The sequence below is a fragment of the Microbacterium sp. 70-16 genome, from assembly GCF_001898315.1.
Lineage (GTDB): Bacteria > Actinomycetota > Actinomycetes > Actinomycetales > Microbacteriaceae > Microbacterium.
The window spans coordinates 170,643-227,236 of sequence record NZ_MKTQ01000029.1; the positions used below are offsets into that span (position 1 = coordinate 170,643).

Genomic DNA, 56,594 nt, shown 5'->3' on the forward strand with positions numbered 1-56,594 from the left:
ACGCGAAGCCGGGCTCGCCCGGGCGCGCCCGCATCTTCGACGACTTCCTGGCGCGCAAGAGATTCGACGGGCTCATCGCGGTCGGCCTCGAGCCCGTCGACCGCGAGATCGACCAGCTCACCCTGATCGGCCGCCCGATCGTCAGCGTCGTCGGGTCGGGCAAGCAGACTAGCGTCGTCGCCGTCGACGATGACCTGGCGGCACGGCGCGCGACCGAGCATCTGATCGAGCTGGGCCATCGGAACATCGCGTTCGTCGGCGGGTCACCCCGCAGCCACTGGGCCCACGTCGATCAGGAGCGGCTCGCCGGCTACCGCCACGCAATGCGTCAGGCGGGATTGTCGCAGTTCGTTCAGCACGCACACTCCGAGGTCACGATGCCGGGCGGCTACGCCGCCGCGGCGGACCTCCTGGGTGATGCCCGCAACCGCCCCACGGCGATCGTCGGCGTGTGCGACGAGGTCGCCATCGGCGCGATGATCGCGGCGCGCCGCCTGGGCATCCTGGTGCCGTCCGCACTGAGCGTCGTCGGCATCGACGACCACGAGTTTGCCGAGATGTTCGCTCTGACGACACTGCGGCAGGTGCCGCGCGAACAAGGTATGGCGGCGGTCGAGGTGCTGCTGGCCGAGATCGACGATCCGAACCGGCAGCGAACGCACCTGCGGATGCCGGCGCGGCTCATCATGCGCACCTCCACGGCACCCCTGTCCGCGCCCGCCGGCGGGTAGCGGCCTCCGGATACGACGAAGGCCCCCGGGACGAACCCGGGGGCCTCCGAACGAGGTAGCTCAAATTACTTGAGCGTCACCGAAGCGCCGGCCTCCTCGAGGGCAGCCTTGGCCTTCTCGGCGGTCTCCTTGTTGGCGCCCTCCAGGACAGCCTTGGGAGCACCGTCGACGACGGCCTTGGCCTCGCCGAGGCCGAGCGAGGTGAGCTCGCGCACGACCTTGATGACCTGGATCTTCTTGTCGCCGGCGGCCTCGAGGATGACGTCGAACGCGTCCTTCTCCTCGGCCTCTTCGGCGGGGGCGCCACCTGCGGGGGCGCCGGCAGCGGCGACCGCGACGGGGGCGGCAGCGGTGACGTCGAAGGTCTCCTCGAACGCCTTCACGAACTCGGACAGCTCGATGAGCGTGAGCTCCTTGAACGCGTCGAGCAGCTCCTCAGTGCTGAGCTTTGCCATGATTTTCTCCTTGATTGGGGTTTGCTACGCCGGGACCTGAGATCAGGCCGCGGACTCCTGCTTCTCACGCAGCGCGTCGACCGTGCGGACGGCCTTCGACGGAAGCGCATTGAAGACGTATGCCGCCTTGGTCAGCGAGGCCTTCATCGCACCGGCGAGCTTCGCCAGCAGGACTTCACGGCTCTCGAGATCGGCGAGCTTGTTCACCTCGTCGGCGGTCAGCGCGGCGCCATCGAAGTAGCCGCCCTTGATCACCAGCAGAGGGTGTGCCTTGGCGAAGGCACGCAGACCCTTCGCGACGGCGACCGGGTCACCGTGCACGAAAGCGATGGCCGACGGACCCTTGAGCTCGTCGTCCAGTCCCACGACCCCGGCGTTACCCGCCGCGATCTTGGTCAGCGTGTTCTTCACCACGGCGTACTCCGCGTCCTGACGGATGCTGCTGCGGAGCTCCTTGAGCTCTGCAACCGTCAAACCGCGGTACTCGGTCAGCAGGACGGCGCTCGAGTTCTCGAAGTTCTTCGTGAGCTCGGCGACCGATGCTTCCTTCTGCGCCATGGCCACTCCTTGTGTGTACGAGATGCGCCGCAGTGGCGGTGCATCGGCCTCGACCGGGCGTGTCCTCCCCTGCAACGCGAAAAAGCTCCGGCGCAAGCGCACGGAGCTTCGTTCCGGTTTCCCGGGAGACTGTCTGTGACACCTGCGCGGGCCCCTGCAGTGCAAGGCTTCGTCGGCATCCGCTCACGCGCACACCGAGACCAGCGGTCTTTGGCTTCGTCCACTGTACGCGACCCCACCCCCGCCCACCAAATCGCGGCGCCCCTCGCGCCGGTTCCGCCGAGCGCGCCGGTTCGTGGCGAGTGCGCCAGCTATTGCCCGTGCAGAAGGGGGCGTCTCGGCAACAACAGGCACGCTCGCTTGTCGGGCAGTGCCACTCCGAAGCTCGCGAGGCGCGCCGCGAGGGCAGCAGGGGTCGCGGCGTGCGGGGTGCCGCCGCGCAGCACCCGACGCCGTGTCGTGCCGCGCACCCAGTCCTCGCGCTGCTTCTCGGCGAGCAGCACCTGCTCGAGGGTTCGCCCCGACCGCATCGCCTCGTCGGTGTACTTCGTTTCGCCGTCACATTCGTAGAAGGCATCCGCCTCATCAAGCGCGATGTCGAGCCAGAAGTTCCCACCCGTCGGCGACGGCACGGGCACCTGCAACCGCGGCTGAGCGAACCCCAACCTGCGCAGCTGCAGCTTCGTCGTGATCTCCAGCGGCTGCTGCGATCGCCCGTCGGCGATCTCGAGCAGCATTCCGGCGTGACGGATGCCGCGCGCTCCGGCCGCCCGATGTACGCGATCGGCGATCCCGTCGAGCCACTCGGCGGCGGCCGCCTCGTCGTAGTGACGCGGATCCCCGCCGACGCGACCCAACGCGGTGTCGAGGCAGACGAGCCCGACCTCGGCGCTCGCCAGCCGCGCGAGGTCGTACACCGTGCGCGACAGCGAGGTGCACAGGATGCCTCCGATGTCGACGATGTCGCCGTCGGCAAGCTCCGCCCGATGGCGCACGAGATCTTCGGCGCTGCGCCGATTCGCATCCGGATGGACGGTATGCACGCGAGCGACCGCGACGCGGTACAGCGCGAGCCCATGGACCGCGGCTGCCGAACACAACGCGAACACCGGACGCCGCTGCGCGCTATCGGCTGCCGCGACGACATGGACGAGGTGTTGCGACTCGGGCCACAGGCTCTCCCAGTCCTCGCCGGAGACGTACCAGCCGCGGCGAACGCGCCGCCAGCTGCCGGCAGCCACGGCGCGATCGAGCTCGGTGCGCCGGATGCCCGCCGCGATGAGGTCGTCGCGCGAGCGGAGCATTGCACGAGCTGTGGGGATGTCGACATTCCGCATCGCCCCATGGTGCGCGTGCGCGGGCCCGCCCGGGCCGCCGAACGCCCGATCGGTGGACAACTTCGCCGACCTGGCGATTGGGGAGGAGGCGATGCCCACATCGAGTGCGCCGGTTGTGGCCGAGTGCGCCGACTGTCGCGCGGCCGCAAGCGGCGCAGTCAGCACGAACCGGCGCACTCGGCGCGGCGGGCGAGGCGGGCCGGACGGGGGGGATGCCGGGACGGGGTGTCGCGGAGCGCGGAGGTCGGCGGCGCGGGTTAGCCTCGAAGGCATGACTCCGGAGGCGATCGCGCGCGTTGCGCCCGAGCTGGCCTCGCGGATCGTCGCCGATTCGCGCGACCGCGTCGGCTGGATGCGCGCGCGATCGCGCGGCATCACGGCGACCGACGTCGCGCAGCTGACGAGCCACACCTCGATCGCGCGAGCGGCGGATGCCAAGCTCGGCGGCGGCTCAGGCTTCTCGGGCAACGCGTACACCGACCACGGCCGGCGCCGCGAACCCGAGATCGCCGCATGGGTCGCCGCGACCCACGGCATCCAGCCCTCTTCCGCCCTGTTCCACGCGGTCGTCGAGAAGCGCCACCTCGCGACTCCCGACGGGATCCTGGTCGACGACGCCGGACGCGTCACGCTCGCCGAGATCAAGACGACGAACAAGACGTGGCGCTCGATCCCCCGCACCTACCTGCGTCAGGTGTGGTGGCAGCAGCACGTCCTCGGCGCCGAGCGCACGCTCGTCGTCTGGGAGGAGCACAACGACTTCGTCCCCGTCGGCGACGAGCCACGGTGCGCGTGGGTCGAGCGCGATGAGCGCGAGATCGGCCAGCTCGTGCGCCTGGCGACCGAGCTCATCGACGAGCTCTACCGCCGCACGATGGCGCGCCGCGCACCGCAGCCGGATGCCGCGAACCGCCCGGTCCGCGAGCAGTTCCGCGCCCTCGCCCTCAGCGACTGAGCGCCCGCGACCCCGCCGCCGCACCCGTCATCCCCGATAGTTGACACGGATCAACGATCGACGTATGGTTGACCGGTCTCAACGGTTGACGTCGATCAACCATTGCCTCTCGGCATCGCCGCCTTCTTCCCGCAGAACCCCTTCACAAAGGAACCCCTATGTCCACTACGTCTTCCGACACGGTCGAGAAGCCGTCGATGAGCCCGCGCCGGGTGCTCGAGGCCCTCTCCGGCCTGCTCCTCGGCATGTTCGTGTCGATGCTGGCCTCGACCGTCGTCTCGACGTCGCTGCCGGTCATCATCCACGACCTCGACGGCAACCAGACCGCCTTCACGTGGGTCGTCACCGCGACCCTGCTCACGACCGCGATCTCGACGCCCATCTGGGGCAAGCTCGCCGACCTCACCAACCGCAAGGTGCTGTTCCAGCTCGCGATCGTGATCTTCGTGCTCGCGACCGCCGCGGCCGGTTTCTCGACCAACCCCGAGATGCTCATCGCGTTCCGCGCGGTGCAGGGCATCGGTGCGGGTGGCCTCGCGGCGCTCAGCCAGGTGCTGATGGCCGACATCATCAGCCCGCGTGAGCGTGGCCGCTACATGGGTCTGTTCGGCGCCGTCATGGCCGTCGCGACGATCGGTGGACCGCTGCTGGGTGGTGTCATCACCGACGCGTGGGGCTGGCGCTGGAACTTCTTCGTCGCGCTCCCCTTCGCCGTCCTCGCGCTGATCCTCGTCCAGGCGACGCTGCACGTGCCGGCCCGCCCCAAGAAGAAGACCTCGATCGACTACGTCGGCATCGTGCTGCTGTCGGCCGCCGTCTCGCTGCTGCTCATCTGGGTCACCAACGCGGGCACCGCCACGGCCGGCGACTGGTCGGATCTCGCCAACAACGACTGGTGGAGCCTGAACACGGTGCTCATGCTCGGTGGTGCGATCCTCGCGGCCGTCCTGTTCGTCATCGTCGAGCTGCGCTCGCGTGAGCCGCTCATCCCGCTGACGCTGTTCCGCAACCGCACCTTCACGCTCTCGGTGATCGCCTCGATCGCGACCGGTATCGCGATGTTCGGCGCCTCGGTGTTCCTCAGCCAGTACATGCAGCTCGCTCGTGGCGCGACCCCCACTGAGGCCGGCCTCATGACGATCCCGATGATCGGCGGTCTGCTGCTCAGCTCGATCGGCGTCGGCGCGCTCGTGACGAAGTACGGGCGCTGGAAGCCGTACCTCATCGTCGGCTCGATCCTGCTGGTCGCCGGCTCGTACCTGCTGTCGACGATCCAGTACGACACCGACTTCTTCCTCGTGTCGGTCTACATGTTCCTGCTCGGCGCCGGTGTCGGCATGACCATGCAGAACCTCGTGCTGGTCGTGCAGAACACGACCCGCCCCGAAGAGATCGGCGTCGCCAGCTCGGGAGTCACGTTCTTCCGCAGCCTCGGCGGCACGATCGGCGTCTCGGTCATGGGCGCGGCCCTCTCGGCCAAGGTCATCGACCTCGTCGCCGAGCGCACCGACGACATCACCGCGGCGATCATGAGCCTCGGCGACAAGGCGCAGTACTGGGGCGAGCAGCTGCAGTCGGGTTCGCTCCCGAAGGTCTCCGAGATGCCCGAACCCCTGCGCGTCGTGTTCGAGGACATCTACGGCAGCGGCATCTCGCACTCGTTCCTGATCGCCGTCCCGTTCGCGGTCATCTCGCTGCTGGCGATCGTGTTCCTGCCGAACAAGCCGCTCACGACGATGACCACGACCGAGCGTCTGCAGGCGAGCGAGGCCGACTTCGCGACCGTGTCGGTGCCCGAGGGCATGTCGTCGCTGACCGCGACCGGTTCGGTGCGTGTCGTGACGGATGCCACGCCGAGCGCCGCCGGCCGCGGCGGCGACACGTCGGCCCGCTAGGCTCGACCGTCATGACCGGTGACGAACTCCAGGCTCGCACCGACGCGGTGCGGGCCCTGGAGGCTGAGTTCGGCGAGCTGATCAACCACATGCGTCGCGTTCTCATGGAGAACGCGACGCGCGTGAGCCCGGGCATGCTGCCTGGCGCCTACAAAATCTTCACGACGATCGTGCGGCGCGAGCGGGTCTCGCAGTCCGCGCTCGCGGACCTCCTCGTGGTCGACAAGGGGCAGCTGAGCCGCTCCGTGCGCGACCTCGAAGAGCTCGGGCTGATCCAGCGCGAGCCCGACCCGGAGGACCGCCGCGCCAGCATCCTCTCGCCCACTCCCCTGGGCCTTGAGCGCCTCGAGGCGGCGCGTGCACCGCAGGAGAACACCCTCGTGCACACGCTCGCCGCGTGGCCGATCGACGACATCCGCAACCTCACGCAGCTGTTGCACGCGCTGACGGCCGGCGTCACGCCGGCGCCCGCGGACAGCGTCACCGCCCCGCCGCGCTCCGGCTGCTGAACGCGCGTCGGATGCCGCCGCCCGCGGCTGACACGATGACCTTCTCGACGCGGTAGCACTCGCGTAACACGGCTGAGACAATCGCAGGGTTGACTGGGTCGCACCCAGGATCACTGTGGCAATGTCGACACGCAGGCGGAAGGAAGCGACCATGAGGTTCCGGCCGCTGCGCGCCGCATCCGCTCCGGATGCCGCGCGAACAGACCTCCCCGAACTCCCGACTCCGATGCGCGCCGTCGTGTTCGACTCCCCCGGGGCATCCGATGTTCTGCGCGAGACCGATCTCGTAACGCCGGCGCCGGTGCTCAGCGAGGTGCTCGTGCGCGTCATCGCGGCGGGCGTGAACCCCATCGACGCGAAGACCCGTGCGGGCCGCGGCGTCTCGGGCGCGATCGACCGGTTCCCGAGCACGCTCGGGTTCGACTTCAGCGGCATCGTCGTGGAGTCTCCCTACGAGTCGCATCCCTTCCCCGTCGGCACCGAGGTGTTCGGCATGGCGGCCTTCCCGCGCACGGGCGGGACGTACGCCGAGTACGTCGTCGCCCCGACGCTCTCGGTCGCACGCAAGCCGCCGTCGCTCTCGCACGTCGAGGCCGCCGGCGTTCCGCTCGCGGCGCTGACGGCGTGGGGGTTGGTCGTCGAGACGGCGCACGCACACGAGGGCCAGCGCATCCTCATCCACGCGGGCGCCGGAGGTGTCGGCCATTTCGCGGTGCAGCTGGCCGCCTATTTCGGTGCGCACGTGACGGCGACCGGCTCGGGTGCGAACCTCGGCTGGCTGCGCGAGCTCGGGGCATCCGTCGTCGTCGACTACACGACGACGCGCTTCGAAGACGTGCTCGGCGAGGTCGACGTCGTGATCGACCTGGTCGGCAACGTGCACGACGACACGGGCACGCGCTCGCTGCGCGTGCTGCGCCCCGGCGGGCTCTACGTGCTCGTGCCGACCGGCTCGTGGCCTGGGTACGAGGATGCCGCGGCGGCGGCCGGCGTGCGGGCGACCTCGTACAAGGTGATCCCGGACGGCGGCGTGCTGGCGACGATCGCACGCCTGCTCGACTCGGGCGCGGTGCACGTCTTCGTCGACCGAGTGTTCCCGCTCGCGGAAGCCGCCGACGCCCACCGGGCGCTGGAGACCGGCCACACCCGCGGCAAGGTCGTGCTGTCGGTCGCCGAAGCCTGACCCGTCAGACCGCGAGCACGCGCCGGCCCTCGGCGACGATCTCGTCGGCGACGGCGTCGAGCAGCGCCGAGCGCAGATTCCACTGCTGCCAGTACAGCGGCACGTCGATCGTCGGTCCGCCCAGCGGCAGAAGCCTGCCCGCGTCGAGGTCTTGCTGCGACTGCAGGCGCGGCAGCATCGCCCAGCCGAGGCCGAGAGACGCCGCCGTCGCGAAGTCGTGCGACGCGGGCACGCGGTGCCGCGGCGGCGCGAGCGGATCGGCCCCGCGCGCGATGAGCCAGCGCGTCTGCAGGTCGTCGCGGCGGTCGAAATCGAGCACGGGAGCCTCTGCGAGCTCTGCCGCCGTCGCCCCGCCGGCGAGCCACCGCGCGACGAAGGCGGGGGTCGCGACGGCCTCGTAGCGCAGCACGCCGAGCGTCTGCACGCGGCATCCGCCGACCGGTTCTGCGCGCGAGGTCACCGCCCCGGTCACGGTGCCATCCTCGAGCATCCCCGCGGTGAAGTCCTGGTCGTCGCGGTGCAGATCGAACACGATCGCGTGCCGCTCGCTCAGGCGCGCGAGCGGAGCGAGGAACCAGGTTGCGAGCGAGTCGGCGTTGACGGCGAGCGGCATCGTCGTGCGCACCGCGCCGCCGCCGATCTCGGTGACGGCATCGTGCTCGAGCAGCGCGAGCTGTCGCGCGTACCGCACGATCGGTTCCGCGGCTGGTGTCGGGCGCAGCGGCTTGGACCGCACGAGCAGCACTCGGCCGATCTCCTCCTCGAGTGCGCGGATGCGCTGGCTGACGGCCGAGGGCGTGATGTGCAGCCGCTCGGCGGCGACCTCCATGCTCCCGGCATCCAGCACGGCGGCGAGCGTCGCGGCGCCGATCGCGGGTATCCGCATGATGCAGTTCTCCTTCACCAGCCACAGAATCTTGAACTGGACTGTATCAGTCCACCCTTCTACCGTCGAAGGGTGATCTCCTCCGTACTCGCCGGCTTCGGCCTGGGACTGTCCCTCATCGTCGCGATCGGCGCGCAGAACCTGTTCGTGCTGCGCCAGGGCATCCGTCGCGAACACGCCCTCGCCGTCGCGCTCGTGTGCATCGTGTCGGATGCCACGCTGATCGCCGTGGGCGTCTCGGGCCTGGGCGCACTGCTACACGCGGTGCCGTGGCTCATCGACGCCGTGCGGTGGGCGGGTGCGGCGTTCCTGTTCGGCTACGCGCTGCTGGCCGCGCGGCGGGCACTGCGGCCGTCCGGCGAGGCGCTGCGTGTCGCAGCTCCTGGCGGGGCACCGGCAGACGACACGGCGGCGGATCGTCCGGGCACCACCCTCGCCCGCACGCGGCTCGTACCGGTGCTGGCGACGTGCCTTGCCCTCACCTGGCTCAACCCGCACGTGTACCTCGACACGGTGTTCCTGCTGGGGTCGGTCGCGAGCACGCACGGCGACACGCGCTGGTGGTTCGCGGCAGGCGCGATCGTCGCCTCGACCGTGTGGTTCCTCTCGCTCGCGCTCTGGTCGCGCTACCTCAGTCGGTGGCTGTCGACGCCGCGCGCGTGGCGCGTGCTCGACGGCGTGATCGCCGTCGTCATGGCCGCGATCGCGGTCAGTCTGATCTGGCCGCGTTGACCGCCGTCACCCGACGATCTGCTCTTTGCGTGCAGCGACGAGTGCGCGCACCGTGGCATCCGGCAGCGGCTCGGTGAACCGGATCGTGCCCTTGGCGTGGTCGACGCCGTCGAGCATCGGCAGCACCGCGACGATCGCGGCGGGGCTGAACGGGTAGACGCCGAAGTGCTTCTTGGCGCGCATGACCGACAGCAATGACGCGCCGCGGTAGACGAGCGCCGGCATGCCGTAGCCCACCCCCTGCTCGGCATCCGGGACGACCTCGCGAGCGACGTCGTAGGTGTGCGCGATGATGGCGGCGTCGGAAGGGTCGAGCGTCGCGAGGTATTCGTCGATGGTGCCCATGGCGGCATCCTTTCAGATCGCCGGGCGCCGCGACAGGATAGGGGCATGAAACGCGTGCGCGTGACCGTGAGCGGCGAGGTGCAGGGAGTCGGCTACCGGTACACCCTGCAGCACGTCGCGATGCGCGAGGGCGCGGTCGGGTGGGTGCGCAATCTTCGCGACGACCGCGTCGAGGCCGAGGTCGAGGGGACGGATGCCCAGGTCGACGCCGTGCTCGCCTGGATGGCGGAGGGACCTCGCGGCGCCCGCGTCACGGGCGCGGAGGTGCGCGAGCTGGCGCCCGCCGGCGGTGCGGGCTTCGAGATCCGCCGCGACGGCTGATCCGCGCAGCTTCTCTGCCGTCGTTCCCGAACTGATCCGCTCAGCGGATCAGTTCGGGAGTCCCGCCGCGAGGTCGGCGAAGACCTCGGCGACGTCGTCGTACCGCGAAATGCCGGCAGCCTGCCCGGCCCACTGGCTGACGAGATCACTGCGACCCTGCTGCGCGGCGGGCGTGCGGAACTGCCCGGTGAGCCAGTTCTGCGCGGGGAACGGCAGGATCTCCTCGCGCTCGAGCGCCGCCATCGCCGCGTTCGGGATGCCCCGGGCCAGCCGCCCGCTCATCGCACGCGTCAGCACCGTCTCGTCGTCGCGGGCCGCGGCGATCGCGGCACGGTGCCCCGCGCTGGCAGCCGACTGGCGGGTGCGCAGGAACGCGGTGCCGACCTGCACGCCCGACGCACCGAGCGCGAACGCGGCCGCGACACCCCGGCGGTCGGCGATGCCGCCGGCGGCGATGACCGGCACGTCGACCGCGTCGACGACCTGCGGCACGAGGGCGAACGTCCCGACGAGCGACTGCTCGGCGGGCCGCAGGAACGACACCCGATGGCCCGCCGCCTCGGCGCCGGTCGCGACGACGGCATCCACCCCGGCATCCGCCAGCGCGATGGCCTCGGCCACCGTCGTCGCGGTGCCGATCACAACGATGTCGCGCGCGTGCGCGTGGGCGAGCAGGTCGGCGCTCGGCACTCCGTAGACGACGCTGAGGGCCGCGGGTCGCGCCTCGAGCACCGCCGCGAGCTGCTCTTCGATGTCGGGCAGGAACCGCGCGGGTGGTGCAGGCAGCGCGACGCCGAGCTCCTCGAACAGGGGCGCGAGCGCCGCGCGCGCGGGGCCGAGATCGACGGCATCCGGCAGCACTTCATCGCCCGTCGGCAGCCACAGGTTCAGCGCGAACGGCGCGTCGGTGACGGCGCGCAGGCGCCCGACCGTCGCGTGGATGCGCTCGGCGTCGTACCCGTACAGCCCGTATGAGCCGAGCCCGCCGGCGTCGCTGACGGCGGCCGTCAACTCGATCGATGAGAGCCCGCCGAAAGGTCCGAGGACGATCGGATGCCGGATGCCGAGAAGCTCGCGCAGGGTCATGCCTCGAGGCTATGACAAAAGGGCCGGGGTGACAGAAAGGGCCTCACCCGAAGGTGAGGCCCTTTTGTGTACGCCTTTGCGTCAGACGAGCGTGTTGACGTCCAGCGGGATGCCGGGGCCGAACGTGGTCGACACGGCGCCCTTCTGGATGTAGCGGCCCTTCGCGCTGGAGGGCTTCAGGCGCACGATCTCTTCGATCGCGGCCTTGAAGTTCTCGTCCAGCTGCTCGGCCGTGAACGAGGCCTTGCCGACGACGAAGTGCACGTTGGCGTGCTTGTCGACGCGGAACTCGATCTTGCCGCCCTTGATCTCCTCGACGGCCTTGGCCGTGTTCGGGGTCACGGTGCCGGTCTTGGGGTTCGGCATGAGGCCACGGGGGCCGAGGACCTTACCCAGACGACCGACCTGGCCCATGAGCTCGGGGGTCGAGACGGCCGCGTCGAACGCGGTCCAGCCACCGGCCACCTTCTCGATGAGCTCGGCGCCGCCGACCTCATCGGCGCCCGCGGCGATGGCGGCCTCAGCGGCCGGGCCCGTCGCGAACACGATGACGCGGGCGGTCTTGCCCGTGCCGTGCGGCAGGATGACCGTGCCACGGACCATCTGGTCCGCCTTGCGCGGGTCGACGGCGAGCTTCAGCGCGACCTCGACAGTCGAGTCGAACTTGGCAGAGCCGGTCTCCTTGGCGAGGTTCACCGCCTCGGTGGCCGTGTAGAACTTGTCGCGGTCGATCTTCGCCGCTGCTGCTTCGTAAGCCTTGGACTTAGCCATGATTCGTTCTCCCTCAGCCCTCGACCGTGATGCCCATGGAACGGGCGGTGCCGGCGATGATCAGCGAGGCAGCCTCGATGTCGTTCGCGTTCAGGTCAGGCATCTTCGTCTCAGCGATCTGACGGACCTGGTCCTTGGTGAGCTTCGCGACCTTGGTCGTGTGGGGCGTGGGCGAACCCTTGGCCACACCGGCGGCCTTCTTGATGAGCTCCGCCGCGGGCGGAGTCTTCAGGATGAAGGTGAAGCTGCGGTCCTCGTAGACGGTGATCTCGACGGGGATGACGTTGCCACGCTGCGACTCAGTCGCGGCGTTGTACGCCTTGCAGAACTCCATGATGTTGACGCCGTGCTGACCGAGCGCGGGGCCGATCGGCGGGGCCGGGTTGGCGGCGCCGGCGTTGATCTGGAGCTTGATCAGGCCGGTCACCTTCTTCTTCGGTGCCATTCTCTTTCTTTCTGTCGAGCGCCCGTCTCACACGGATCGAGGCGCGCTTCCACGCATCCGGCGGACCCGGAAGGTGGTGGATTTCGTCGCGCGACGCGCGCGCAACCGCTCAAGTCTACTACTGCTTGGTGACCTGGTCGAAGGACAGCTCGACGGGGGTCTCGCGCTCGAAGAGCGAGACGAGGACGGTGAGCTTGCCACTCTCGGGCTTGATCTCGCTGATCGAGCCGGGCAGGCCCGCGAACGAGCCTTCCTTGATCGTGATGGTCTCGCCGATCTCGAAGTCGACCTCGGTGATGACCGAGCGCGCCTGCGTGGCCGAGCCCTTCGCGGCGCCGCCCTTGGCCGGCGCGACCTCGGCGACCTGCACGAGGCTCTTCAGCATGTTGAAGGCCTCTTCGAAGCGCAGCGGGGTCGGGTTGTGGGCGTTGCCGACGAAGCCGGTGACGCCGGGCGTGTGGCGCACGACCGACCAGGTGTCTTCGTTGAGCTCCATGCGCACGAGCACGTAGCCGGGGATCCGGACGCGCGTGACCATCTTGCGCTGACCGTTCTTGATCTCGACGACGTCCTCCATCGGGACCTCGACTTGGTAGATGTCCTCTTCGACCTCGAGCGAGTTCTTGCGCTGCTCGATGTTGGCCTTCACCTTGCGCTCGAAGCCAGCGTACGAGTGGATGACGTACCACTTGCCGGGCAGCATGCGCAGGTCGGCGCGGAACGCCTCGTAGGGGTCTTCGTCGACGGCCGGGGCGTCGGGCTCGCCGTTCACGTCGGGTCCGTCGTAGGGCGTGACCACGTCCGCGGCCGCCGCAGCGGCGTCGGCCTCTTCCTCGGCGAGCGAGTCGTTCAGAACCTCGGCGGCAGCCTCGGCCTCAGCGGTCTCGTTGATGTCGAGTGCGTCGTTCACGATGGCGTCTGCCTCCGGGTCGTCGATGTCGATGTCGTCCAGGTCCTCGTCGTCGGCCTCGTCCTCGTCGTCCACGACGTGGACCGCGAGGTGCTCGGCCGGAGCGGAGGACTGCTCTTCCGCGGCGAGCGTGTTGCCCTCCTGGGCTTCGTCGTCCTCGCTGGACTGCTCTGCGGCCGTCGCGAAATCGGCGTCGTCGACATACTTTTCAGACACTGCGTTCTCTTCCATCGGGGGTGGTGCTGGGAAGGCTGGATGCCGTCTCTCAGCTCGGAACGCCGAAGACGACGTTCACCACCCAGGTGAAGAGCAAATCAAGGCCGTACACGATCGCCATCATGACGACGACGAAGCCCAGCACGACCAGCGTGTACTTCACGAGCTCCTGGCGCGTCGGTGTGACGACCTTGCGGAGCTCGGCGAAGACCTGGCGGATGAAGAGGGCGATCCGCTGGAAGAAGTTCAGCTTCTTCTCGCGAGGCGCGCCGCCTGTCGCGACGATCTCGCCGTGAGCCTCTTCCTGGACCATGTACCCACCCGTGTGAATTGCTCGGACTTGCTTCCGCGCCGGCGTGTGCCTACGCGCGTTCTGTGCCAGCGTGACGCTGACGCGCAGGGCGGACAGGAATCGAACCTGCAACCTGCGGTTTTGGAGACCGCTGCTCTGCCAATTGAGCTACCGCCCTAGAGGCTGGAAGGCCTCAGGGTGAAATCCGACTCCCCCATCGTGCCCAGCGGGCACAGCGAAAGAATGCAGATTTCAACTGCATGGTCCAGTGTACGTCATGGCTTCGGGGCTCGCGAACGAGCAGGGGCCTCAGTACTGCTGGACGCCGTACCGGTCGGGTTCTTCGCCGCGCTCGAAGGCACGCCCCGACACGGAGTCTGCGACGACGCGCACGTAGTTGTACTTCACGGTCGGGATCCACGGCGTGAGCGGCAGCTCGTCGGCCGCGGCGACCTCGTCGGTGGTCAAGAGGCGGTGCGCGCGGCCGCGCACCACGACGCTCCACGCAGACTCATCGGTGTACTGATCGACTTCGAAGAGCACCTCGTCGTTGATCATGAGCTCGGTGAGCTTGCTGCCCTCCGCCGTGCGGAAGACGATGCTCTCACCGTCGACGGTGTAGTTGACCGGGAAGATGTCCAGCACATGCCCCGCGTGGGTCACCAGACGCCCCAGCTGCTGCCCCGCGAGGCGTTCCCAGCACTGCTGATCGGTCAGCAGCTCGACGACATCCGACGTGTGCTCCATGACCCCATCCTGCCCTGCCCGCGAAGGCGTGGGTAGCCCACCGCCCGGGACTATCCCGCCGCGACGGCTCAGCCGGCGACGCGGATGAGCTTCTTGTTGACGAACTCGTCGGCGGCCAGTAGCCCCATCTCGCGGCCCGTGCCGCTGCGCTTGACGCCGCCGAACGGCAGTTCGGGCGAGTCGGCGAGCACGACGTTGACGTAGACCATGCCGGCGTCGAGCCGGTCGGCGACGCGGGCCGCTTGGTCGGCGTCGGTCGTGAACACGTAGGAGCCGAGCCCGAACGGCGTGCCGTTGGCGATCTCGATCGCCTCGTCCTCCGAGCCGGCGCGGTAGACGACGCCGACGGGGCCGAAGAACTCCTCGCGGTAGGCATCCATCTCGCTCGTCACGCCGGTCAGGACCGTCCCCGGGTAGTACGCGCCGTCGCGGACGCCTCCGGTCACGATCGTCGCACCCTGCGCGACGGCACGGTCGACCTGCTCGGCGAGGCGCTCGGCCGCGGCGAGCGACGACAGCGGTCCGAGCACGGTGTCGTCCGCGAAGGGGTCGCCGACCTTCGCGACGGCCATCGCGGCGGCGAAGCGCTCGACGAAGGCGTCGTACAGATCGGATGCCACGATGAAGCGCTTGGCCGCATTGCAGGACTGCCCGTTGTTGTCCAGGCGCGCGTCTACGGCGGACTGCACGGCCGCGTCGAGGTCGTCGGTCGACAGCAGGATGAAGGGGTCTGACCCGCCGAGCTCGAGTGCGACCTTCTTGAGGTTGCGACCCGCGATCTCGGCGACGGCGGCACCGGCGCGCTCGGACCCCGTGACCGAGACGCCCTGCACACGGCGGTCGGCGATGACGACGGCGGCCTGGTCGTTGGTCAGGCGCACGTCGGCGTAGGCGCCGGCGGGGAACCCGGCATCCGCGTACATCTGCGCGATCGCGGCGGCCGACTCGGGGCACTGCGGCGCGTGCTTGAGCAGGATCGTGTTGCCGACCGCGAGGTTGGGCGCCGCGAACCGGGCCACCTGGTAATAGGGGAAGTTCCACGGCATGATCCCCAGCAGCACGCCCAGCGGCGCGCGCCGGATGACGGCCGTGCCCTCCCCCAGGATGTCGATCGGGGTGTCGCCCGTGATCTTGTCGACGTTGTCGGCGTAGTACTCCGTGATGTCCGCGGCGAAGTCGACCTCGCCCTGCGCGGCCGCGAGCGGCTTGCCCATCTCGCGCACGATGATCGCGGCGAGCTCGTCGCGGTGCTCGCGGTGCAGTTGCGCGACCCGGCGCAGCAGCGCGGCACGCTCGGCGGGCGCGGAAGAGCGCCCCCACGTGCGGAACGCCCCGTCGGCAGCGGCGATCGCGGCATCCACCTCGGCATCGGTCGCGGTCGGGTACGTGGCCAGGGTCTCGCCGGTGGCCGGATTGATGACGGCGTAGTCGCTCATGGGTTCCTCGTCGCTTCGTTGATTCAGGATGCCGGGATCAGGGTGTACTTCGTGGAGAGGTACTCGTGGATGCCCTCGAGCCCGCCCTCGCGGCCCATGCCCGACTGCTTGACGCCGCCGAACGGCGCCGCCGCGTTGGAGACGACACCCACGTTCAGGCCCATCATGCCCGTCTCGAGGCGCTCGATCATCCGGTGCCCGCGGGCGAGGTCCTGCGTGAAGACGTACGACACGAGCCCGTACTCGGTGTCGTTGGCGAGCCGCACGGCCTCGTCCTCGTCGGCGAAGGTTGCGATCGCGAGCACGGGGCCGAAGATCTCCTCGCGCAGGATGTCGCTGCCCGCGGCAACGTGCGAGATGACGGTGGGCTCGAAGAACGTGCCGACCCCCGAGATCGCCGCCCCGCCGGCGAGCACGGTGGCCCCGCGCTCGACGGCGTCGGCGACGAGCGCCGTCGTCCCCACGACGGCCTTCTCATCGATCAGGGGGCCGATCTGCACCCCGTCTTCGGTGCCGCGGCCGATCTTCATCTCCGCGACGCGTGCGGCGACGCGCTGCGCGAACTCGTCCGCGACGGATTCGTGCACGATGAAGCGGTTGGCCGCCGTGCACGCCTGGCCGATGTTGCGGAACTTCGCCGCCATCGCGCCGTCGACCGCCTTATCGAGGTCGGCGTCGTCGAAGATGACGAACGGCGCGTTGCCGCCGAGCTCCATCGAGACCCGCAGCACCCCCTCCGCGGCCTGCGCGATGAGCTTCTTGCCGACCGGCGTCGAGCCTGTGAACGACAGCTTGCGCAGTCGCGGGTCGGCGATGATCGGCCCCGACACGGCGCCCGAGGTCGTCGTCGTGATGACGTTGACGACCCCCGCAGGCAGGCCCGCCTCGACGAGCAGCTGCACGAACGCGAGGGTCGTGAGCGGCGTGAGCTCTGCCGGCTTGACGACGACCGTGCACCCGGCGGCGAGCGCCGGCGCGATCTTGCGCGTCGCCATCGCGAGCGGGAAGTTCCACGGCGTGATGAAGAAACACGGGCCGACGGGGCGCTGGCTGACGATCATGCGGCCCGTCCCCTCGGGGTTCGTGCCGTAGCGGCCCGCGATGCGCACGGCCTCTTCGCTGAACCAGCGCAGGAACTCGCCGCCGTACGTGACCTCGCCGCGCGCCTCGGCGAGGGGCTTACCCATCTCGAGGGTCATCAGCAGCGCGAACTCGTCGGCGCGCTCCATCAGCAGGTCGAAGGCGCGGCGCAGGATGTCGCTGCGCGTGCGCGGGGCGGTCGCCGCCCAGGCATCCTGCGCCGCCACTGCGGCGTCGAGCGCCCGGGTGCCGTCCTCGGGCGAGGCGTCCGCGATCTCACACAGCACGTCGCCGGTCGCGGGGTCGTGCACGGGGAACGTGCCGTTCGCACCTTCCTGCCACTCACCCCCGATGAACAGTCCCGTGGGCAGCTTCTCGAGCAGTGCGCTCTCGGTGATCAACGTGCAGCCTCCTTCAGGCGTCGTGTGCTGTGCGGGGCATCCATCGCGAGCGTCTCGCCCCGGAAGAAGGCGGGACGGACGACGGACTGCCAGACCATGATGACGATGCCGACGCCGATGACGGCGACGCCGAGGATGAACACGAGGCCGACGCCGCCGATGTTCGAGCCGCTGCCGTAGTCGGGGTTGATGCTGTCGACGAGCGTCATGACGAACAGCGCGGCGAGGATGATGCCACCCACGAGCGGGAACAGCAGCGTGAAGAAGAAGCTGCGCACCGAGTCGAGCCACTGCTTGCGGAAGTACCAGACGCACGCGAACGCCGTGACGCCGTAGTAGAAGCAGATCATCATGCCGAGCGCCGTGATGGTGTCCCAGAGGACGTCTTCGCTGACGAAGCGCATGACGGCGTAGAAGGCGGATGCCACGATCGCCGAGGCGATCGTCGCGTAACCCGGCGTGAAGAACCGCGGGCTGACGCGGGCGAACGCGGGCGGCAGCGCGCCGTAGTGTCCCATCGCGAGCAGGGTGCGGGCGGGCGAGACGAACGTCGACTGCAGCGAGGATGCCGAGCTCGTGAGCACCGCGAGCGACACGAGGAACGCGAGAGGGCCGAGCACGGGACCGGACAGGTAGAAGAAGACGTTCGACTGGATGTCGCCGTTGCCCAGGCCCAGCTCGCCCTCACCGATGCCGGCGAACGACAGCAGCGAGATCGACAGCAGCAGGTACAGCGCGACGATCGTGAGCACCGTGAGGGTCGCCGCCCGGCCCGGCGTCTTCTCGGGGTTCTTGGTCTCTTCATTCATCGTGAGGGTGACATCCCAGCCCCAGAAGATGAAGATCGACAGCGACAGGCCGGCGACGACGGCGGCCGTCGACCCGACCGCGAACGGGTTGAACCAGCTGAGCTCGACGGGGCTCGCGTCGAACGCGTTGCCCTGCGCGACCTGCACGAACGCGGTGATCGAGAAGATCAGCAGCACGAGAACCTGGAAGCTCACCAGCACGTACTGCAGCTTCTGGGTCGTCTGCATGTCGCGGTACGAGATGAACGTCGCGCCGAGCATGAACAGCAGGCATACCGCGACGTTGATCAGCGGATTGAACGCGAGCTCGGCGATCGTGCCGGGATTTCCGGCGAGTTGATCGATCAGCAGGAACAGGAACTCGACGGCGATGCCGGCGAGATTGGACAGCACGAGGATCGTCGCGGCGACCAGGCCCCAGCCCGCCATCCACCCGATCCACGGCCCGAACGCGCGCGCCGCCCAGGTGAACGACGTGCCCGAGTCGGGCATCGCGCGGTTGAGCTCGCGATAGCCGAAGGCGACCAGCAGCATCGGGATGAACCCGACGAGGATGATCGCGGGCACCTGGAACCCGACTTCCGACACGGTCGGGCCGAGGGCCGCCGTGAGCGTGTAGGCCGGCGCGATGCACGAGATGCCGATGACGACCGCGCCGATCAGGCCCACGGTTCCGGCACTCAGGCCCTTCTTCGACAGTTCGCCGGCGTGTTCGCCCGACGCGGGGGCGAGCGATGCTTCGGGTGCACTCATGACTGGTCCTCTTCGACACGGGTGGTGCGGGGAACGACGATCATCGGGACGGTGACCTCGCGCAGCATCTTCGCTGCCGTCGAGCCGAGGAACAGGCGCCGCGGCTGGGCGAGCCTGCTCGACCCGACCATGACGACTTCGCCGGGCTGCCAGTCGAGGTACGACACGGCCTCCTGGATCGTGTCGCCGGAGGCGACGACGACATCCGTCGCGAGCCCTTCGGGAAGCTCGGCGCGAGCCTGCGCGAGCACCTCTTCGGCCCGGTTGGTTCCGGCGATGCGGATGGCTGCGGTGTCGGCGGTCGGGGGCAGATCCACCGGCAGCAGCGACAGCAGCCGCACCGGGACCCCGGCCGCGTCGGCGAGCGCCGCCGTCGCGGTGATCAGCGCGTCGGCGCCGGGGCGCGTGCCCACCGCGACCGTGATACGCGTGACGCCGGTCTCGGGCGCGATCTTGCGCGCGCCGCGCGGAACGAGCACGACCGGCACGTCAGACGAGTGCAGCAGTTCAGAGGTCGTCGACCCGAGACTGTGCCGCCCGCGCGAGCTGCCGTCGGCGGCGCCGACGACGAGATACGCGGCGCCCAGTTCGTCGGCGAGTTCGACGAGGCCCTCCGCGAACGACTCGGCCCAGCGTACGTGGGAGTGCGCGACGACGTCGGCGGGCGTGCGGTCGATCGCCTCGGCGATCCAGTGCTGTGCCTGATCGCGCAGCACCCGGTCGTACCCCGCGGCAGGCGGCGTGATGACGCTGCGGTCGGGGCTCGGCAGGATGATCGCGACGTCGAGCACGGCATCGGTGGCGGATGCCAGTCGCGCAGCGAACGCGACGGCATCCCGCCCCGCCTTGGTCGCCGTGTACCCGACGACGATGTGCCCGCTCATACGTGTACCCCTTCGAGGATCTGCGACGCGACGAGCCGACCCATGCGGATCGCGCCGTCGACGTGCTGGTACCCGAGGCCCGCGAGGTCGCTGCACGCGAAGTGGATCGGCCCGACGGCCTCGCGCAGGTGCGCGCCGTAGCGCGAGAGTCCGCCGAGGTCGAAGCTCGCCGCGTAGGCGCCGCGCGTCCACTCCTCGCTGCCCCAGTCGCTCTCGTAGTAGACGACGGGGCTCTTCGCCTCGTCACCGTAGTAGTGCGACAGCGACTCGAGGATGCGCGCCTTGCGCTCGTCGGCCGACAGCTCGAACACGCCGTCGGCGTTCAGGTCGCTGACGAAGCCGACGAGCGTGCCGCGCTCATCGCCGTGGTTGGTGTTGTCGTACGCCTCGTGCGAGAGCTCATACGGGCTGAACGCTGTGCCGGACAGTCCCTTGTCGCGCCAGAACGGAGTCTCGTACACGGCGTGCACCTTGATGACGAAGCCCATCGAGAGGTGCTGGTGCATCTGGTGCTGCAGGCGCGGCAGCGCGGGCACGAACGAGATACGCGGGTACAGCACCGGCGCAAGCGCCAGGATCACCCGCCGCGCCCGCACGGTCATGCCGTCTGTGGTGACGGTCACGCCGCTGGCCCCCGAGCTTGTCGAGGGGCCCCACTCGACCGCCCGCACCGCCTGGTTCAAGAAGACGTCCGCCCCGAGTCGTTCGGCCAGCAGCAGCGGCACCTGCTGCAGTCCGCCCACGACACGCTTGTCGAGGATGAAGTCGGCATCGACGAGGTTCGAGTAGCTGCCGGCGGATGCCGCCATGAGCAGCGACTCGAGCAGCGAGATCGCGTACGTGGGCTTGGTGAGCATCGCCGAGCCCGTCGCGAAGGCGAGGTTGCGGACGGCCTCATCGTCGTCGGTCTGTGCGCGCAGCCAGGCATCCCATGACACGGCATCCCATTCGGCGGCCTTCTCGTGCGCCCATGGCCGGTCGGGGTCGATCTCGGCGACCATCGCGTCGAGGCGCTCGGTGATCTCGGCGATCGCGTTCTCGGTCTCGGGTCCGACGGGGAACATCTCGCCCGTGAACCGGCGCGCCGCGCCGTCGGGCCCGACGTAGACGCTGTCGCCCTCGCGGTAGCGGCTGAAGGTGTCGAGGCCCAGCTCGTCGACCGTCTCGATGAGCGCCGTCTGGTCGGGCGAGATCCACTGGCCGCCGATCTCGAGCATCGCGCCGTCGATCGTGTCGGTCCACAGCCTTCCACCGACGCGGTCGCGTGCTTCGAGCACGGCGACCGAGAGCCCGGCTCTCTTCAGCTCGTTCGCGGCGGTGAGGCCCGCGGCCCCGGCCCCCACGATGACGACGTCTCGCGTGATCTCGGTCATGACGTGCTTCTCCTTTGAAGTTCGGGCGGGGCGGCGGGGTCAGGCGGCGGCGAGGGCGGCGGCGACGACGTCGAGGCCCTCGGTCAGAAGGTGATCGGGGATGCTCAGCGGGGGCAGGAAGCGGATGACGTTGCCGTAGGTGCCGCAGGTCAGCACGATCACGCCCTGCGCGATCGCCGCCTTCGCGACGGCGGCGGTCAGGGCCGCGTCGGGCGCCTTCGTCACGGGGTCGACGAACTCGGCGGCGATCATCGCACCGTGACCTCGCACGTCGCCGATGCGCGGGTCGGATGCCTGCAGCTCGCGCAACCGGCCCGACAGAATCGCACCGAGCTGCTGAGCGCGCTCGATGAGGCCCTCGTGCTCGAACGCATCGATCGCGGCGAGCGCCGCGGCGCACGCGACGGGGTTGCCGCCGTAGGTGCCGCCCAGGCCGCCGCCGTGCGTGGCATCCATGATCTCTGCGCGGCCGGTGACAGCCGCCAAGGGCATCCCCCCAGCGATGCCCTTGGCGGTCGTGATGAGGTCGGGCACGATCCCGAAGATCTCGCTGGCGAACATCGCGCCGGTGCGCGCAAAGCCGGTCTGCACCTCGTCGGCGATGAAGACGACGCCGTTGGCGCGGCACCAGTCCACGATCGCGGGCAGGAACCCGTCGGCGGGGACGATGAACCCGCCCTCGCCCTGGATCGGCTCGATGATGACGGCGGCGAGGCTGTCGGCGCCGATCTGCTTCTCGATGATCGAGATGGCCTTCGCCGCGGCATCCGCCCCGCTCAGTTCGTCGCGGAACGGGTACGACGCGGGCACGCGGTACACCTCGGACGCGAACGGGCCGAAGCCGCTCTTGTACGGCATCGCCTTCGCGGTGAGGGCCATCGTCAGGTTCGTGCGCCCGTGGTACGCGTGGTCGAAGGCGACGACGGCGGGGCACCCAGTGAACTTGCGGGCGATCTTGATGGCGTTCTCGACGGCCTCGGCGCCCGAGTTGAACAGGGCCGACTTCTTGGCGTGATCGCCGGGGGCGAGCCGGTTGAGCGCCTCGGCGACCGAGACGTACGAGTCGTACGGCGAGATCATGAAGCACGTGTGCGTCATCTGCGCGACGGCATCCTGCACGGCCGCGACGACGCCGGGGTGCGCGTTGCCGACACTCGTGACGGCGATGCCGCTGCCGAGGTCGATGAGCGAGTTGCCGTCCGCGTCGACGACGACGCCGCCGCCCGCGGCGACCGCCTCGATCGGCACGGTGTGGGCGACGCCGGCGGCGACGGCGGATGCCTTGCGCGCGAGCAGTTCCTGCGACCGCGGACCCGGGATGGCGGTGACGATACGGCGTTCCTGCGCGAGCGTGGGGCCGCCCACGACGGTGCTGTCGGTGATGCTCATGTCCGTGAGCGTAGGCGCGACCCGGGGCATCCACACCCGCCTCCATGTACATTCTGTACACAGCGACAGACGTCGCGTACAAACGCACCGAGGTGGCACCATGACCGATCCCCAGCCGACGCTGCGTGCTCTACTGGCCCGCCGCGAGCTCACCCTGCGTCTTGCCTCGCGCGAGGACGAGCTGGAGCCCGAAGCCCTCGACGAGCCGCTGCGGTGGGTGCACTCCTCTGACCTGATCGACCCGACGCCGTTCCTTGCCGACGAACTGCTGCTGCTGACGACGGGGACGCAGTTCGTGGGCGTCGAAGAGGATGCCGACCGCTACCGCGAGTACGTCGCGCGGCTGCGCGCGCGGGGCGTGCGCGGGCTGGGGTTCGGCACCGAGGTTGTGCGCGAGGGCATCCCGGTGGGCCTTGCCGACGCCTGCCGCGACGCGCGGATGCCGCTGTTCGAGGTGCCGTACCGCACGCCGTTCATCGCGCTCGCACGGGCGAACGCCGAGGCGATCGCGGCCCAGGGGTACGCCCGACGCACCTGGGCGCTGTCGGCGCAGCGCGCGATCTCGCTCGCCGCTCTTCGCCCCGACGGGCTCGCGGCGACGGTCGCCGAGCTCGCCCGGCAGCTGGGAGCCTGGGTGGGTCTGTTCGACGCGGCTGGCACGCTGACACAGTCGTCCGCGGCGGAGGCGCCGGATGCCCCCGATTCCGACGCACTCGCGGCGCTGACGGCCGAGGCCGGCACCGTCTTGCGCCGCGGCGCCCGCGCCGCGTCGACGCTGGAGATCGCGGGGCAGCGCGTGACGCTGCAGACGCTGGGACGCGGCGGGCACCTGCGCGGACTCCTCGCGATCGTCGGCGCCGAGCTCGACCTCGAGGGCCGCAGCGTCGTGACCTCCGTCATCGCGATGGCGGGGCTCGCCCTCGAGCAGAACGTCGGACTCGACCGCGCGCGCACGGCGCTGCGAACGGGCCTGCTGCACGCGCTGCTCTCGAATGACCCGACGCTCGCGCGCCGCGTCTCGCGCGAGCTGTGGGGTGCTCTGCCGACCGCGCCCGTCGTGGTCGCGGTCGCCGCCGTCGCGCCGGCGCGGGCGGATGCCGCGGCGGACTGGCTCGAGCTGCGCGTCGCGGAGCGCCGCGGCGCGCTCTTCTACGCGCGCAGCTCGGAGGGTCTGGTCATCGTCCTGCCGGCGAGTGACAACGAGACGCTGGAGCAGTTGGCGGCGCTGTTCGACGCCGCCGTCGGGGCATCCGACCCCACCGACTATCCCGCGTTCTCCCGCGCGCACACGCAAGCGGTCGCGGCGGTGCGACGCGCGGCATCCGGCACCGTCATGCTGTTCGCCGACACGACTGGCGGCGGCGTGCTCGCAGCCCTGGACACCCTGCAGGCGCGCGCCCTCGCCGACCGCCGGCTCGCGCCCCTGCGCGAGTACGATGCCGAACACGGCGCCGCGCTCACCGCGACCGTCCGCAGGTGGCTCGAGCACGACGCCCGCATCGACGAGGCCGCGCAGGCTCTCGGCGTGCACCGCCACACCGTGCGGGCGCGCATCGCGCAGGCACAGCGACTACTCGGAGTCGACCTCACGTCCTTCCCTGCGCGCGCGGAGCTGTGGGCCGCCCTCGTCGCGACGGGTTGAGCGGCGTGGGGTGAACTCTTGGTGCCGTCTTGGTACGCGCATGGGTGGATAGTGGCTTGAGCGACGTGTACGCGTCGGGAAGAGGAGTCGATGTGACCGTGCAGGCTCTGCCGCGGGCGCGGGTCCTCTACGTCGAGGACGACGCCGAGATCGCGGCGATGACCTCCGACGTGCTCGACGAGGTCTACGACGTCGTGCACGTGGTCGGAGGGCGCGACGCGCTCGCACGGGCGCTGGCGGAGCGGTTCGACGTGATGGTCATCGACCGTCGCCTGCCCGACCTGGACGGCATCGCGCTGGTCGAGGCTGTGCGCACGGCACACATCACGACACCGGTTCTGCTGCTCACGGCTCTCGGCGCCGTCGCGGACCGCGTCGAGGGTCTGGATGCCGGGGCGAACGACTATCTTGTCAAGCCGTTCGACTTCGACGAACTGCTCGCCCGGCTGCGCGCCCTCGTACGGGGATACCGCCTGGATGGGCGACGACGCTCGCTCGGTGAGTGGGTCTTCCTGCCCGCTGCCTCGGTGGCCTACGGTCCGGGGGGCGAGCGGGTCGCGCTGACACCGACGGAGACGCGCCTGCTGGCGCTGCTCTCGGAGAGCCCCGAGCATGTCTTCAGCCGCGAAGAGATCCTGCGTGCCGTGTTCGACTCGGGCGACGCGCTCAGCTCGGTCGACACCTATGTCCACTACGTGCGGCGCAAGATGTCACCCGACACGATCGAGACGGTTCGCGGAGTCGGGTACCGTGCGGCGGCGAGCCGATGAGCGCAGCGCGGGATGAGGCTCGGATCCGCACCGCCGCGCGACGCGTCGGTGCCTTCGTCGCCGTCGGCGCCACCGCGGTGATCGCCGCGGGCGTCGGCATCCTCGTCGCGGTGCTTCTGCTGACAGCCCGCCCGGATGACCATCACGGCGGCGCCGGGCATCCAGACCTGGACGGCGACCGCATCGTGGTCGACCTCGACGGGATCCTGCCCTGGGTGATCGTCCTCGGCGCGATCGGGGTGGTACTCCTGGCCGCCATCGCGTGGCTCGCCGCGCGTCGCTCTGTACGCCCGCTGGCCGATGCGCTCCGCCTGCAGCGCGCATTCGTGGCCGACGCGAGTCACGAGATGCGCACACCGCTGACGGCACTCTCTGCGCGGGTGCAGACGCTGCAGCGACGACACGAGCGCGGCGATCCCCTCGGGCCCACGATCTCGGCACTGCGCACCAACGTGGACGTCCTCGACGACGTGCTCGGTGACATGCTCCTCGCCGCGGAGGGCGTAGCCACTGGGGACGCGGGCGAGGTCACAGCGGCGTTCGAGTCCGCGGTGCGCACGGTGACGCCGCTCGCGGAGGCAGCCGACGTACAGCTCGCGGTGCACGCGGACGGCACGATGGCGGTACGGATGCCACAGACATCGCTCATGCGGGTCTGCGTCGCCCTCCTCGACAACGCCATCCAGCATGCACCGGCCGGATCTACCGTGACCCTCGGCTCGGAGGCCGCCGGCGAGGCTGTACTGATCCGGGTCTCCGACGAGGGTGCGGGTGTGCGCGACGACGACCGGGAGCGCATCTTCGACCGCTTCGCGAGGGGGTCCGAAGCGGGCCGCCGCCGCGGCTTCGGTCTGGGGCTCGCGCTGGTGCGCGACGCCGCCGTCGCAGCCGGCGGATCGGTCGCCATCGAGCACACCTCCCCCGCCGGGACGACCTTCCTCGTGACACTCCCGAAGGCGTGATGCCACTCGGGGTCAGGCGGCGATCATCGACACCTCGACGCCGTGCGCCCAGCGCCGCACCGCGGCGTCCTCGGCAACGAGCATCCCGGCGGTGATGCCCGGTGCGCCGATCCAGGACACATCCGCCATACCGGCGACGACGCCCGCCGTGGCCCAGACATCCGCGGTGGTGAGGTCGGCGGCGACGACCGTGGCACTGCGGACACCGATCGCGGGCCGCCCCGTCCGCGGGTCGACGATGTGCGCGCCGCGCTCGGCTGAGCCCGAGGTCGCGACGGCGCCGTCTCTGACATCCATGGTTGCCAGCACCGCCCCCTGGTGGTGCGGGTCGGCGATGCCGATGCGCCACGACCAGGTCGACTCGGGTGACGTCCACACCCGGACGTCACCCCCTGCCCCCACACCGACCGCCACGGCACCCGCAGCCCGCAACAGCGGCTCGAGGTGGCGGGCGCCCGCGCGATCGACGGCCCATCCCTTCACGTAGCCCGTCGGGTCGAAACCCCCGCGCCACGCTCCGTTGAACCGCCCCTCCGTCACCCCGCGAGCAGCCTCGCACGCGGCCGCGACCTCGCGCACGCGCGGGTCGGCCTGCGCGAGGCTGAGGGCGCCGCGACGGATGCGGGCGACATCGGACTCGGCCCGGAACGGTGAGAACACGCGCTCGATGTCGGCGATCTCGGCAGCGAAGCCCGCGACAGCGGCATCGGCCGTCACGGCGTCGACATGACCGATCAGGTGGACGCTGAACACCGTCCCCATGGACGGCACGGTCCAGACGCGGCGCTCGGTCATGCCGCGGCCTCGTCGAGTGCAGACTGCAGCGACTGCTGATACCCGTCGCTCGTGTACGTGGCTCCCGACACGAAGTCGATCTCGGCGGACTGCGCGTCGAGCGTCTCGGACACGAGGATGGGGATCGCCCGCGCATTGATCTGTCGGTCGCGCCCGTTTCCATCGGGGTAGTCCACGGCCTGCACATCCGTGATGAGGCCGCCAGCCACGGTGATCTGCACCTGCACCGGACCGTAGCGGGTGTTCACGGAGGATCCCGTGTACGTGCCGTCGGCGAGCGTCGCGGTGGATGCCGACGTGCTCGACCCGGCAGTCGACTCGCTCGGCGTACTCGTGGCGGTCGGCGTAGTCGACGCACTCGGCGTACTCGTGGCGGTCGACGAACCCGACGTCGCAGCCGCGGCCGAGCCGACGGCAGTCGTGGCACCCTCCGACGCCACGACGGCATCGCCGAGCGAGGTGCGGTAGCTGAACAGCAGGACGAGTCCGCTGAGGGTCGCAAGGAGGCCGTAGACGATCTTCTTCATGCTCTTCTCCGGTCGTCGTCAGTTCGTGAAGGATTCGGTGTGCACACGATCCGCTCGGATGCCTGCGGCAACGAGGTCGGCGCGCAACGCAGACATCCAGGGCAGCGGACCGCACACGAACACGTCGTAGTCCTCGAGGTCCGGCGCGAGGTGGCGGATGAGGTCCGTGCCGCGCCAGCCGGCGTGCGCAGTAGGCAGCCACGCCGAACCGTCTCGGCGGCGCGGGCCGACGAGCCGGAAGTGCCGCAGGCCGCGACGTCGCACGAGGTCGGCGACGGCATCCTTACGCAGCGCATCCTCGTCGGCGTGGTCACGCGTCACGAGAATCGCCTCGCCGGGAGCGTAGGGCTCGGACTCGAGGATCGAGAGCAGAGGGGAGACGCCGGCCCCGGCCCCGAGCATCAGCAGCTTGCGCCCCTTGCGTGCGTCTCCTGTCATGTGGCCGAACGGCCCCTCGACGAGCACCCGTGTGCCAGGCCGCAACGAGGCCAGCCGCTGCGTGCCGTCGCCGACCATCTTGGCCGCGACGACCAGTTCACCGCGCGACGGGTCGGTCGCGAGCGACAGCGGATGTCCGCGCGTCCACCCGGCGCCGTCCAGGAAGCGCCAGACGAAGAACTGCCCGCCGCGCGCACCGAGCCGCTCCAGGCGCCGCCCCCGCATCCGCACGACGACACCCGAGGTGCCGTCACGGACCACCTGGTGCACCCGGATATCGTGACGCCACGAGCGCCAGAGCGGCGCGGCCACGCGGAAGAAGATGACGGATGCCGCGACGACCGCCCACAGCGTCCACCAGTAGAGCGTCGCGAGCGGGTGTGTCAGGAAGTCCGCACCCGTCCACAGCATGTGCGGAATCGCGAGCCCGACCCCGAGGTAGCCGTAGAGGTGCAGCAGATGCCAGGACTCGTAGCGCAGGCGGCGGCGGGCGCGACGGATGCTCGTCGCGACGATCATCACAAGAAGCGCCGTGCCCGCCGTGGCGAGGAGCATCCCGGGATAGTTCCAGACGAAGTCCCATGCCTGCGCGAGCGGGTTCACGCCCGCCGTGACGGCGTAGCCGAGGACGAGCAGCACGATGTGCGCGAGGAGCAGCCAGAACGACCAGAAGCCGACCCAGCGATGCATGCGCGTGATCGCGTCACGGCCGAAGCCACGCTCGAACAGCGGCACACGCGCCATCAGGAGCACCTGGTACAGAAGCAGATTGGCCGAGACGAGTCCCGTGATGCGGCCGAGCGTCGTGAGCGTCTCCCCTCCCCCGGCGAGAAGGCTCTGCACGCCGCCGCCGGCGACCCACAGCGCCGCCACGAACAAGCTTGTCGCCCAGATGACGACCGTCGCCGCAATGTTCCACTGCGCACGCTGCGTGCCACGGGGCCGCGAGATGAGGGCCCGCGAGGTGGTCCGGTCTGTGGCGCCGGCGGAGACGAAGGGCGCAACGGGCGCGTGTGAGGTCATCCCCTGAGCGTCGTGGGCGCATTCCCAGACGAGACCAAGAAACCGAGGCTCTCACCGATCGCATAGGAGATGCACGAGAGTCGGCGAGATCAGCCGGCGGCCGTCCCGAAGATCGAGCCGACGAGGAACGTCGCCGCCAGTGCGATCGCGCCGCCGATCACGGTGCGGACGACCGCGCGGCCGCGCGGCGATCCGCCGATCCAGGCCGCGAGGTAGCCGGTGACGGCGAGCGCCAGCAGCACCGCGACGAACGTGGCCGCGATCCGAGTCGGGTGCGGCAGCAGCAGGATCGTCGCCATCGGCAGCAGCGCGCCGATGAAAAAGGCGAGGGCGGATGCCAGTGCCGCGTGCCACGGGCTCACGACGTCGTCCTGATCGATTCCCAACTCGATCGCGAGGTGCGCTTTGAGCGCGTCCTTCCCCGTCAGCTCGGTGGCGACGGCCGTGGCGGTCGCGTGCGACAGGCCCTGCTGCTCGTACAGGCCGACGAGCTCGGCAAGCTCGGCCTCGGGCTCCTCGGCGAGCTCGCGCCGCTCCTTCTCGATCAGGGCGTGCTCTGAGTCGCGCTGGCTCGACACCGACACGTACTCGCCGAGCGCCATCGAGATCGCGCCGCCGACGAGCGCGGCCGACCCCGCCAGCAGCACGGGCAGCACGTCCGACGTCGCGCTCGCGACACCGACGACCACGGCGGCGGTCGAGACGATGCCGTCATTGGCGCCGAGCACGCCGGCGCGGAGCCAGTTCAGACGCTGGGCCAGACCCGGCCGGTGGGGTTCTCCCGCGTGCCCGCCGGGGGCGGTCTCTGTGGTCATGCTCCCACGCTAGGCGCGGCATTCCCGCGGCGCCAGCAAGGAGAGGCATCCCTCTGCGTCGTCAGGAGCGCGGCGCGTGCTCGTCGAGGAACTCGTACAGGTCGGTCGTGTCGACGCCCGGGAACGACCCCGTCGGGAGCGTCGCGAGCAGCGTGCGCGGCGTGCGCACGTTCGGCCAGGCCTGGTCGCGCCACTGCGTCTCGAGCTCGGCGGGCGCGCGCCGGCAGCACACCTCGACGGCGTGCCGCGAGACCCCGCGGTTGGTCGTCTCGCGCCCGAGGAACCACTTCGTGTCGTCGAAGCGCACCCCCACCGAGACCGAGTGCGCGCCCTCGCTGGATGCCTCGACGCGGGCCGTGCACCAGAACGTCCCGTTGCCCGTGTCGGTGTACTGGTAGTACGGGTTGAACTTGTCGGGGATGTCGAACACGACCCGGCTCGTCCAGCGCCGGCAGCACATCTGGCCTTCGATCGAGCCGAGCCGGTCAGACGGGAAGTTCACGTCGTCGTTCTCGTACGCCTTCGTGATCGTGCCCGACTCGTGCACCTTGAGGAAGTGCACGCGGATGCCGAGGTGCTGCGTCGCGAGGTTCGTGAACCGGTGCGCCGCCGTTTCGTACGAGACCGAGTACGTGTCGCGCAGGTCTTCGATCGACAGCGCGCGACGGGTCTTGGCCTCGCTCAGCGCGGGCACGGCGTGCTCTTCGGGGATCAGCAACGCGCCCGTCAGGTAGTTCGTCTCGACGCGCTGGCGCAGGAACTCGGCGTACGAGCGCGGCTCGGAGTGCCCGAGGATGCGGCTTGCGAGCGCCTGCAGCACGGCCGTGCGCGAATCGCCCTTGGCCGGCACCGTGCTCGACAGGTACAGCCGTCCGTTGCGCAGATCGGCGACGCTGCGCGTCGATGCCGGCAGGTCGGCGACGTAGTGCAGTGAGAACCCGAGGTGCGCGGCGATGTCCGACGCGGTGCGCTGGGTCAGCGGCCCGCCGGGGTGGTCGACGGCGCGCAGGATGCCCCGCGCATGCTCTTCGAGTTCGGGGAAGTAGTTGTCCTGCCGGCGCATGAGGTGACGCAGCTCGACGTTCGCGCGCCGCGCCTCTTCGGGCGTCGCCGAGCGCTCGTCGCCGAGCCGCTCGATCTCACCCTGCAAAGCGAGCAGGGCCCGCAGCGCATCGTCGGGGATGCTGCGGCCGATGCGGAACGGCGAGATGCCGAGCGCACGGAAGGTCTGCCCCTTCATGGCGCGCTCGAGCGCGATCTCGAGCGTCGCGCGCTCGTCGAGCGTCTCGGCCTCGAGCAACTGGTCGACGGTCGCGCCGAGCGCCTTCGCGATCGTGCGCAACAGCGTGAGCTTCGGCTCGCGCTTGCCGGTCTCGATCATCGACAGCTGGCTGGGCGCCCGTTCGACCGCCGCGGCGAGCTCATCGAGGGTCATCCCCCGCGCTGTGCGCAACTGGCGGATGCGGCGGCCGATCGTGAGCGCATCCGCATCCGGCTCGACGGGCTGCGACTCTGCCTGCCCGGTGATGTCGGTCATTGTCATGACGGCGAGTGTGTCACAGATGCAGAAGATCGTCAAAACTTCACAGCGGTTTTGGTCATCCGAGGCGTGAATATTCACCCACAGTGGTCATACGCAGTTCGACCGACCCGGCAGATCGCTTCTGGAACAGCAGTTCGGAAGCGGATGCCACGACACAGAAAGACAGGGCCATGACTCCCACCGCCACGGGCTTCGCGCCCACCACCACCATCCGCCCCACGACGGGGCCCATCGCGGCGTCGGCGATCGCCGTCACCGGTCCCGTCCGCGACCGGTACGACGAGATCCTCACTCCGGATGCCGTCGCGTTCCTCGCCGAGCTGCACGCACGCTTCGCCGGCCGCCGCCACGACCGCCTCGCCGACCGCATGCGCCGCCGCTTCGAGATCGGCAACGGGCACGACCCGCACTTCCGCGCCGACACCGCACACATCCGCGAAGACGCGGACTGGCAGGTCGCCGGCGCCGGCCCCGGCCTGGAAGACCGCCGCGTCGAGATCACCGGCCCCACCGACCCCAAGATGACCATCAACGCGCTGAACTCCGGTGCGAAGGTCTGGCTCGCCGACCAGGAGGATGCCACCAGCCCCACCTGGCGCAACGTGATCGAGGGTCAGCTGTCGCTGTTCGACGCGATCCGCGGCCAGCTGCAGTACACCTCACCCGAAGGCAAGGAGTACCGCGTCACCGCCGAGCGCACGCCCACGATCGTGATGCGCCCGCGCGGATGGCACCTGACCGAGAAGCACATCGCGTTCACCGACCGCACGGGGCGCACCCTGGCGGCATCCGGTTCGCTCGTCGACTTCGGTCTGTACTTCTTCCACAACGCGCAGCGGCTGATCGAGAACGGCGCAGGGCCGTACTTCTACCTGCCCAAGATCGAGTCCGCCGAAGAGGCGAAGCTGTGGGATGACGTGTTCACCTTCAGCGAGCAGCACATCGGCATCCCGCACGGCACGATCCGCGCGACCGTGCTGATCGAGACGCTGCCGGCCGCCTTCGAGATGGACGAGATCCTCTTCGAGCTGCGCGACCACGCGGCGGGCCTGAACGCGGGTCGGTGGGACTACATCTTCTCGATGATCAAGAACTACCGCGGCCGCGGTGCACGATTCGTGCTGCCCGACCGCAGCCAGGTCACGATGACGGTGCCGTTCATGCGGGCCTACACCGATCTGCTGGTGCAGACGTGCCACAAGCGCGGCGCCTTCGCGATCGGCGGCATGAGCGCGTTCATCCCGAACCGGCGCGACCCCGAGGTGACCGAGCGCGCGTTCGAGAAGGTCGCCGCCGACAAGAAGCGCGAGGCCGGTGACGGGTTCGACGGCACGTGGGTCGCTCACCCCGACCTGATCCCGGTGGCCCAGGCCGAGTTCGACGCGGTGCTCGGCGACCGACCGAACCAGATCGACCGGCAGCGTCCCGAGGTGCACGTGCAGGCATCCGAACTGATCGATGTGCACATCGGCCTGCCCATCACGGCGGCCGGCGTCCACGCCAACGTGTCGGTGGCCATCCGCTACCTCGAGGCGTGGCTGCGCGGTCAGGGTGCCGTGGCCATCGACAACCTGATGGAGGATGCCGCGACCGCCGAGATCAGCCGCAGCCAGGTGTGGCAGTGGATCCACCAGGACCGCTCCACGGAAGACGGCACGCACATCACCCGCGAGTACATCGAGGGTCTGATCGGGCAGGTGCTCGGCGAGGCCGACCGGCGCTCTGCGGAACAGGGCGGCGACCGGTTCGACGACGCGGCGCAGATCTTCCGTGATGTCGCCCTCGGTGACGACTTCCCGACGTTCCTGACGCTGGGCGCCTACGCCCAGTACCTGAACGACGAGGACTGAACACCGCGTCACCGCACGACAGAGCGGGTCGGATGCCTGGCATCCGGCCCGCTCTTTCGCGTGTCCCGCAGCCGTCAGGCGACGCGCGCTCTCGCGTGCTCGCACACCCGCGCGGCGATCGCGTCGAACGGATCGCCGGCCGCCGCGATCTCACCCTGCAGCCGCTGCGCGCCGCGGCGGTAGCGCTCGTCACGCAGCAGCCGGTCGACCGCAGCACGGATGCGCGCGGGTTTCGGTGCACCCGAGCGCAGGTCGATACCGGCGCCTGCCCACGCGACGCGCGCGGCGACTTCGGGCTTGTCTTCGGTGGCTCCCGCGACGGCGAGCGGGATGCCATGCCGCAGCGCCTGCTGCACTCCCCCGAATCCCCCGTTGGTGACCATCGCGGCCGTCCGCGGCAGCAGCGCGTCGTACGGCAGGAACTCCGCGACGCGCGCGTTCGTCGGTAGCCCCTCGGGGAAATGCGCGAGCACCTCGGCCACGTCGCGGCCGCCGGTCGCGGCGACGACCGTGACGGCGCTGCCCGCGAGCGCGCGGATCGTCGGGACGATCAGCCGCGCCGGATCGTGGTTGTCGATCGTGCCCTGCGTGACGTGCACGACGGGCGTGCCGGCGTCGAGGTCTGCCCACCAGTCCGGCAACGGGAGGTCGCCCCGCGGCACGGGCGGCAGCGGGCCGAGGTAGGCGACCCGTCCGTCGAGCTCGCGCCGCGGGTACTCGAGCCCCGACGTCGACAGCTGGAACAGGCCGTCGAAGAGGGCGGCGGCATCGAAGAAGCGCGGGTGCGCCGTCGTGATGCCGCACGTGCAGAGGGCCGCGGCGAGCGCGACGTCCACCTCGCGGAGCAACACGTCGTTGACGAGCCGGTTCAGCACGCGGTTGCGTGCGCGCCCGAGCACGCCCGGCGCGGGGGCGAGGCCCAGCCCGAACGGCGCCGTGTCGATGCTCGTCATCGTGACCGGCACCGACGACAGCCCGAGCACGAGCGGGCGCTGCGCGCGCCGCGTCGCGTCGTCGCGCGAGCGCAACAGCAGCGGCATCGTGCCGCCGAACGCGACATCGCCGATGACGGCGACGTAGTCGCCCGCGGCGAGCGCCTGCGTCAGCGCGGCATCCTGCCCCGGCACGACCCGCGCGAACATGCCGATCATGTCGTGCCGCAGCCCGGCGAGGCCCGTGTGGTTCGCGCGGCCCGGCAGGAACGCGTCGAGGTCGGCGTCGTCGTAGTCGACCTCGCGCGGCAGCGGCAGGAACCGCGCGCCCGCGCGCGTGACGAGGCCCCGGTACTTGGCGCCGGTGAGCACGTCGACGTCGAAGCCGCGGGCGACGAGTCCGCCGGCGACCGCGACGACCGAGACGAGGTGCCCGTAGATCGGCGGCGAGGTCATCAGGATGCGGGTCATGACCGCGCCTCCTGCTGAGTGCGCGGCTCGCGGCCAGGTCCGCGACCGAGTTCGTGGTTCGACCGGATGACGTCGTGCGGGTCGACGCGATGCTTGACCGCACGCAACCGCCCGAGCGCATCGCCGAACAGGCGCTGCGCGGCTGTCGGGCTCTCGGTGAAGTTCGGGGTGTCGGCCGCCGAGCGCCACGGGTCGATCTCGCCGAGCAGCGCGTCGAGCGCGACGCGCACCGCCGATGCGGCCTCGCGCGTGGGTGTCGCGCCGACCCCGAACATCAGGTACCGCCCGTCGAGTCCGGTCGCGGCGCTCGCCTCGTCGCTGCCGACGGCGAGCGCGCCGCCGAGCACGCGGAACTCCGCCGACATGAGGGCGGCTCCGCGCGGGGTTGCGACGACGCGCAGGAACGCGTCGATCGCGGCGTCGTCGAGGTCGCGCACGAGGGTGCCGTCGCCGATCGCGGCGACGGGCCCCGGCGGGTCCATGTGCAGGGCGCCGAGTGCCGGCAGCGGCGTGGGCGCGAACGTGTCCATCGCGGGGCCGAGCCGGCGCAGCTCTGACAGCAGCGCGTCGGCGACGGCGGGTGGGTCTTGCAGCACGGCTTCGACGATGACGAACGAGCCGCCGCGCAGCGGCTCGGGGATCTCGTCGAACGGCGGAAACCGCAGCACCCGGGCCGATGACATGACGGATGCGGGCAAGTCGACCGTCCAGTCGCGCCACGCGTGCATGACGTCGGCGGCGCGGTCGACCGGCCAGAACATCGCCCCGGCGTGCACGGTCACCAGCGGGTACAGCCGGAACTCCATCGCCGTGACGACACCGAACGCGCCGCCCCCGCCGCGCAGGGCCCACAGCAGCTCGGGATCGGTGCGCTCGTCGACGTGGCGCAGCTGCCCGTCGGCCGTGACGAGGTCGACGGCGGTCACGCTCGTTGAGGCCAGCCCGTGCGAGCGGGCGAGCCAGCTCACGCCGCCGCCGAGGGTGTAGCCGACGACGCCGACGTCGGGTGACGACCCGGCGAGGGCCGCGAGGCCGTGTGCGCCCGCGGCATCGGTCACCTCCTGCCACACGGCGCCGGCCTGCACGCGTGCCCGCATGCGGACGGGGTCGATCTCGACCGCCCGCATCAGATCGGTGCGCAGCAGCATCGTGCCGCGCAGATCGCCCAACGGCGCGGCGTTGTGGCCCGTGCCTTGCGCGGCGACGCGCAGACGGTGCGCGACAGCGAAGCGCACGGCGGTGCCCACGTCATCGGCATCCGCGGCACGCACGATGATCGCGGGGCGCTGGTCGACGGCGAGAGCCCAGGCTGCGCGCTGGGCGTCCCAGTCGGGGTCGATCGGCACGGCGACGCGGCCGCGGATGCGGCGGCGCAGTTCAGCCAGCGGGGTGCCGCCGAACGGCGGGTGCAGCGCCGGGGCGGCCGGGGCGAGGGTGTCTGTCATGGTGTTCTCCTTCGAGTCGGTGACACCACCGTCGCCGAGCAGGCGGGTTCGGACCATCCCAGCGAAACGGGAGATTCCCTCCCCCGATCGCCGGGCGCTGCGTCACCCAGAAACCTGGGGGTGACAGGCGCAGGCCGGCACGGGACAATCGCTGCATGCGGGAATATCGCGCCGAAAGCGCCCGCGCCGGACTGGTCTCCCTCGCCGACGCCGGGCTCGTGCTGGACGAGTACATGGATGAGGCCCTCGCCCTCATCCGCCGGGCCGTGCCCGCGGATGCCGCGTGCATCGCAACCGTCGACCCGGCATCCGTCATGCTCAGCGCTTCGCACCGCCACGATCTCGAGAACTCGGGCGGCCAGGCGTTCTTCTTCTACGAGTACGCGGACGGCGACGACTTCGCCCTGTTCACCGATCTCGCCCGGCGCCCGTTCGGGGTGTCGATCCTGCACGACGAGACGCGCGGCGACCCGAGCCGCAGCGCGCGGTACCGCGACCTGGTGCACCCCGTCATCGGCGCCGAGCACGAGCTGCGCGGCATCGCACGCCGCGGCGAAGTCACGTGGGGCGCGTTCGCGCTGTACCGCGGCGCGGAGAGCCCCGCCTTCAACGCCGCCGAGGCGGAGTTCATGCACCGGCTCGAGGCGACCCTCGCCGACGGCCTGCGCGCCGGGATGGTCGCGGCGTCGGCCGAGGCATCCCGCACCGCCGACGGCCCCGCGATCCTCGTCTTCGACGCGGCCGGCACGCTGCAGTACGCGACCGATGCCGCCCGACACCGCGTGGGCGGTTTCGACGGAGACCTCGACGCCGATCTCGCGACGCCCGTCGCGGCCGTCCTGACCCGCCTGCAGCGCGGCGAGGAGTCCGCGCCGCGGCTGCGCGCCCAGCACCGCGACGGGACGTGGTTCGTGTTCCAGGCCGCGCGGTTCCGCGACGACGCCGGGCACACGTTGCAGTACGCCGTCACGATCGAGCCGGCGACGCCGCCCGAGATCGTGCCGCTGATGATGATGGCCCACGGGCTGACGGTGCGCGAGACGCGCATCGTGCAGGCGATGATGCGCGGCGACTCGACGCAGGCGATCGCGCAGTCACTGCACCTGTCGCCGTACACCGTGCAAGACCACTTCAAGTCGATCTTCGCGAAGCTCGGCGTCTCGTCGCGCCGAGAGGTCGGCTCACGCCTGGTCTCGACGCTGTATGCGGATGCCCCCTCGTAGACTGCACGGATGACAGGCGACGAGGGGACCAGCCGCCGCCAGTTCCTGCGCCGCACCGGCATCGGCGTCGCTGGCCTCGCCGTTGCGGGCGGCGCGGGCTTCGGCATCGCGAGCGCCGTGAACTCTGCGGCAGCGCCGGACGCGACGCCCCTCCCGGAGGAGTTCTCGCCGCTGCCCGAACGCCCCGAGCCGGGCTTCGACCATGTCGTCGTGCTGATGTTCGAGAACCGCAGCTTCGACAACGTCCTCGGCCGGCTCTACAGCGCAGCCGAGAAGACGCGCGACCAGTTCGACGGCATTCCGCAGGGAGAATATGCCAACCCCGGCCCTGACGGCATCCCGATCCCGGCATACATCTACACGGGTGCGACCGACTCGATCATGCAGCAGCCGCAGCCCGATCCCGGCGAGACCTACCCGCACGTCAACACACAGCTGTTCGACGTCATCGATCCGGCGAGCAACGACGACCTCGGCAAGAACGGGCTGAAGACGCCATACAACGCCCCGCCCGCGGGAGCCGCGCCCAGCAACAGCGGGTTCGTGCGCGACTACATCGTGAACTACCGGCTCTCCGAGCGGCGCGAGCCGACCGCCGACGAGTACCGCGTCGCGATGGGCGGATTCTCCCGCGAGATGATGCCCGTCCTGTCGACACTCGCCCGCGAGTTCGCCGTCTACGACCGGTGGTTCGCCGCCGTGCCGTCGCAGACCTACTGCAACCGGTCGTTCTTCCACGCCTCGACCTCGCACGGCTTCGTCGTCAACCACACCGACGGTTCGTACCGGAAGTGGCTGGACGCCCCGGCATCCCCGACCATCTTCAATCGGCTCGAAGAGGCCGGGATCTCGTGGCGCGTCTACTACGACCCGACACAGCTGGTCTCGCTGACGGGCTTCATCCACGCCCCCGCGTTGGAGAAGTACTGGAAGACCAACTTCCGCGACATGACGCAGTTCGCCGCGGATGCCGCAAACGGCGATCTGCCCGCGTACGCGTTCATCGAGCCGCGGATGATCTTCAACCACAACGACATGCACCCGCCGTGGGGTGAAGTGCGCGAAGGCATTCTCACACTGGAGGACGGTACGACGGTGGAGGTCGACGGCAGCGCGGTCTCCGACGTGCGCGCCGGCGACAAACTGCTGCAGGACGTCTATGACGCGATCCGCACGAGCGCCTCGACGACCGGATCGAACGCCCTCAACACGGCGCTCGTGGTGACCTTCGATGAGCACGGCGGGATCTTCGACCACGTCGCACCGCCCGCCGCCGTTCCACCCGACGACGCGGGGGCGGGCGAGATGGGATTCGCGTTCGACCGACTCGGGCTGCGGATTCCCGCCCTCGTCGTCAGCGCGTACACCGAGGCCGGCACGGTCATCCACGACGACATGCACCATGGATCCGTCATCGCGACGCTGTGCCGCCAGCACGGCCTGGCCCCGCTGACCGAGCGCGACAGGGGCGCCGTCCCCGTGCACAACGCGGTGAACCGCACGTCGGCGCGGCAGCCGAACACGTGGCCGCAGCCGACGGCACTGTGGCAGCCGCCGAACCCCGAGGCGGTCGGTGAGGACACCGCCGACGCGCACCGCGCACGGCCGCTCACCTCGCCCGCGCGCGGGCTGATGGGACTGCTGCTGGCGCGGGTGAACCCGTCGGCGAAGATTCCGACGACCTACGGCGAGGCCTACGACGTGCTCGTCGAGGACGGGCACGGGATGTTCGGTACGACGGACGCCGACTCGCCTGCTCCGGCGACGGCCCGCGACTAGGCTTGCGGTGTGACCGAACGCGCTCCCCTGTCCCGCAAGCTGTCCGCCATCGCAGAGTCGGCGACCCTCAAGGTCGACGCCAAGGCGAAGGCCCTGAAGGCAGAGGGAAAGCCCGTCATCTCGTACGCGGCCGGCGAGCCCGACTTCGCGACACCGCAGTTCATCGTGGATGCCGCGGCCGATGCCCTGCGCGACCCCGCGAACTTCCGGTACACGCCCGCCGCGGGTCTGCCCGTGCTGCGCGAGGCGATCGCCGCCAAGACCCTGCGCGACTCGGGCCTGCAGGTCGCGCCGTCGCAGGTCATCGTCACCAACGGCGGCAAGCAGGCCGTCTACCAGGCCTTCCAGGCGGTCGTGAACCCCGGTGACGAGGTGCTGCTGCCGGCGCCGTACTGGACGACCTACCCCGAGGCGATCGCGCTGGCCGATGGCATCCCGGTCGAGGTCTTCGCCGGTGCCGACCAGGACTACAAGGTGACGGTCGCCCAGCTCGAGGCCGCGCGCACCGAGAAGACGACGGTGCTCGTGTTCGTGTCGCCGTCGAACCCGACCGGGTCGGTCTACACGCCCGAAGAGACGGCGGCGATCGGCCAGTGGGCGCTCGAGCACGGCATCTGGGTGATCAGCGACGAGATCTACCAGAACCTCGTCTACGAGGGCGCCCGTGCCGTGTCGATCGTCGAAGCTGTGCCCGAGCTCGCCGGGCAGGCGATCCTCGTCAACGGCGTCGCGAAAACGTACGCGATGACGGGGTGGCGCGTGGGCTGGATGGTCGGCCCCGCCGACGCGATCAAGGTCGCGGGCAACCTCCAGTCGCACCTGAGCTCGAACGTCAACAACATCGCGCAGCGCGCGGCGCTCGCAGCGCTCACGGGCCCGCAGGACGAGGCCGAGCAGATGCGCGTGGCCTTCGACCGCCGCCGCACGCTCATCGTCGCCGAGCTCGCGAAGATCCCGGGCGTCACCGTGCCGAACCCGCTCGGGGCGTTCTACGTCTACCCCGACGTGCGGGGCCTCCTCGGCCGCACGTGGAACGGCACGACCGTCTCGACGACGCTCGAGTTGGCCGACCTCATCCTCGACGAGGCCGAGGTCGCGGTCGTACCCGGCGAGGCCTTCGGCCCGTCCGGATATCTGCGCCTGTCGTACGCGCTCGGCGACGACCAGCTTCTCGAAGGCGTCCAGCGCCTGCAGCGGCTGTTTGGGTGACGCGCGGGCTTCATCCGTCCCGACACGCCGCGTGCGCGCAGCGCGAGCGACACATCGGGACGGATGAACGCCCTCGGCCTCACCCCGTGACGGCTGCCCGGTCGACCTCGAAGGTCTCGCTGCGTCCGCCGGGCTCGGTGACGGTGACGGATGCCACGCCCTCGCCGCCGGGGAACACGCGCAGCTGCAGGCCGTCGAGGTAGTCGTAGTCGGGCCGGTCGTCGCGTGCGCCCCACGGGATCACGGCCCCCGGACGCACGTACAGCGGCAGCGAGTCGAAGCCGTGCACTTCGCGCACCCACCGGCCGCCGTCGATGCTCTCCCCCGTCAGCAGCGACGTCCACGTGCCGGCCGGCAGGTAGAACTCCACCTCGCCGTCGGCCGAGAACACCGGCGCCACCAGCAGCGACTCACCGAGCATGTACTGCCGGTCGAGGTAGGCGGCACCCGGGTCATCGGGGAACTCGAGCACCATCGGCCGCATGATCGGCGTGCCCGACTGTGCGGCATCCAGCCCCGCGCGGTACAGGTAGGGCATGAGGCGCATCTTCAGCCGGGTGAACGCGCGCGTCACCTCGACGGCCTCGTCGTCGACGTTCCACGGCACCCGGTACGAGCCCGAGCCGTGGAAGCGCGAGTGCGAGCCGAGCAGGCCGAAGGCCGTCCAGCGCTTGTAGACGGCGGCGTCGGGCGTGCCCTCGAATCCGCCGATGTCGTGGCTCCAGAACGCGAAGCCGCTGAGCGCGAGCGAGAGTCCGCCGCGCAGCGTCTCGGCCATCGACACGAACGTCGACGTCGAGTCGCCGCCCCAGTGCACCGGCATGCTCTGCCCGCCGGCGGTCGCCGACCGGGCGAACAGCACGGCGTCGCCTTCGCCGCGCGCCCGCACGAGCACGTCGTGCACGGCGCGGTTGTACAGCTGGGTGTAGCGGTTGTGCATGCGGGCAGGGTCGGTGGCATCCGCCCACACGACATCGGTCGGGATGCGCTCACCGAAGTCGGTCTTGAAGCAGTCGACGCCCTGGTCGACGAGGCGCTGCAGCTTCGACTGGTACCACGCCGTCGCGTCGGGGTTCGTGAAGTCGACGAGGCTCATGCCCGCCTGCCAGAGGTCCCACTGCCACACCGTGCCGTCGGCACGCTTCACGAGATACCCCGCGGCGGCCGCCTCACGGAACAGCGGCGAGCGCTGCGCGATGTACGGGTTGATCCACACGCACACCCGCAGGTCCTTCTCGTGCAGGCGGCCGAGCATGCCCTCGGGGTCGGGGAACACCCGGGCATCCCACTCGAAATCGCACCAGTTGAACTCGCGCATCCAGAAGCAGTCGAAGTGGAAGACCGACACGGGCAGCTCGCGCCGGGCCATCTCGTCGATGAACGAGGTTACCGTCTGCTCGTCGTAGTCGGTCGTGAAGCTCGTCGACAGCCACAGGCCGTACGACCACGCGGGCACGACCGGCGGGCGGCCGGTCAGCGCGGTGTAGCGCTCGAGCACATCCTTCGGGGTGGGCCCGGCGATCACGAAGTACTCGAGCACATCACCCGGCACCGAGAACTGCACGCGCTCGACGGCCTCGGAGCCGATCTCATACGAGACGTGTCCGCTGTCGTTGACGAGCACACCGTAGCCGCGGCTCGACACGTGGAACGGGACGTTCTTGTACGCCTGCTCGCTCGAGGTGCCGCCGTCGGCGTTCCAGATCTCGACCGACTGTCCGTTCTTCACGAGCGGTCCGAAGCGCTCGCCGAGGCCGTAGATGAGCTCGCCGACACCGAGGTCGAGCTGCTCGTGGATGAACCGGTCCTCGTGCGGCACGACATCGTTCTCGCGCGCGTTGCCGACGATGCCGGGGTCGACGGATGCCCCGGGGGCGAGCCGCACGTACCCCTGCGAGCGATGCCCGCTGCCGGTGACCCGACGTCCGTCGATCTCGAACGCGAGGTCCCACGGGGCGCCGCTACGGATGCGCGCCGTCAGCGGACCGCTCGTGAGCGTCGCCTCGTCGCCAGCGAGCACGACTTCGACGGGGGCATCCGCCGTCGCGCCGGGCAGGTCGAAACCTGCCGCGTGGTCGCTCGCGAAGTGCTCGATGCGCACGCGCACGATGCCCTCGGCGGGCGACGAGAGCGTCGTCGTGAGGAGCGGGCGGTTGAGCGTGTCGCCGCGTTGCGCGATGACGGCGGTCGGCGCCGTGACGACCAGGCCCGGTCCGTCGGCGGTGTCGTCGGTGCGCTCGATGTCGTATGCCTCCTGGGCATACAGCGCCGTCACACCCGGGCGCAGCTGCCAGAAACCATCGGTGAACTTCATTACTTGACTGCTCCTGCCGTGATGCCGCGCGTGAGGGTGCGCTGGAAGATGAGGAAGAAGATGAGCGTCGGGATGATGCCCAGAAGCGCCGAAGCGCTCGTGGTCGTGACGTCCATCAGGCGGTCGCCCTGCAGCACGCTGATCGCGACGGGCACGGTCTGGTTCGCGTTGGAGGCGAGGAAGGTCAGCGGAATGAGGAACTCGTTCCACGTCCAGATGAAGAAGAAGATGAGCAGCACCGACAGGGTCGGGCGACTGATCGGGAACACGACGCGCCACAGGATCGTCCACCGACCCGCACCGTCGAGCGACGCAGCCTCGAGCACTTCCTTGGGGAACGTGCCGTACACCGACGACAGCAGGTAGGTGCCGAATGCCGCCTGGATGACCGTGAAGACGATGATCACCGACCAGACGTTGTCGTAGAGTCCCACCGACTTGAACATGTAGTACAGCGGGTACAGTAGCGCCTCCTGCGGCAGCAGATTGGCCAGAAGGAACAGCAGGACGATCCAGGTGCGGCCGCGCACCCGCCCGATGCCGATCGCGAACGCGTTGAGCATCGAGATCACGACGGCGAGCACCGAGACGATCGCCGAGATGAAGATCGAGTTCCAGACCTTCTCGGGGAAGTTCACGCGCTCCCAGAACTTCACGATGCCGCCGAAATCGAGCTCTTGCGGCAGGGCCAGCGGGCCCGACGTCGCGTAGTCGATGGGCGACTTGAACGAGTTGACGAGCACGAGGTAGAACGGCGCGATCACCAGCAGCGCGCCGATGATGACGAGCGCGAGCAGCAGCCAGTCGACGGGGCGCTTCTTCGTCATGCCGCCGCGGCCTTTGGAGCCCTTCGAGCCCTTTGGGCCCTTCGGGGGCCGAGTGGATGCCGAGCGGCGCCCGCTCGTGATGAGTGCGGTGTCGGTAGCCATCACAGCCCCGCCCTTTCCTTGCGTTCGAGCGAGTTCTGCACGCGGATGAACACGATCGACACGATGACGACGACGATCGTGAGCACCGTTGCGATCGTCGCGCCGTAGCCGACATTGCGCTTCGTGAAGAACTCTTGGTAGGCGTAGAACGCCGGCACGAGGGTCGCGCCCGCGGGGCCGCCTCGCGTGATGATGTAGACCGGGCCGAAGACCTTCAGCGCCGCGATCGTGCAGGTGAGGGTCACGACGAAGATCTCGGGGCGGATGATGCTCATCGTGATCGCCGTGAACCGCTGCATCCAGTTCGCGCCGTCGAGTTCGGCGGCTTCGTACAGCTCGGGGTCGACGCGTTGCAGGGCGGCCATGAACACGACGACCGGGTAGCCGAGCTGCACCCAGACCATCACGACCATGAGCACGATGAGGGCCGACGGCATCTGACCCAGCCAGTCGTACGGGGCGATGCCGAACCAGCCGAGGATCTGGTTGAGGGCGCCGTCGGCGCCCGGGCGCACGATCCATCCGATGACGATGCCGGCGACGGCGATCGGCAGGATCTGCGGAAGGTAGTAGGTCGCGCGCAGGAAGCTGCCGACCTTGCCGCCGAACTTGCGTCCGACGACGTCGAACAGCAGCGCCGCGACGATGAGCCCGACGAGCGTCGGGACGACGACCATCGCGAGGATCATCCACACCGAGTTGCCGAACGACGTCCAGAAGTCTGAGTCGGTGAGCAGCTTCTGCCAGTTGTCCAGGCCGATGAACTCGGGCGAGCGCACGCCCTTCCACTTCGTGAACGTGAGGTACACGTTCCACACGAGCGGGATGATCACGATCACCAGCAGCAGCACGAAGCCGGGCAGCAGGTACAGCCAGTAGGCTCCCGTCCCGCCCTTGCGCTGGGGTATCGACGGTTGCTCCGGGGGGAGCTTCGCGCGGCGCGGGCGCGCCGGTCGGGTGTCAACGGACATGGTCTTCATCTCCTGGAGGGGGTGGGGGCGGCGTGCGGGCCGCCCCCACTCCGGGTTGCGTCTTCAGTGCGTCAGCGGACCGCTCAGCGGAAGTCCGCGGTGCCCTCGTCGTACTGCGCGCCGAGGTTCTCGTTGGTCGTCTGGGCATCCTGCACACCCGTGATGAGACCCTGCAGCTCCTGGACGATGACGTCGTAGAAGCCCGGCGCGGGCCAGTCGGGGTAGAAGGACAGACCGTCGTCATCGAGGATGCCGTTGAACGTGTCGATCAGTTCGGCGCTCTTCGCGTCGGTGATGTCGGCGGCGTCGGCGGCGACGGGCAGACCGCCGTTGTTGCCGATGATCGCCTGGATCTCGGGACGCATCGTGATGTCGATGAACTTGTACGCGAGGTCCTTGTTGGCGGCGTTCTCGGGAACGACCCACAGGTTGCCCGACGAGCCGAGCGAGAGGTCCGTTCCGGGGAACGCCTGCAGCGTCCAGTCGAAGCCCGTCGCCTCGCTCACGAAGCGACCGAACCACCACGAACCCGACACGAAGATCGGAGCGCTGCCGTTGATGAACGAGACACCGGCATCCTCTGCCTTGATCGACGAGACGTCAGAGGCGATGTAGCCCTTGTCGACGTAGTCCTTGAGCGTCTTGGTCGCGTACGTCAGCTCGGGGCCCTGCCAGTCGACGGGGTTCTCGTACAGCTGGTAGTCGTTGACGAACTGGCGGTCGGCCTGCGTCAGAGCCAGCTGGTACCAGAGCTGGCCCAGCGGGTATTCGGCGCCAGCTTCGGCCAGCGGCGTGATGCCCTGTGCGACGAACGCGTCGAGCACGTCGACGAACTCGTCGTACGTCGTGGGGATCTCCAGACCCGCCGCGGCGAAGGCATCCTTGTTGTAGTAGACGCCGACGAACTCGCCGTAGTTCGGCACGCCGTACCAGGTGTCGCCACCCATGACGCCGTCGGCGGTGTACTTGGCGGTGGTCTGCAGCGACGGGGCGAGCTTGTCGGCCCAGCCGTACTCGTCGACCGCGTCGGAGATGTCGGCGATCAGGCCCGTGCTGGCGAGGAAGCCCGCCGTCGCGTTGCCCTTGTTGAACTCCATCAGGTCGGGCGCGGCGTCGGTGTCGAGCACCTGGCTGGCCGTCTTCTGGATCTGCTCGAAGGACTTCTCCTCGAACTCGACGGTCGCACCGGTCTCCTCTTCGAAGACCTTGATCGCCTCGGCCCAGGCCTTGCCCATCGCGCTGTCGGCACCCTCGTAGTGCCACAGCTTGAGGGTCTGCCCGTCGCCGCTGTCTCCTGTGGAGGACGAGCAGCCGCTCAGGACGACACCGGCTGCCGCGAGAGCGGCGACAGAGGCCAACACCTTCTTCGTGCGTGTGATTCGTGCCATCGTCGGCACTCCTTTCTCGGTGACCCGGGATGGGTCGGGATGCACCCTCGGGTGCGTGTGTGCTGCGGTTTTCAGTTGTCGTACGGGAAGTCGAAGCGCTTCGATTCGACCCATGCGTGGGCTCTCGTCGAACGGTGGTCACGCGGGTGTCACTCAGGCGGTGGAACGACCGATCCCGCGTCGAGGTACACGGGAGCGATGAGGTGCACGGCCGGCTCTGAGGCATCCGGGCCGAGCGCGCGCAGTGCGAGCTCGACGGCGAGCTCGCACGATTCCCGCGGCACCAGTGGGATCGTGTCCACGGGTACCGGGAGGCTTGTGGTGTCGAAGGATGCCGCGACGGCGACCACCGAGATGTCCCTGCCGACGACGAGTCCGCGCTCGTCCAGCACGCTCAGCACCGTGCGGTGCGTCTCGTCACTGCCGTGCACCAGAACGGCGGTCGCGCCGGCGTCGAGGGCACGCCGCGTGGCATCCGCCGTCTGTATGGCGTCGTGGCCGGTCTGCCCGCTCGTCGCGAAGGAGTGTCGGATGCCGCGTGCGTCGGCTTCGGCCTGCACGGTGCGCCGCACGCGCGGCGGGAAGTTCGAGCGCTCGTACGTGACGGCCGGCTGGCCGATCAGCGCGACGTGCCGATGACCGGCATCGGCGACGCGGGCGACCGCGAGCCGCGCGGCCGACTCGAAGTCGAGGTCGACGCACTCGAGGCCCGCGTGATCGTCGGGGATGCCGATGAAGACGGTCGGGATGTCGATCGACCGCGCGATCTCGACGCGCTCGTCATCGGGTGCGACGTCGAGCACGAGGATCGCGTCGACGAGGTCGGTCGCTGCGACGCGGCGCATTCCGGCGGATGCCTGCTCGTCGGTCAACAGCAGGATGTCGTAGTCGCTGCGGCGCGCGGCGATCGACGCCGCCAGCACGAAGTTCATGTGCGTCGGCGCGTGCGTGTCGAGGCGCAGCGGCTCGGTCAGCGCGAAGATGTGCGTGCGGCTGCCGGCGAGCATGCGGGCGCCGGCGTTCGGCTGATAGCCGAGCTGATCGGCGGCATCCATGATGCGGCGCCGCGTGTCGCTGGCGACCGGGCGCTTGCCGGAGAGCGCGTACGAAACGGTGCTGATGGACACCCCTGCGGCCTGTGCCACCTGGTGGATCGTCGTCATCGGGACCTCATCGTCGCATCCTGCGTTTGTCGAAGCGCTTCGTCATCGCTTCCACAGACAGGATGACATATGTTGCCGCGGGTAGCAATACTCGGTTGCGAAGTCGTTACGTGGCGGGGACTGCGCGCGGGCGCGCGCGGGCGCGCTCATCCGTCCCTACACGCGGCATGCGCGCGGCGCGGGCGACCGAATGGGACGGATGAACGCCGGGCAGCGGCGAACGCCCCGCCCCTCCCCGCGCCCTAAAGCTCGACGCCCACCAGCACGGGCTCGGGCTGCAGGATGAGGCCGAACTCGCTCTGCACGCGCTGCTGGATGTAGCGCGCGAGCTCCGCGAGCTCGGATGCGGTCGCGCCTCCCCTGTTCGTGAGGGCGAGCGCATGCTTGGTCGACAGCCCCGCGCGCGAGCGCGGCAGGTGGAAGCCCTTTCCGACGCCGGCGTGCTCGATGAGCCACGCGGCGCTGACCTTGACGTCCGGCTGCGCCGTTACCGGCGGCGGCACGAGACCGTCGTACGACGCGAGCGGAATCACGCGCAGCTGGTCGACGGCCACGGCCATCGGCCAGCGCGGGCACTCGGCAGGCAGCGTACGGGCGAAGGATGCCGAGACGATCGCGTTCTGGAAGAACGACCCCGCACTGTGCGTGTCGGGGTCGCCGTCATCGAGCACCATCCCCTTGCGGGCACGCGTCGCGAGCACGGTCTCGCGCACCCACGCGAGCGTGACGGGCTGACCCTCGGCGACGCCGAGCGCCTGCCGCAGCTGCGCCCCGGCGAGCGTGTACTCACCCTGCCCGACCTCGCGCAGCTCAAGCGTCACCGACAGGATCACGGCCGACCGTGCCGCGACCGATCCGTAGTGGTTCTTCAGGACCGACGTGCGGAAGCCGAGCTCGAGCTCGGCTGCCGCAACGGTCGACACGTCGCCGGTCGCCTCGTCGATCAGCTCGGCCTCGACGAGCGTCTCGACGAGCTCCTGCCCGTACGCCCCGATGTTCTGCACGGGCGCCGCACCGACCGTCCCCGGAATCCCCGACATCGCGACGATGCCCGACAGCCCCTCGGCCGCGGCGTAGGCGACGAGGTCGTCCCAGTTGTGCCCCGCCTCGACCTGCAGGCGCACGTATCCTTCGCGCGGCGACGGCAGACGACGGATGCCCGACGTGCGCACGAGCACCACGGTGCCCTCGAACGCCTCGTCGCCGACGAGCAGGTTCGATCCCCCGCCGAGGACGAGCCACGGTTGCCCGGATGCCCACGCGTCGCGCAGCGCGTCGATGAGCTCGTCGCGCGTCGTGGCCTCGATCAGCCGCTCGGGCACGCCGCCGACACGCAACGTCGTCAGGCCGGCGAGCGCGACCGGTTCGATCTCGGGCATGCTCAGCCGTCCAGGCGCACGCGCACCTGGGCCTTGCCGAGCACGGTGGTCTCGCCGAACGTCACGGTGAGGTCGATGCGCGCGGCATCCGCCTCGACCGCGCCGACCTTCGCCGTGATCGTCAGGTCAGCGCCCGCCTCGGCGTCGACGACGACGGGGCGGGTGAACCGCACGCCGTAGTCGACGATGCGGCCGGCATCGCCGAGCCACGGCACGACCGTCTCGACCGCGAGGCCCATCGTGAGCATGCCGTGCGCGAGCACGCCGGGCAGCCCGACGGATGCCGCGACGTCGTCGCGATAGTGGATCGGGTTGAAGTCGCCGGATGCCCCGGCGTAGCGCACGAGCGACTCGCGGGTCAGGTGGACGGCACGCTCGGCAACGACGTCGCCGACGGTCAGCGAGCTGAGGGTGGGGTCGGTCACGCGACCTCACCCCCGATCAGCAGCACGGAGGTCGCCGTGACGACGTGCGCTCCCGTGGCATCCGTGATCTCGGCCTCGCTCGTGACCATGGCACCCTTTCCGAACGGGCGGACGTTCGTGATCTGCAGCTGTGCGACGAGCTCGTCGCCGGCGACGATCGGGCGCGTGTAGCGGAAGCGCTGCTCGGCGTGCACGGTGCGCTCGAGCGCGATGCCCGAGTCGGGCTCTGCGAGCAGCTGCTGCAGGGTGAGGTCCTGGATCACCATCGCGAAGGTCGGCGGTGCGACGACGTCGGCATAGCCGAGCGCCTGCGCGGCGACGGGGTCGAGATGCTGCGGATCGGTCGCGAAGACAGCGCGCGCGAACTCGCGCACCTTCTCGCGACCCACGAGGTACGGCGCGGTCGGCGGGAACGATCGGCCGACCAGCTCAGGATTCACGGACACGCTGCAATCCTACCGAGGCGCACCGGAGCGCTCACTTCCCGCGGCGCGCCCGCAACGCACGCAACGCCATCTGCACCGCGATGAAGATCATGAACGCGGCGAAGAGGATGTTCGACACCGCCGGGTCGAGCAGGGTCGCGAACCACGCGCCGAGCGCCGTCGTCGTACAGGCCGCGCCGCCGATGAGCGCCGCAGCGAGCAGATCGACGTTGCCGCGCCGCGCGTTGCCGATCGTGCCCGAGACCGCCGTCGGGATCATCATGAGCAGCGACGTGCCCTTGGCGATGAGGTCGCTCGTGCCGAACAGGAACATGAGCGCCGGCACGACGATGACGCCACCACCGACACCGAGCAGACCGGCCATGATCCCGGTGAAGACACCGAGGCCGACAAGTCCCAGCGCGGTGAACCAGGTCAGCGGCAGCTCGGCGTCACGCGAGGGCACGACGACGAAGAGCATGACGATGACGATCAGCAGGAAGGCGACGAACCCCCAGCGGATCACGTTCTGCGGCAGTCGGGCGAGCAGCCAGGTGCCGATCTGCGCGCCGAAGACGGCGCCCAGGGCGAGGATGAGCGCGGGAATCCACGCGACCGACCCGTGCACGGCGTACGAGATGACGCCGACCGTCGCGGTCGGCACGATCGCGGCGAGCGAGGTTCCGGCGGCCCGCTTCTGCTCGAAGCCGAGCAGCAGCACGAGCATCGGCACGATGACGGTGCCGCCGCCGACGCCGAACAGTCCCGACAGCAGACCGGCCGCGAGGCCGATACCCAGACACGCCAGGATGAAGCCGGTGCTGCGCCGCGGCGCTGCGTTCTCGCTCACGACGCGGGGCCTCCGACCTCGGGGGCGCCCTCATCGGTCGCGGCCTGCTCGAACTGCGACCGGTAGAGCCGCCAGTAGGCGCCCTCGGCCGCGATGAGCTGCTCGTGCGTGCCCTTCTCGACGATGTCGCCGTGCTCCATCACGAGGATCAGGTCGGCGTCGCGGATCGTGGACAGACGGTGCGCGATCACGAACGAGGTGCGTCCTTCGCGCAGCGCCGCCATCGCGTGTTGCAGCAGCAGTTCGGTGCGGGTGTCGACCGAGCTCGTCGCCTCGTCGAGGATCAGCACGCTCGGGGATGCCACGAACGCGCGCGCGATCGTGATGAGCTGCTTCTCTCCGGCCGACACGTTCGCGGCATCCTCATCGAGGACCGTGTCGTAGCCGTCGGGCAGCGAGTGCACGAACCGGTCGACGCGCGTCGCCACGGCCGCTGCGACGATCTCGTCGTCGGTCGCGCTCTGCTTGCCGTAGCGGATGTTCTCGCGGATCGAACCGGCGAACAGCCACGGGTCCTGCAGCACCATGCCGGTGCGCGAGCGCACGTCGTCGCGGGTGAGCTCGGCGATGTCCTGCCCGTCGAGCAGGATCCGGCCGCCGTCCAGCTCGTAGAAGCGCATCAGCAGATTGACGAGCGTCGTCTTGCCGGCGCCCGTGGGGCCGACGATCGCGACCGTCTGGCCGGGCTCGACGCGGAACGACAGGTCACGGATGAGCGGCTTGTCGGGCGAGTAGCTGAAGGCGACGTGCTCGAACTCGATGACGCCGCGGCCGTCCGCCAGAGCGGGCGCGTCCGGGGCATCCGGGTCTTGCTCGTCTTCGTCGAGCAGCTGGAACACCCGCTCGGCAGAGGCGGTGCCCGACTGGACGACCGCCGCCATGCCGCCGAGCTCGGACAGCGGCTGCGTGAACTGTTGCGAGTACTGGATGAACGCCTGCACATCACCGAGGCGGAGCTGACCGGATGCCACCATGAGCCCACCCAGCACGGCGATGCCGACGTAGCTGAGCGATCCGATGAACATCATGGCGGGCATCATGAGGCCGGAGAGGAACTGCGCCTTGAACGCCGCCTGGTAGAGCTCTTCGTTCTCGTCCTGGAACTTCTCGCGCGAGTCCTTCTCACGGCCGTACACCCGCACGAGGGCGTGACCCGAGAACGACTCCTCGACGCGGGCGTTGAGCCGGCCGACCTTGCGCCACTGCGTCGCGAAGGCCTTCTGCGACTTCGGCCCGATGATGCCGAACACGACCGCCATCAGCGGAAGGGCAACGAGCGCGACGAGCGCGAGCTGCCACGAGATCGAGAACATCATGACGAGCACGCCGACGACGGTGAGCACATTCGTGAGGGCGGTCGACAGCGATTGCTGCATCGTCTGGGTGATGTTGTCGATGTCGTTCGTCACGCGCGAGATCAGCTCACCGCGCTGCACCTTGTCGAAGTACGACAGCGGCAGGCGGTTGATCTTCGCCTCGACGTCTTCACGCAGGCGCCACATCGTGCGCACCATGATGACGTTGATGACGTAGCCCTGCACCCAGGTCAGCAGCGCCGACGCGACGTAGATGGCGAGCACGGCCGTGACGACCCAGCGGAGGCGGTCGAAGTCGACGCCGGCGCCCACCTGGAAGTCGCCCATCGCGGCGACCATGTTCGCGATGTCGGTCTGTCCGGCGCCGCGGAGGGCCTCGACGACCTGCTCCTGCGACGTGCCGGCGGGGAACTGCCCACCGAGGGATGCCGAGACGACGCCCTCGAAGATGATGTTCGTCGCTTCGCCGAGAACCTTGGGTGCGATGACGGCGAGCACGACGCCGATCGCGCCGAGCAGCGAGACGAACGCGAACGCCCACTTGTACGGCCCGAGCAGGCCGATCATGCGGACGAAGCTGCGGCGGAAGTCGCCCGCCTTGCCGGGGGCGACCGAGTCCCAGTCGCCGGACGTCCGGCGCGCCTCTTCGGCGAGCTCGAGCTCGTAGCGCTCTTCCTCTGAAAGTGCGGCAGTGTCAGGAACACTCATGCGTCCACCCCCAGCTGCGACTCGACGATCTCGCGGTAGGTCTCGTTGCCGGCCAGCAGCTCGGCGTGCGTGCCCGACCCGACGAGTTTGCCGTCGTCGAGCACGATGATGCGGTCGGCGTCGGTGATCGTCGAGATGCGCTGCGCGACGACGATCTTGGTGACGTGTGGCAACTCTCTCCAGAGGGCTTGGCGCAATCGGGCATCCGTTGCGACGTCGAGGGCCGAGAACGAGTCGTCGAAGACGAGGATCTCGGGCCGGTGCGCGATCGCCCGCGCGATCGACAGGCGCTGGCGCTGGCCGCCCGACACGTTGCTGCCGCCCTGAGCGATGCGGGCGTCGAGACCGCGCTTGCCCGACGCGTCGTCGCCCATCTCGGCGACGAAGTCGCGGCCCTGAGCGATCTCGAGCGCATGCCAGAGCTCGTCGTCGGTCGCGTCTTCACGGCCGAAGCGCAGGTTGGATGCCACGGTGCCGCTGAACAGGAACGCGCGCTGCGGCACGTAGCCGATGCCCTGCCACATGACGTCGAGGTCGGCCTCGCGCACATCTACTCCCCCGACGCGTACGGCGCCGCCGGTCACGTCGAACAGGCGCGGGATGAGCGAGACGAGCGTCGTCTTGCCTGAGCCGGTCGATCCGACGATCGCGACCGTCTGACCGGGCTCGGCGCGGAACGAGATGCCCTGCAGCACGGGCGCCTCGGCGCCCGGGTAGGTGAACGAGACATCGTCGAACTCGACGGTGCCCGCGGCGGGGAACTGCGTGACGGGGTGCTCGGGCCGCACGAGTGCATCCTGCGAGTCGAGCACTTCGCCGATGCGGTCGGCCGAGACGGCGGCGCGCGGGATCATGATCGTCATGAACGTCGCCATGAGCACGCCCATCAGAATCTGACCGACGTACTGCATGAAGGCGAACAAGGTGCCGATTTCGACGTGGCCCGCATCGACCTGGATGCCGCCGAACCAGATCACCCCGACGACGGTGACGTTGAGCACGAGCATCGCGAGCGGGAACATGATCACGAACAGCGACCCGACCCTGCGGCCGACGACCATGATGTCGGTGTTCGCGACGCGGAACCGGGCCTCTTCGATGCGCTCGCGGACGAAGGCGCGCACGACGCGGACGCCGGTCAGCTGCTCGCGCATGACGCGGTTCACGTCGTCGAGGCGCACCTGGTACTCGCGGAACAGCGGCACCATCCGGCCGATGATCAGGCCCGCGATCAGCAGCAGCGCGGGCACGGCGATGCCGATCAGCCAACTGAGTCCGACATCCTGCTGCAGCGCCATGATGATGCCGCCGATCGCCAGCAGCGGCGCGGTCACGAGCATCGTGGCGCCCATCATGGCGAGCATCTGCACCTGCTGCACGTCGTTCGTGTTGCGGGTGATGAGCGTGCCGGCACCGAACGACGACACCTCGCGCTCAGAGAATCCGCTCACCTTGTCGAAGACGTCGCGACGGATGTCACGGCCCGCGCTCATCGCCGAGCGGGCCGCGAAGTACGTCGCGATGATGGATGCCACGATCTGGCCGAGGGCGATCGTGAGCATGAATGCACCGCGCGACCAGATGTAGCCGGTGTCGCCCGTGGCGACGCCCTTGTCGATGATGTCGGCGTTCAGTCGTGGCAGGTACAGGGAGGCCATCGCGGAGGCGAACTGGAAGACCAGCACCCCCAGCAGCCACCATTTATACGTCCACAGATAGCGGACCAGGAGCTTTCCGAGCATGCGACATCTTCCGTAACAATCGGCGCGAACGGTCCATGCTAACGCCGACGTGTGACATCGCTATGTCAGGCCTGCGCCGTGACGGCGCCGGCATCGCGCACCTCGATCGCCGACCGACTGACAACCGATCGACCAGGTGTCGGCGACGCGAGCACGTGCGGCGCGCTCCGACCCGCGCGACTCAGACCGCTGCGGCCTCGCGCACGGTGTGACCGAGCGTGCGCACGACCTGCTCGAGGATCGGGCGGGGCGTCGCGAAGATGAGCCGCGCGTGGCCCGCGCCGACGGCGCCGCACCGCGTGCCGTCGGTCAGTGTGATGCCCGCCTCGCGGTCGAAGAACTCCGTCGGCTGGTCGCCGAGGCCTAGCGCGCGGAAGTCGATCCAGCCGACATAGGTGCCCTCGGGCACAGGCATCCAGGCGCCGGGGGTCTCTTCGGCGAGCAGCTCGATCAGGCGGTCGCGGTTGCCCTGCAGGTACGCCACGACGTCAGCCAGCCACGCGTCGCCCTCGCGGAACGCGACGCTGTTCGCGATCGCGCCGAGGTTGCTCGTGCCGTGGCCCGAGAACGGTCCGATGCGCTGCCACGTCTCACGATCGCGGTCGCTCGAGAGCACGAGCTGCGCGCACTTGAGGCCGGGCAGGTTCCACGCCTTCGACGCGCTCATCGCCGTGATCGTGTGCTGCGCGGCGGCCTCGGACACCGTCGCGTACGGGATGTGCACCGATCCCGGATAGACCAGCGGCGCCCAGATCTCGTCGGAGAACACGCGCCCGCCGTTGCGCTCGACGACTTCGGCGATGCCCTCGAGCTCGGCCCGCGTGAGGACGCGTCCGACGGGGTTGTAGGGGTTGCACAGCAGCAGCAGGCCGCCGCCGCCGTCGAACGCGCGCTGCAGCGCGTCGAGGTCGAACTCGTAGCGGCCGTCGCGGATCTCGAGTGGCATCTCGATGACCTCGCGCCCACGCATCGGCGGCACCGTCAGGAACGGCATATACGAGGGCGTCGGCACGATGACCTTCGACCCCGGCGCCGAGCAGTGCTCCATCGCGAGCTCGAGACCCATGATCACATCCGGGATCGGCCACACGTCCGCCGGCGCGGCCGCCCATCCGTACTTGCGCTCGAGGAAGGACGCCGTCGCTTCGGACAGGTCGGCGGAGATGCGCTGGGGCATGTAGCCGAACGAGCCGTCGTCGACCGCCCGGTGCAGCGCCGCGGTGATGCGCGGATCGATGCCGAAGTCCATCTCGGCGACGAACGCGCCGATGTTCGCCGCCGACCACTTGGATGCGCCCGTCGCACGGAGGGCTTCGATCGTGGTGGCATCGATGCGACGTGCGAACTCAGTCATGCTCTTCAGGATAGGCGGCAACGAGAAAACCCCCGTCGGTGACGGGGGCCTCATCCTGTAGCGGGAGCGGGGCTTGAACCCGCGACCTCACGATTATGAGTCGTGCGCTCTCACCAACTGAGCTACCCCGCCGCGCTGCACCCACACGGCGAGATGTGGATGCTGCGAGCCCCGAGTCAGGATTGAACTGACGACCCCTTCCTTACCATGGAAGTGCTCTGCCACTGAGCTATCGGGGCGTGCTGCCCGCGCGCGGGCAACTAGAAGAGGATACCAGAGCCGAGGCATCCCGCTGAACCGATCAACCCACGGTGTGGGTGCCCGTGGTGTGCTCGTACATCCACGGGATCGGGTCGGTGTGGGTCGTGCCGCCGAGCAGCACCTCGAAGTGCAGGTGCGGCCCCGTGGCCTTGCCGGTCTGACCGACGTTGCCGATGACCTGACCCGCCGTGACGGTGTCGCCGGCCGAGACGGTCAGCGATCCGTACTGCATGTGCGCGTAGCGCGTCGAGACGAGCTGGCCGTCGATGATGTGGTCGACGACGACGGTCACACCGTAGTCACCACCCGCCTCGGTCGCGATGCGCACGGTGCCCGCGGCGATCACGTGGACCTCGGCGCCCAGGCCCGGCGTCAGGTCGACACCGCGGTGCGGCGTCGAGAACTGCGACAGGTACGTGTTCGAGCCGTAGGCGGCCGAGATCGGCACACCGACGGGGAACGGCCACTGGATGATGCCGCTCGGGTCGTTGACCCAGGTGCCGGCGAACTCGGTGACACCGGAGTCGGCGGCGATGTCGGCCATGGATGCCACGTCGTACGACTCCGTGCGGTCGAGCGCGGTGACGTCGTTCGCGCCGCTCGCGACGAAAGCCTGGATCTCGCCGTCGTCGGTCGACGATGCCGCCGTGATATCGGCCGTGACGGTATCGGTCGACGTGAGCGCCGCCGCAGTCGTCGTCGTGCCGATCGCGAGCAATCCGACAGCGGTCATGACGCCGATCGAGAACGACGCAGCCGTGATGCGCTGGGCGATGATGCGGCCACGACGGCGCGGTGCGACGTGCGGTGCGGCTTCGGACGCCTCGGCGGCCGGCTCCGCCACAGGCGCGGGCGACTGGATCGGGGTCTCACCCGTGAACGAGAACAGCCGTGCGGCGAACTCGAACTCGTCGAGGTCGCGCTTCGACTCGGCGCGGAACGCAGCGCCGGGCGCGGCAGCGGGGTCATCCGTCAACGGTGCGACCTCGACCGGGGCCGGCTCGGGCTGCACGGCGACCTGGTCGGCCTGCTCTGTCTGCGCGGCAACCTCGGCGAACACCGCATCGGCCGCCCGGCGCAGGCGGCGGCGCGACGTGAGATCAGGCTGCGCACCGACCGACTCCGCCATGATGGCGGCGGCGACATCGGCGACGACCGTCTCGGCCAGCGACGGCACGGATGCCGCAGGGGCCGTGTGCCCGGCAGGCTCAGATTCGACAGCCTCGGCCGCGAGGGCCTCGGCCGCGCGGCGGCGACGCAGTTCGGCCCGCGTCAGGACGCCCGTCTCCGGCGCATCAGGCGCGGAGGGTCCACGGTCGTCGCGGTGCGTAGGCACAGCGTCGGCCTGGGGGGCGTCGAGGGTCAAATCGGGAACTCTCGTCCGGGCGCTCTAGCAGGGGGGACCGTGGAGCGGCGTCGTACGTTCGGGCTGTCGTCACCCTCGCC

51 protein-coding genes and 3 tRNA genes (1 of these 54 only partly in view) are annotated in these 56,594 nt (G+C 69.8%); 14 read left to right on the forward strand and 40 right to left on the reverse strand.

Features of this window, described 5'->3' with window-relative positions:
* Window positions 1-731, forward strand: the 3' portion of a protein-coding gene (locus BGO46_RS14285; RefSeq protein WP_292678193.1) for a LacI family DNA-binding transcriptional regulator. It extends 286 nt beyond the left edge of the window; only the last 731 of its 1,017 coding nucleotides appear in the window; its start codon lies beyond the left edge, outside the window; it ends in the stop codon at window positions 729-731.
* Window positions 732-796: 65 nt separating this feature from the next.
* Here BGO46_RS14285 and rplL read toward each other — a convergent pair whose 3' ends face one another.
* From rplL to BGO46_RS14300, 3 genes are all read right to left on the reverse strand, one after another.
* The gene (rplL, locus tag BGO46_RS14290) at window positions 797-1,186 is read right to left on the reverse strand and encodes a 50S ribosomal protein L7/L12 (protein WP_195692147.1); all 390 of its coding nucleotides are present in this window, start codon (window positions 1,184-1,186) and stop codon (window positions 797-799) included.
* A gap of 42 nt (window positions 1,187-1,228) precedes the next feature.
* Window positions 1,229-1,744, reverse strand: coding sequence for a 50S ribosomal protein L10 (gene rplJ / locus BGO46_RS14295; protein ID WP_292678191.1), 516 nt, complete (start codon window positions 1,742-1,744; stop codon window positions 1,229-1,231).
* A gap of 311 nt (window positions 1,745-2,055) precedes the next feature.
* A complete protein-coding gene (locus BGO46_RS14300; protein WP_292678189.1) occupies window positions 2,056-3,048 on the reverse strand; it encodes a type IV toxin-antitoxin system AbiEi family antitoxin domain-containing protein in 993 nt (330 codons plus the stop codon).
* Between the two features lie 304 nt (window positions 3,049-3,352).
* On the opposite strand from BGO46_RS14300, the gene BGO46_RS14305 reads away from it, so the two are divergent.
* The 4 genes from BGO46_RS14305 to BGO46_RS14320 all read left to right on the forward strand — a co-directional run bounded on the left by BGO46_RS14305 (window position 3,353) and on the right by BGO46_RS14320 (window position 7,623).
* The gene (locus tag BGO46_RS14305; protein ID WP_292678187.1) at window positions 3,353-4,036 is read left to right on the forward strand and encodes a YqaJ viral recombinase family protein; all 684 of its coding nucleotides are present in this window, start codon (window positions 3,353-3,355) and stop codon (window positions 4,034-4,036) included.
* 158 nt (window positions 4,037-4,194) lie between these two features.
* Window positions 4,195-5,931: an MDR family MFS transporter gene (locus BGO46_RS14310; protein ID WP_292678185.1), complete on the forward strand. Its 1,737-nt coding sequence runs from the start codon at window positions 4,195-4,197 to the stop codon at window positions 5,929-5,931.
* Between the two features lie 11 nt (window positions 5,932-5,942).
* Window positions 5,943-6,440 carry a MarR family transcriptional regulator gene (locus BGO46_RS14315; RefSeq protein ID WP_292678183.1) on the forward strand — a complete coding sequence of 166 codons (498 nt, stop codon included), beginning with the start codon at window positions 5,943-5,945 and terminating at the stop codon, window positions 6,438-6,440.
* A 151-nt stretch (window positions 6,441-6,591) separates the two neighbouring features.
* On the forward strand, window positions 6,592-7,623 hold the full coding sequence (locus tag BGO46_RS14320; protein ID WP_292678181.1) for an NADP-dependent oxidoreductase: 1,032 nt from the start codon (window positions 6,592-6,594) through the stop codon (window positions 7,621-7,623).
* A gap of 4 nt (window positions 7,624-7,627) precedes the next feature.
* Here the strand turns inward: BGO46_RS14320 and BGO46_RS14325 are convergent, their stop codons facing one another.
* Window positions 7,628-8,509 carry a LysR family transcriptional regulator ArgP gene (locus BGO46_RS14325; RefSeq protein ID WP_292678179.1) on the reverse strand — a complete coding sequence of 294 codons (882 nt, stop codon included), beginning with the start codon at window positions 8,507-8,509 and terminating at the stop codon, window positions 7,628-7,630.
* Window positions 8,510-8,581: 72 nt separating this feature from the next.
* Here BGO46_RS14325 and BGO46_RS14330 point away from each other — a divergent pair, with 72 nt between their 5' ends.
* Window positions 8,582-9,241 (forward strand): LysE/ArgO family amino acid transporter, encoded by a 660-nt coding sequence (locus BGO46_RS14330; RefSeq protein WP_292678177.1) that lies wholly within the window; start codon window positions 8,582-8,584, stop codon window positions 9,239-9,241.
* A gap of 6 nt (window positions 9,242-9,247) precedes the next feature.
* On the opposite strand, the gene BGO46_RS14335 is transcribed toward BGO46_RS14330, so the two are convergent.
* Window positions 9,248-9,586 carry an iron chaperone gene (locus BGO46_RS14335; RefSeq protein WP_292678175.1) on the reverse strand — a complete coding sequence of 113 codons (339 nt, stop codon included), beginning with the start codon at window positions 9,584-9,586 and terminating at the stop codon, window positions 9,248-9,250.
* Between the two features lie 45 nt (window positions 9,587-9,631).
* Here BGO46_RS14335 and BGO46_RS14340 point away from each other — a divergent pair, with 45 nt between their 5' ends.
* Entirely contained in the window at window positions 9,632-9,907 is a 276-nt protein-coding gene (locus BGO46_RS14340) for an acylphosphatase (RefSeq protein WP_292678173.1), read from the forward strand.
* A 48-nt stretch (window positions 9,908-9,955) separates the two neighbouring features.
* Here the strand turns inward: BGO46_RS14340 and BGO46_RS14345 are convergent, their stop codons facing one another.
* From BGO46_RS14345 to gabT, 13 genes are all read right to left on the reverse strand, one after another.
* Window positions 9,956-10,993, reverse strand: coding sequence for a nitronate monooxygenase (locus tag BGO46_RS14345; protein ID WP_292678171.1), 1,038 nt, complete (start codon window positions 10,991-10,993; stop codon window positions 9,956-9,958).
* Between the two features lie 81 nt (window positions 10,994-11,074).
* Window positions 11,075-11,764, reverse strand: coding sequence for a 50S ribosomal protein L1 (gene rplA / locus BGO46_RS14350; RefSeq protein WP_292678169.1), 690 nt, complete (start codon window positions 11,762-11,764; stop codon window positions 11,075-11,077).
* Between the two features lie 13 nt (window positions 11,765-11,777).
* Window positions 11,778-12,209, reverse strand: a complete 432-nt coding sequence (gene rplK, locus BGO46_RS14355; RefSeq protein ID WP_292678167.1) for a 50S ribosomal protein L11 — start codon at window positions 12,207-12,209, stop codon at window positions 11,778-11,780.
* Between the two features lie 118 nt (window positions 12,210-12,327).
* Window positions 12,328-13,335: a transcription termination/antitermination protein NusG gene (gene nusG / locus BGO46_RS14360; protein ID WP_292678165.1), complete on the reverse strand. Its 1,008-nt coding sequence runs from the start codon at window positions 13,333-13,335 to the stop codon at window positions 12,328-12,330.
* A 49-nt stretch (window positions 13,336-13,384) separates the two neighbouring features.
* On the reverse strand, window positions 13,385-13,648 hold the full coding sequence (gene secE / locus BGO46_RS14365; protein ID WP_292678163.1) for a preprotein translocase subunit SecE: 264 nt from the start codon (window positions 13,646-13,648) through the stop codon (window positions 13,385-13,387).
* Between the two features lie 84 nt (window positions 13,649-13,732).
* Window positions 13,733-13,805 (reverse strand) — tRNA-Trp (locus BGO46_RS14370).
* 131 nt (window positions 13,806-13,936) lie between these two features.
* Window positions 13,937-14,374 (reverse strand): pyridoxamine 5'-phosphate oxidase family protein, encoded by a 438-nt coding sequence (locus tag BGO46_RS14375; RefSeq protein ID WP_292678161.1) that lies wholly within the window; start codon window positions 14,372-14,374, stop codon window positions 13,937-13,939.
* A 68-nt stretch (window positions 14,375-14,442) separates the two neighbouring features.
* Window positions 14,443-15,810 (reverse strand): NAD-dependent succinate-semialdehyde dehydrogenase, encoded by a 1,368-nt coding sequence (locus BGO46_RS14380; protein ID WP_292678159.1) that lies wholly within the window; start codon window positions 15,808-15,810, stop codon window positions 14,443-14,445.
* 23 nt (window positions 15,811-15,833) lie between these two features.
* Window positions 15,834-17,291: an NAD-dependent succinate-semialdehyde dehydrogenase gene (locus tag BGO46_RS14385; protein ID WP_292678157.1), complete on the reverse strand. Its 1,458-nt coding sequence runs from the start codon at window positions 17,289-17,291 to the stop codon at window positions 15,834-15,836.
* Window positions 17,288-18,853 carry an APC family permease gene (locus BGO46_RS14390; RefSeq protein ID WP_292678155.1) on the reverse strand — a complete coding sequence of 522 codons (1,566 nt, stop codon included), beginning with the start codon at window positions 18,851-18,853 and terminating at the stop codon, window positions 17,288-17,290. Before BGO46_RS14390 ends, BGO46_RS14385 begins: the two co-directional genes overlap by 4 nt.
* A complete protein-coding gene (locus BGO46_RS14395; protein WP_292678153.1) occupies window positions 18,850-19,737 on the reverse strand; it encodes a universal stress protein in 888 nt (295 codons plus the stop codon). Before BGO46_RS14395 ends, BGO46_RS14390 begins: the two co-directional genes overlap by 4 nt.
* Window positions 19,734-21,110: an NAD(P)/FAD-dependent oxidoreductase gene (locus BGO46_RS14400; protein WP_292678151.1), complete on the reverse strand. Its 1,377-nt coding sequence runs from the start codon at window positions 21,108-21,110 to the stop codon at window positions 19,734-19,736. The genes BGO46_RS14395 and BGO46_RS14400 overlap by 4 nt, the downstream gene beginning before the upstream one ends.
* A 39-nt stretch (window positions 21,111-21,149) precedes the next feature.
* Window positions 21,150-22,499, reverse strand: a complete 1,350-nt coding sequence (gene gabT / locus BGO46_RS14405; protein ID WP_292678149.1) for a 4-aminobutyrate--2-oxoglutarate transaminase — start codon at window positions 22,497-22,499, stop codon at window positions 21,150-21,152.
* 100 nt (window positions 22,500-22,599) lie between these two features.
* Here gabT and BGO46_RS14410 point away from each other — a divergent pair, with 100 nt between their 5' ends.
* The 3 genes from BGO46_RS14410 (at window position 22,600) to BGO46_RS14420 (ending at window position 25,873) form a co-directional block, all read left to right on the forward strand.
* Entirely contained in the window at window positions 22,600-24,141 is a 1,542-nt protein-coding gene (locus BGO46_RS14410) for a PucR family transcriptional regulator (protein WP_292678147.1), read from the forward strand.
* Between the two features lie 92 nt (window positions 24,142-24,233).
* The gene (locus BGO46_RS14415; RefSeq protein ID WP_366246842.1) at window positions 24,234-24,911 is read left to right on the forward strand and encodes a response regulator transcription factor; all 678 of its coding nucleotides are present in this window, start codon (window positions 24,234-24,236) and stop codon (window positions 24,909-24,911) included.
* The gene (locus tag BGO46_RS14420) at window positions 24,908-25,873 is read left to right on the forward strand and encodes a HAMP domain-containing sensor histidine kinase (RefSeq protein ID WP_292678145.1); all 966 of its coding nucleotides are present in this window, start codon (window positions 24,908-24,910) and stop codon (window positions 25,871-25,873) included. The genes BGO46_RS14415 and BGO46_RS14420 overlap by 4 nt, the downstream gene beginning before the upstream one ends.
* A 12-nt stretch (window positions 25,874-25,885) precedes the next feature.
* On the opposite strand, the gene BGO46_RS14425 is transcribed toward BGO46_RS14420, so the two are convergent.
* From BGO46_RS14425 to BGO46_RS14445, 5 genes are all read right to left on the reverse strand, one after another.
* The gene (locus BGO46_RS14425; protein WP_292678144.1) at window positions 25,886-26,668 is read right to left on the reverse strand and encodes an FAD:protein FMN transferase; all 783 of its coding nucleotides are present in this window, start codon (window positions 26,666-26,668) and stop codon (window positions 25,886-25,888) included.
* The gene (locus BGO46_RS14430; protein ID WP_292678143.1) at window positions 26,665-27,195 is read right to left on the reverse strand and encodes an FMN-binding protein; all 531 of its coding nucleotides are present in this window, start codon (window positions 27,193-27,195) and stop codon (window positions 26,665-26,667) included. Before BGO46_RS14430 ends, BGO46_RS14425 begins: the two co-directional genes overlap by 4 nt.
* A gap of 18 nt (window positions 27,196-27,213) precedes the next feature.
* Window positions 27,214-28,656, reverse strand: a complete 1,443-nt coding sequence (locus BGO46_RS14435; protein WP_292678142.1) for a ferredoxin reductase family protein — start codon at window positions 28,654-28,656, stop codon at window positions 27,214-27,216.
* A gap of 89 nt (window positions 28,657-28,745) precedes the next feature.
* Window positions 28,746-29,471, reverse strand: a complete 726-nt coding sequence (locus BGO46_RS14440) for a VIT family protein (protein ID WP_292678141.1) — start codon at window positions 29,469-29,471, stop codon at window positions 28,746-28,748.
* Between the two features lie 61 nt (window positions 29,472-29,532).
* On the reverse strand, window positions 29,533-31,008 hold the full coding sequence (locus tag BGO46_RS14445) for a helix-turn-helix transcriptional regulator (RefSeq protein ID WP_292678242.1): 1,476 nt from the start codon (window positions 31,006-31,008) through the stop codon (window positions 29,533-29,535).
* Window positions 31,009-31,184: 176 nt separating this feature from the next.
* Between BGO46_RS14445 and aceB the strand changes: the two genes are divergently transcribed.
* A complete protein-coding gene (gene aceB, locus BGO46_RS14450) occupies window positions 31,185-32,864 on the forward strand; it encodes a malate synthase A (RefSeq protein ID WP_292678140.1) in 1,680 nt (559 codons plus the stop codon).
* Between the two features lie 74 nt (window positions 32,865-32,938).
* Here aceB and BGO46_RS14455 read toward each other — a convergent pair whose 3' ends face one another.
* Both BGO46_RS14455 and BGO46_RS14460 read right to left on the reverse strand, forming a co-directional pair.
* A complete protein-coding gene (locus tag BGO46_RS14455) occupies window positions 32,939-34,267 on the reverse strand; it encodes a nucleotide disphospho-sugar-binding domain-containing protein (protein WP_292678139.1) in 1,329 nt (442 codons plus the stop codon).
* Window positions 34,264-35,712 (reverse strand): FAD-binding protein, encoded by a 1,449-nt coding sequence (locus tag BGO46_RS14460; RefSeq protein ID WP_292678138.1) that lies wholly within the window; start codon window positions 35,710-35,712, stop codon window positions 34,264-34,266. Before BGO46_RS14460 ends, BGO46_RS14455 begins: the two co-directional genes overlap by 4 nt.
* A gap of 155 nt (window positions 35,713-35,867) precedes the next feature.
* Between BGO46_RS14460 and BGO46_RS14465 the strand changes: the two genes are divergently transcribed.
* Genes BGO46_RS14465 through BGO46_RS14475 form a run of 3 tightly spaced genes read left to right on the forward strand, consistent with a single transcriptional unit; the run spans window position 35,868 to window position 39,923 of the window.
* Window positions 35,868-36,935 (forward strand): helix-turn-helix transcriptional regulator, encoded by a 1,068-nt coding sequence (locus tag BGO46_RS14465; RefSeq protein ID WP_292678137.1) that lies wholly within the window; start codon window positions 35,868-35,870, stop codon window positions 36,933-36,935.
* 9 nt (window positions 36,936-36,944) lie between these two features.
* Window positions 36,945-38,714, forward strand: coding sequence for an alkaline phosphatase family protein (locus BGO46_RS14470; protein WP_292678136.1), 1,770 nt, complete (start codon window positions 36,945-36,947; stop codon window positions 38,712-38,714).
* 9 nt (window positions 38,715-38,723) lie between these two features.
* A complete protein-coding gene (locus BGO46_RS14475) occupies window positions 38,724-39,923 on the forward strand; it encodes a pyridoxal phosphate-dependent aminotransferase (protein WP_292678135.1) in 1,200 nt (399 codons plus the stop codon).
* A 79-nt stretch (window positions 39,924-40,002) separates the two neighbouring features.
* On the opposite strand, the gene yicI is transcribed toward BGO46_RS14475, so the two are convergent.
* The 15 genes from yicI to BGO46_RS14550 all read right to left on the reverse strand — a co-directional run bounded on the left by yicI (window position 40,003) and on the right by BGO46_RS14550 (window position 56,514).
* On the reverse strand, window positions 40,003-42,237 hold the full coding sequence (gene yicI / locus BGO46_RS14480) for an alpha-xylosidase (protein ID WP_292678134.1): 2,235 nt from the start codon (window positions 42,235-42,237) through the stop codon (window positions 40,003-40,005).
* Entirely contained in the window at window positions 42,237-43,166 is a 930-nt protein-coding gene (locus tag BGO46_RS14485; RefSeq protein WP_292678133.1) for a carbohydrate ABC transporter permease, read from the reverse strand. Before BGO46_RS14485 ends, yicI begins: the two co-directional genes overlap by 1 nt.
* Window positions 43,166-44,137, reverse strand: a complete 972-nt coding sequence (locus tag BGO46_RS14490) for a sugar ABC transporter permease (RefSeq protein WP_292678132.1) — start codon at window positions 44,135-44,137, stop codon at window positions 43,166-43,168. Before BGO46_RS14490 ends, BGO46_RS14485 begins: the two co-directional genes overlap by 1 nt.
* Window positions 44,138-44,220: 83 nt before the next feature.
* Window positions 44,221-45,525 (reverse strand): extracellular solute-binding protein, encoded by a 1,305-nt coding sequence (locus BGO46_RS14495; protein WP_292678131.1) that lies wholly within the window; start codon window positions 45,523-45,525, stop codon window positions 44,221-44,223.
* Between the two features lie 149 nt (window positions 45,526-45,674).
* On the reverse strand, window positions 45,675-46,688 hold the full coding sequence (locus tag BGO46_RS14500) for a LacI family DNA-binding transcriptional regulator (RefSeq protein ID WP_292678130.1): 1,014 nt from the start codon (window positions 46,686-46,688) through the stop codon (window positions 45,675-45,677).
* A gap of 242 nt (window positions 46,689-46,930) precedes the next feature.
* Window positions 46,931-48,067 carry a UDP-N-acetylmuramate dehydrogenase gene (locus BGO46_RS14505; RefSeq protein ID WP_292678129.1) on the reverse strand — a complete coding sequence of 379 codons (1,137 nt, stop codon included), beginning with the start codon at window positions 48,065-48,067 and terminating at the stop codon, window positions 46,931-46,933.
* Window positions 48,068-48,069: 2 nt separating this feature from the next.
* Window positions 48,070-48,492 carry a MaoC/PaaZ C-terminal domain-containing protein gene (locus BGO46_RS14510; protein ID WP_292678128.1) on the reverse strand — a complete coding sequence of 141 codons (423 nt, stop codon included), beginning with the start codon at window positions 48,490-48,492 and terminating at the stop codon, window positions 48,070-48,072.
* Window positions 48,489-48,938, reverse strand: a complete 450-nt coding sequence (locus tag BGO46_RS14515; protein ID WP_292678127.1) for a MaoC family dehydratase N-terminal domain-containing protein — start codon at window positions 48,936-48,938, stop codon at window positions 48,489-48,491. Before BGO46_RS14515 ends, BGO46_RS14510 begins: the two co-directional genes overlap by 4 nt.
* A gap of 31 nt (window positions 48,939-48,969) precedes the next feature.
* Window positions 48,970-49,767, reverse strand: coding sequence for a sulfite exporter TauE/SafE family protein (locus BGO46_RS14520; protein WP_292678126.1), 798 nt, complete (start codon window positions 49,765-49,767; stop codon window positions 48,970-48,972).
* A complete protein-coding gene (locus BGO46_RS14525; RefSeq protein WP_292678125.1) occupies window positions 49,764-51,791 on the reverse strand; it encodes an ABC transporter ATP-binding protein in 2,028 nt (675 codons plus the stop codon). Before BGO46_RS14525 ends, BGO46_RS14520 begins: the two co-directional genes overlap by 4 nt.
* Window positions 51,788-53,533 (reverse strand): ABC transporter ATP-binding protein, encoded by a 1,746-nt coding sequence (locus BGO46_RS14530; RefSeq protein ID WP_292678124.1) that lies wholly within the window; start codon window positions 53,531-53,533, stop codon window positions 51,788-51,790. Before BGO46_RS14530 ends, BGO46_RS14525 begins: the two co-directional genes overlap by 4 nt.
* 181 nt (window positions 53,534-53,714) lie before the next feature.
* On the reverse strand, window positions 53,715-54,887 hold the full coding sequence (locus BGO46_RS14535) for an aminotransferase class I/II-fold pyridoxal phosphate-dependent enzyme (protein ID WP_292678123.1): 1,173 nt from the start codon (window positions 54,885-54,887) through the stop codon (window positions 53,715-53,717).
* 58 nt (window positions 54,888-54,945) lie between these two features.
* Window positions 54,946-55,019 (reverse strand) — tRNA-Met (locus tag BGO46_RS14540).
* A gap of 35 nt (window positions 55,020-55,054) precedes the next feature.
* Window positions 55,055-55,126: transfer RNA gene (locus tag BGO46_RS14545), tRNA-Thr, on the reverse strand.
* A 62-nt stretch (window positions 55,127-55,188) separates the two neighbouring features.
* A complete protein-coding gene (locus BGO46_RS14550) occupies window positions 55,189-56,514 on the reverse strand; it encodes a M23 family metallopeptidase (RefSeq protein ID WP_292678122.1) in 1,326 nt (441 codons plus the stop codon).
* Window positions 56,515-56,594 lie beyond the last annotated feature (80 nt).

What these genes read in the sequence shown, in the direction of transcription:
- BGO46_RS14465 (WP_292678137.1), top strand. Translation starts at nt 35,868, where the DNA reads ATGCGGGAATATCGCGCCGAAAGCGCCCGCGCCGGACTGGTCTCCCTC.
- gabT (WP_292678149.1), bottom strand. Translation starts at nt 22,499, where the DNA reads ATGAGCATCACCGACAGCACCGTCGTGGGCGGCCCCACGCTCGCGCAG.
- BGO46_RS14410 (WP_292678147.1), top strand. Translation starts at nt 22,600, where the DNA reads ATGACCGATCCCCAGCCGACGCTGCGTGCTCTACTGGCCCGCCGCGAG.
- rplK (WP_292678167.1), bottom strand. Translation starts at nt 12,209, where the DNA reads ATGGCACCGAAGAAGAAGGTGACCGGCCTGATCAAGCTCCAGATCAAC.
- BGO46_RS14430 (WP_292678143.1), bottom strand. Translation starts at nt 27,195, where the DNA reads ATGAAGAAGATCGTCTACGGCCTCCTTGCGACCCTCAGCGGACTCGTC.
- BGO46_RS14335 (WP_292678175.1), bottom strand. Translation starts at nt 9,586, where the DNA reads ATGGGCACCATCGACGAATACCTCGCGACGCTCGACCCTTCCGACGCC.
- BGO46_RS14315 (WP_292678183.1), top strand. Translation starts at nt 5,943, where the DNA reads ATGACCGGTGACGAACTCCAGGCTCGCACCGACGCGGTGCGGGCCCTG.
- BGO46_RS14435 (WP_292678142.1), bottom strand. Translation starts at nt 28,656, where the DNA reads ATGACCTCACACGCGCCCGTTGCGCCCTTCGTCTCCGCCGGCGCCACA.
- BGO46_RS14345 (WP_292678171.1), bottom strand. Translation starts at nt 10,993, where the DNA reads ATGACCCTGCGCGAGCTTCTCGGCATCCGGCATCCGATCGTCCTCGGA.
- BGO46_RS14500 (WP_292678130.1), bottom strand. Translation starts at nt 46,688, where the DNA reads ATGACGACGATCCACCAGGTGGCACAGGCCGCAGGGGTGTCCATCAGC.
- yicI (WP_292678134.1), bottom strand. Translation starts at nt 42,237, where the DNA reads ATGAAGTTCACCGATGGTTTCTGGCAGCTGCGCCCGGGTGTGACGGCG.
- aceB (WP_292678140.1), top strand. Translation starts at nt 31,185, where the DNA reads ATGACTCCCACCGCCACGGGCTTCGCGCCCACCACCACCATCCGCCCC.
- BGO46_RS14300 (WP_292678189.1), bottom strand. Translation starts at nt 3,048, where the DNA reads ATGCTCCGCTCGCGCGACGACCTCATCGCGGCGGGCATCCGGCGCACC.
- BGO46_RS14495 (WP_292678131.1), bottom strand. Translation starts at nt 45,525, where the DNA reads ATGGCACGAATCACACGCACGAAGAAGGTGTTGGCCTCTGTCGCCGCT.
- secE (WP_292678163.1), bottom strand. Translation starts at nt 13,648, where the DNA reads ATGGTCCAGGAAGAGGCTCACGGCGAGATCGTCGCGACAGGCGGCGCG.
- rplJ (WP_292678191.1), bottom strand. Translation starts at nt 1,744, where the DNA reads ATGGCGCAGAAGGAAGCATCGGTCGCCGAGCTCACGAAGAACTTCGAG.
- BGO46_RS14485 (WP_292678133.1), bottom strand. Translation starts at nt 43,166, where the DNA reads ATGGCTACCGACACCGCACTCATCACGAGCGGGCGCCGCTCGGCATCC.
- BGO46_RS14375 (WP_292678161.1), bottom strand. Translation starts at nt 14,374, where the DNA reads ATGGAGCACACGTCGGATGTCGTCGAGCTGCTGACCGATCAGCAGTGC.
- BGO46_RS14320 (WP_292678181.1), top strand. Translation starts at nt 6,592, where the DNA reads ATGAGGTTCCGGCCGCTGCGCGCCGCATCCGCTCCGGATGCCGCGCGA.
- BGO46_RS14340 (WP_292678173.1), top strand. Translation starts at nt 9,632, where the DNA reads ATGAAACGCGTGCGCGTGACCGTGAGCGGCGAGGTGCAGGGAGTCGGC.
- BGO46_RS14310 (WP_292678185.1), top strand. Translation starts at nt 4,195, where the DNA reads ATGTCCACTACGTCTTCCGACACGGTCGAGAAGCCGTCGATGAGCCCG.
- BGO46_RS14525 (WP_292678125.1), bottom strand. Translation starts at nt 51,791, where the DNA reads ATGAGTGTTCCTGACACTGCCGCACTTTCAGAGGAAGAGCGCTACGAG.
- BGO46_RS14380 (WP_292678159.1), bottom strand. Translation starts at nt 15,810, where the DNA reads ATGAGCGACTACGCCGTCATCAATCCGGCCACCGGCGAGACCCTGGCC.
- BGO46_RS14470 (WP_292678136.1), top strand. Translation starts at nt 36,945, where the DNA reads ATGACAGGCGACGAGGGGACCAGCCGCCGCCAGTTCCTGCGCCGCACC.
- rplA (WP_292678169.1), bottom strand. Translation starts at nt 11,764, where the DNA reads ATGGCTAAGTCCAAGGCTTACGAAGCAGCAGCGGCGAAGATCGACCGC.
- BGO46_RS14460 (WP_292678138.1), bottom strand. Translation starts at nt 35,712, where the DNA reads ATGACAGACACCCTCGCCCCGGCCGCCCCGGCGCTGCACCCGCCGTTC.
- BGO46_RS14455 (WP_292678139.1), bottom strand. Translation starts at nt 34,267, where the DNA reads ATGACCCGCATCCTGATGACCTCGCCGCCGATCTACGGGCACCTCGTC.
- BGO46_RS14305 (WP_292678187.1), top strand. Translation starts at nt 3,353, where the DNA reads ATGACTCCGGAGGCGATCGCGCGCGTTGCGCCCGAGCTGGCCTCGCGG.
- BGO46_RS14420 (WP_292678145.1), top strand. Translation starts at nt 24,908, where the DNA reads ATGAGCGCAGCGCGGGATGAGGCTCGGATCCGCACCGCCGCGCGACGC.
- BGO46_RS14400 (WP_292678151.1), bottom strand. Translation starts at nt 21,110, where the DNA reads ATGACCGAGATCACGCGAGACGTCGTCATCGTGGGGGCCGGGGCCGCG.
- BGO46_RS14445 (WP_292678242.1), bottom strand. Translation starts at nt 31,008, where the DNA reads ATGACCGACATCACCGGGCAGGCAGAGTCGCAGCCCGTCGAGCCGGAT.
- BGO46_RS14390 (WP_292678155.1), bottom strand. Translation starts at nt 18,853, where the DNA reads ATGAGTGCACCCGAAGCATCGCTCGCCCCCGCGTCGGGCGAACACGCC.
- BGO46_RS14395 (WP_292678153.1), bottom strand. Translation starts at nt 19,737, where the DNA reads ATGAGCGGGCACATCGTCGTCGGGTACACGGCGACCAAGGCGGGGCGG.
- rplL (WP_195692147.1), bottom strand. Translation starts at nt 1,186, where the DNA reads ATGGCAAAGCTCAGCACTGAGGAGCTGCTCGACGCGTTCAAGGAGCTC.
- BGO46_RS14325 (WP_292678179.1), bottom strand. Translation starts at nt 8,509, where the DNA reads ATGCGGATACCCGCGATCGGCGCCGCGACGCTCGCCGCCGTGCTGGAT.
- BGO46_RS14425 (WP_292678144.1), bottom strand. Translation starts at nt 26,668, where the DNA reads ATGACCGAGCGCCGCGTCTGGACCGTGCCGTCCATGGGGACGGTGTTC.
- BGO46_RS14440 (WP_292678141.1), bottom strand. Translation starts at nt 29,471, where the DNA reads ATGACCACAGAGACCGCCCCCGGCGGGCACGCGGGAGAACCCCACCGG.
- BGO46_RS14490 (WP_292678132.1), bottom strand. Translation starts at nt 44,137, where the DNA reads ATGTCCGTTGACACCCGACCGGCGCGCCCGCGCCGCGCGAAGCTCCCC.
- BGO46_RS14505 (WP_292678129.1), bottom strand. Translation starts at nt 48,067, where the DNA reads ATGCCCGAGATCGAACCGGTCGCGCTCGCCGGCCTGACGACGTTGCGT.
- BGO46_RS14535 (WP_292678123.1), bottom strand. Translation starts at nt 54,887, where the DNA reads ATGACTGAGTTCGCACGTCGCATCGATGCCACCACGATCGAAGCCCTC.
- BGO46_RS14530 (WP_292678124.1), bottom strand. Translation starts at nt 53,533, where the DNA reads ATGCTCGGAAAGCTCCTGGTCCGCTATCTGTGGACGTATAAATGGTGG.